The organism is Oceanobacter sp. 5_MG-2023, assembly GCF_030548165.1.
In the GTDB taxonomy this organism is placed as follows: domain Bacteria; phylum Pseudomonadota; class Gammaproteobacteria; order Pseudomonadales; family Oceanobacteraceae; genus Oceanobacter.
This window is the reverse complement of record NZ_JAUORS010000014.1, coordinates 1-57,671: the sequence shown is the minus strand read 5'-3', so window position 1 is coordinate 57,671 and position 57,671 is coordinate 1. Positions and strand designations below refer to the sequence as shown.

Annotated in this window: 51 protein-coding genes, 3 tRNA genes and 1 pseudogene (1 of these 55 running past the window's edge); 47 read left to right on the top strand and 8 right to left on the bottom strand. The window is 52.1% G+C overall.

Translation table 11 applies throughout. The features are described from left to right. The 15 genes from clpB to nadA all read left to right on the top strand — a co-directional run. Positions 1-1,851, top strand: the 3' portion of a protein-coding gene (clpB, locus tag Q4551_RS10880) for an ATP-dependent chaperone ClpB (protein ID WP_303433783.1). It extends 768 nt beyond the left edge of the window; the window shows 1,851 of its 2,619 coding nt (coding positions 769-2,619); the start codon falls outside the window, past its left edge; the stop codon is at positions 1,849-1,851. Positions 1,852-2,051: 200 nt separating this feature from the next. Continuing rightward, on the top strand, positions 2,052-2,486 hold the full coding sequence (locus tag Q4551_RS10875) for a protease complex subunit PrcB family protein (protein WP_303433781.1): 435 nt from the start codon (positions 2,052-2,054) through the stop codon (positions 2,484-2,486). 8 nt (positions 2,487-2,494) lie between these two features. Further along, positions 2,495-3,025 carry a crossover junction endodeoxyribonuclease RuvC gene (ruvC, locus tag Q4551_RS10870; RefSeq protein ID WP_303433779.1) on the top strand — a complete coding sequence of 177 codons (531 nt, stop codon included), beginning with the start codon at positions 2,495-2,497 and terminating at the stop codon, positions 3,023-3,025. 81 nt (positions 3,026-3,106) lie between these two features. Beyond that, entirely contained in the window at positions 3,107-3,718 is a 612-nt protein-coding gene (ruvA, locus tag Q4551_RS10865) for a Holliday junction branch migration protein RuvA (RefSeq protein ID WP_303433778.1), read from the top strand. Continuing rightward, complete coding sequence (ruvB, locus tag Q4551_RS10860) at positions 3,715-4,746, top strand: Holliday junction branch migration DNA helicase RuvB (protein WP_303433776.1); 1,032 nt, start codon at positions 3,715-3,717, stop codon at positions 4,744-4,746. The genes ruvA and ruvB overlap by 4 nt, the downstream gene beginning before the upstream one ends. Continuing rightward, positions 4,733-5,179 carry a YbgC/FadM family acyl-CoA thioesterase gene (locus Q4551_RS10855; protein ID WP_303433774.1) on the top strand — a complete coding sequence of 149 codons (447 nt, stop codon included), beginning with the start codon at positions 4,733-4,735 and terminating at the stop codon, positions 5,177-5,179. The genes ruvB and Q4551_RS10855 overlap by 14 nt, the downstream gene beginning before the upstream one ends. Before the next feature lie 2 nt (positions 5,180-5,181). Further along, positions 5,182-5,892, top strand: a complete 711-nt coding sequence (gene tolQ, locus Q4551_RS10850) for a protein TolQ (RefSeq protein WP_303433772.1) — start codon at positions 5,182-5,184, stop codon at positions 5,890-5,892. Beyond that, positions 5,892-6,341 carry a protein TolR gene (tolR, locus tag Q4551_RS10845; RefSeq protein WP_303433770.1) on the top strand — a complete coding sequence of 150 codons (450 nt, stop codon included), beginning with the start codon at positions 5,892-5,894 and terminating at the stop codon, positions 6,339-6,341. Before tolQ ends, tolR begins: the two co-directional genes overlap by 1 nt. Then, positions 6,338-7,183 (top strand): cell envelope integrity protein TolA, encoded by an 846-nt coding sequence (gene tolA, locus Q4551_RS10840; RefSeq protein WP_303433769.1) that lies wholly within the window; start codon positions 6,338-6,340, stop codon positions 7,181-7,183. The genes tolR and tolA overlap by 4 nt, the downstream gene beginning before the upstream one ends. 20 nt (positions 7,184-7,203) lie before the next feature. Continuing rightward, on the top strand, positions 7,204-8,463 hold the full coding sequence (gene tolB / locus Q4551_RS10835; RefSeq protein WP_303433767.1) for a Tol-Pal system beta propeller repeat protein TolB: 1,260 nt from the start codon (positions 7,204-7,206) through the stop codon (positions 8,461-8,463). A gap of 28 nt (positions 8,464-8,491) precedes the next feature. Beyond that, complete coding sequence (pal, locus tag Q4551_RS10830; protein ID WP_303433765.1) at positions 8,492-9,055, top strand: peptidoglycan-associated lipoprotein Pal; 564 nt, start codon at positions 8,492-8,494, stop codon at positions 9,053-9,055. An 8-nt stretch (positions 9,056-9,063) separates the two neighbouring features. After that, complete coding sequence (gene ybgF, locus Q4551_RS10825; RefSeq protein ID WP_303433763.1) at positions 9,064-9,831, top strand: tol-pal system protein YbgF; 768 nt, start codon at positions 9,064-9,066, stop codon at positions 9,829-9,831. 59 nt (positions 9,832-9,890) lie between these two features. After that, positions 9,891-9,966: transfer RNA gene (locus Q4551_RS10820), tRNA-Lys, on the top strand. 154 nt (positions 9,967-10,120) lie between these two features. Further along, positions 10,121-10,196 (top strand) — tRNA-Lys (locus Q4551_RS10815). Positions 10,197-10,331: 135 nt separating this feature from the next. Then, positions 10,332-11,366, top strand: coding sequence for a quinolinate synthase NadA (gene nadA / locus Q4551_RS10810; RefSeq protein WP_303433762.1), 1,035 nt, complete (start codon positions 10,332-10,334; stop codon positions 11,364-11,366). A 13-nt stretch (positions 11,367-11,379) separates the two neighbouring features. Here the strand turns inward: nadA and Q4551_RS10805 are convergent, their stop codons facing one another. Further along, positions 11,380-12,828, bottom strand: a complete 1,449-nt coding sequence (locus tag Q4551_RS10805) for a M48 family metalloprotease (protein WP_303433760.1) — start codon at positions 12,826-12,828, stop codon at positions 11,380-11,382. Between the two features lie 157 nt (positions 12,829-12,985). Here Q4551_RS10805 and Q4551_RS10800 point away from each other — a divergent pair, with 157 nt between their 5' ends. The 7 genes from Q4551_RS10800 to Q4551_RS10770 all read left to right on the top strand — a co-directional run bounded on the left by Q4551_RS10800 (position 12,986) and on the right by Q4551_RS10770 (position 18,619). Then, positions 12,986-13,234, top strand: coding sequence for a sulfurtransferase TusA family protein (locus Q4551_RS10800; RefSeq protein ID WP_303433758.1), 249 nt, complete (start codon positions 12,986-12,988; stop codon positions 13,232-13,234). Continuing rightward, positions 13,231-14,289 (top strand): AI-2E family transporter, encoded by a 1,059-nt coding sequence (locus Q4551_RS10795; RefSeq protein WP_303433756.1) that lies wholly within the window; start codon positions 13,231-13,233, stop codon positions 14,287-14,289. The genes Q4551_RS10800 and Q4551_RS10795 overlap by 4 nt, the downstream gene beginning before the upstream one ends. Positions 14,290-14,506: 217 nt before the next feature. Then, entirely contained in the window at positions 14,507-15,382 is an 876-nt protein-coding gene (dapA, locus tag Q4551_RS10790; RefSeq protein WP_303433754.1) for a 4-hydroxy-tetrahydrodipicolinate synthase, read from the top strand. A gap of 4 nt (positions 15,383-15,386) precedes the next feature. After that, positions 15,387-16,046, top strand: a complete 660-nt coding sequence (gene bamC / locus Q4551_RS10785; RefSeq protein ID WP_303433753.1) for an outer membrane protein assembly factor BamC — start codon at positions 15,387-15,389, stop codon at positions 16,044-16,046. After that, the gene (locus Q4551_RS10780; protein ID WP_303433751.1) at positions 16,043-16,801 is read left to right on the top strand and encodes an MBL fold metallo-hydrolase; all 759 of its coding nucleotides are present in this window, start codon (positions 16,043-16,045) and stop codon (positions 16,799-16,801) included. The genes bamC and Q4551_RS10780 overlap by 4 nt, the downstream gene beginning before the upstream one ends. 112 nt (positions 16,802-16,913) lie before the next feature. Beyond that, a complete protein-coding gene (gene purC / locus Q4551_RS10775; RefSeq protein ID WP_303433749.1) occupies positions 16,914-17,624 on the top strand; it encodes a phosphoribosylaminoimidazolesuccinocarboxamide synthase in 711 nt (236 codons plus the stop codon). A gap of 248 nt (positions 17,625-17,872) precedes the next feature. Next, positions 17,873-18,619 carry a TIGR04219 family outer membrane beta-barrel protein gene (locus tag Q4551_RS10770; protein ID WP_303433747.1) on the top strand — a complete coding sequence of 249 codons (747 nt, stop codon included), beginning with the start codon at positions 17,873-17,875 and terminating at the stop codon, positions 18,617-18,619. 138 nt (positions 18,620-18,757) lie between these two features. On the opposite strand, the gene cysN is transcribed toward Q4551_RS10770, so the two are convergent. Together cysN and cysD are read right to left on the bottom strand one after the other, a co-directional pair. Continuing rightward, on the bottom strand, positions 18,758-20,365 hold the full coding sequence (gene cysN / locus Q4551_RS10765; RefSeq protein WP_303433745.1) for a sulfate adenylyltransferase subunit CysN: 1,608 nt from the start codon (positions 20,363-20,365) through the stop codon (positions 18,758-18,760). Then, positions 20,366-21,304, bottom strand: coding sequence for a sulfate adenylyltransferase subunit CysD (gene cysD, locus Q4551_RS10760; protein WP_303433847.1), 939 nt, complete (start codon positions 21,302-21,304; stop codon positions 20,366-20,368). It abuts the gene before it with no gap. A 239-nt stretch (positions 21,305-21,543) separates the two neighbouring features. Between cysD and Q4551_RS10755 the strand changes: the two genes are divergently transcribed. Beyond that, positions 21,544-22,173, top strand: a complete 630-nt coding sequence (locus Q4551_RS10755) for an alpha/beta hydrolase (RefSeq protein ID WP_303433743.1) — start codon at positions 21,544-21,546, stop codon at positions 22,171-22,173. 138 nt (positions 22,174-22,311) lie between these two features. Continuing rightward, positions 22,312-23,427 carry a cell division protein ZapE gene (gene zapE / locus Q4551_RS10750; RefSeq protein WP_303433741.1) on the top strand — a complete coding sequence of 372 codons (1,116 nt, stop codon included), beginning with the start codon at positions 22,312-22,314 and terminating at the stop codon, positions 23,425-23,427. Positions 23,428-23,559: 132 nt separating this feature from the next. On the opposite strand, the gene Q4551_RS10745 is transcribed toward zapE, so the two are convergent. Then, positions 23,560-24,069: a TlpA disulfide reductase family protein gene (locus tag Q4551_RS10745; RefSeq protein WP_303433739.1), complete on the bottom strand. Its 510-nt coding sequence runs from the start codon at positions 24,067-24,069 to the stop codon at positions 23,560-23,562. 309 nt (positions 24,070-24,378) lie between these two features. Between Q4551_RS10745 and Q4551_RS10740 the strand changes: the two genes are divergently transcribed. Next, positions 24,379-26,640, top strand: coding sequence for an OsmC domain/YcaO domain-containing protein (locus tag Q4551_RS10740; RefSeq protein WP_303433737.1), 2,262 nt, complete (start codon positions 24,379-24,381; stop codon positions 26,638-26,640). Positions 26,641-26,820: 180 nt separating this feature from the next. Here the strand turns inward: Q4551_RS10740 and Q4551_RS10735 are convergent, their stop codons facing one another. Next, on the bottom strand, positions 26,821-27,633 hold the full coding sequence (locus Q4551_RS10735; RefSeq protein ID WP_303433735.1) for a response regulator transcription factor: 813 nt from the start codon (positions 27,631-27,633) through the stop codon (positions 26,821-26,823). Between the two features lie 331 nt (positions 27,634-27,964). On the opposite strand from Q4551_RS10735, the gene Q4551_RS10730 reads away from it, so the two are divergent. Genes Q4551_RS10730 through Q4551_RS10720 form a run of 3 tightly spaced genes read left to right on the top strand, consistent with a single transcriptional unit; the run spans position 27,965 to position 32,360 of the window. Continuing rightward, positions 27,965-30,355: a TonB-dependent receptor gene (locus tag Q4551_RS10730; RefSeq protein ID WP_303433733.1), complete on the top strand. Its 2,391-nt coding sequence runs from the start codon at positions 27,965-27,967 to the stop codon at positions 30,353-30,355. Positions 30,356-30,412: 57 nt separating this feature from the next. Further along, positions 30,413-31,684 carry a sensor histidine kinase gene (locus Q4551_RS10725; RefSeq protein ID WP_303433731.1) on the top strand — a complete coding sequence of 424 codons (1,272 nt, stop codon included), beginning with the start codon at positions 30,413-30,415 and terminating at the stop codon, positions 31,682-31,684. A 16-nt stretch (positions 31,685-31,700) separates the two neighbouring features. Further along, positions 31,701-32,360: a response regulator transcription factor gene (locus Q4551_RS10720; RefSeq protein WP_303433729.1), complete on the top strand. Its 660-nt coding sequence runs from the start codon at positions 31,701-31,703 to the stop codon at positions 32,358-32,360. Positions 32,361-32,448: 88 nt separating this feature from the next. On the opposite strand, the gene Q4551_RS10715 is transcribed toward Q4551_RS10720, so the two are convergent. Then, the gene (locus Q4551_RS10715) at positions 32,449-33,012 is read right to left on the bottom strand and encodes a DJ-1 family glyoxalase III (protein ID WP_303433728.1); all 564 of its coding nucleotides are present in this window, start codon (positions 33,010-33,012) and stop codon (positions 32,449-32,451) included. Between the two features lie 207 nt (positions 33,013-33,219). Here Q4551_RS10715 and Q4551_RS10710 point away from each other — a divergent pair, with 207 nt between their 5' ends. Then, complete coding sequence (locus Q4551_RS10710; protein ID WP_303433726.1) at positions 33,220-35,241, top strand: primary-amine oxidase; 2,022 nt, start codon at positions 33,220-33,222, stop codon at positions 35,239-35,241. Between the two features lie 111 nt (positions 35,242-35,352). Then, entirely contained in the window at positions 35,353-36,159 is an 807-nt protein-coding gene (locus Q4551_RS10705) for a cytochrome c oxidase assembly protein (RefSeq protein ID WP_303433724.1), read from the top strand. On the opposite strand, the gene Q4551_RS10700 is transcribed toward Q4551_RS10705, so the two are convergent. Beyond that, complete coding sequence (locus Q4551_RS10700) at positions 36,137-37,159, bottom strand: helix-turn-helix domain-containing protein (protein WP_303433722.1); 1,023 nt, start codon at positions 37,157-37,159, stop codon at positions 36,137-36,139. The two genes, Q4551_RS10705 and Q4551_RS10700, sit on opposite strands and share 23 nt — an antisense overlap. A gap of 463 nt (positions 37,160-37,622) precedes the next feature. Between Q4551_RS10700 and thrS the strand changes: the two genes are divergently transcribed. From thrS to Q4551_RS10635, 13 genes and pseudogenes are all read left to right on the top strand, one after another. After that, complete coding sequence (gene thrS, locus Q4551_RS10695) at positions 37,623-39,554, top strand: threonine--tRNA ligase (protein WP_303433720.1); 1,932 nt, start codon at positions 37,623-37,625, stop codon at positions 39,552-39,554. 2 nt (positions 39,555-39,556) lie between these two features. Further along, entirely contained in the window at positions 39,557-40,099 is a 543-nt protein-coding gene (gene infC / locus Q4551_RS10690) for a translation initiation factor IF-3 (RefSeq protein ID WP_303433845.1), read from the top strand. A gap of 168 nt (positions 40,100-40,267) precedes the next feature. Next, positions 40,268-40,462 carry a 50S ribosomal protein L35 gene (gene rpmI / locus Q4551_RS10685; protein ID WP_303433719.1) on the top strand — a complete coding sequence of 65 codons (195 nt, stop codon included), beginning with the start codon at positions 40,268-40,270 and terminating at the stop codon, positions 40,460-40,462. A 16-nt stretch (positions 40,463-40,478) separates the two neighbouring features. Further along, positions 40,479-40,832 (top strand): 50S ribosomal protein L20, encoded by a 354-nt coding sequence (gene rplT, locus Q4551_RS10680; RefSeq protein WP_303433717.1) that lies wholly within the window; start codon positions 40,479-40,481, stop codon positions 40,830-40,832. Between the two features lie 168 nt (positions 40,833-41,000). Beyond that, positions 41,001-42,005, top strand: a complete 1,005-nt coding sequence (pheS, locus tag Q4551_RS10675; protein WP_303433715.1) for a phenylalanine--tRNA ligase subunit alpha — start codon at positions 41,001-41,003, stop codon at positions 42,003-42,005. A gap of 27 nt (positions 42,006-42,032) precedes the next feature. Further along, complete coding sequence (gene pheT, locus Q4551_RS10670) at positions 42,033-44,420, top strand: phenylalanine--tRNA ligase subunit beta (protein WP_303433713.1); 2,388 nt, start codon at positions 42,033-42,035, stop codon at positions 44,418-44,420. Position 44,421: 1 nt separating this feature from the next. Next, positions 44,422-44,727, top strand: coding sequence for an integration host factor subunit alpha (gene ihfA / locus Q4551_RS10665; RefSeq protein WP_303433711.1), 306 nt, complete (start codon positions 44,422-44,424; stop codon positions 44,725-44,727). Beyond that, positions 44,705-45,064 (top strand): MerR family transcriptional regulator, encoded by a 360-nt coding sequence (locus tag Q4551_RS10660; protein ID WP_303433709.1) that lies wholly within the window; start codon positions 44,705-44,707, stop codon positions 45,062-45,064. The genes ihfA and Q4551_RS10660 overlap by 23 nt, the downstream gene beginning before the upstream one ends. A 68-nt stretch (positions 45,065-45,132) precedes the next feature. Beyond that, a tRNA-Pro gene (locus Q4551_RS10655) sits at positions 45,133-45,209 on the top strand. A 357-nt stretch (positions 45,210-45,566) separates the two neighbouring features. Beyond that, positions 45,567-46,181 carry a hypothetical protein gene (locus Q4551_RS10650; RefSeq protein WP_303433707.1) on the top strand — a complete coding sequence of 205 codons (615 nt, stop codon included), beginning with the start codon at positions 45,567-45,569 and terminating at the stop codon, positions 46,179-46,181. Positions 46,182-46,685: 504 nt separating this feature from the next. Continuing rightward, on the top strand, positions 46,686-48,461 hold the full coding sequence (locus Q4551_RS10645; protein ID WP_303433705.1) for a hypothetical protein: 1,776 nt from the start codon (positions 46,686-46,688) through the stop codon (positions 48,459-48,461). A gap of 55 nt (positions 48,462-48,516) precedes the next feature. Beyond that, entirely contained in the window at positions 48,517-54,351 is a 5,835-nt protein-coding gene (locus Q4551_RS10640; protein WP_303433703.1) for a DUF5017 domain-containing protein, read from the top strand. A 157-nt stretch (positions 54,352-54,508) separates the two neighbouring features. Further along, positions 54,509-54,823, top strand: a pseudogene (locus Q4551_RS10635) (transposase); the annotation flags it as partial. On the opposite strand, the gene Q4551_RS16250 reads toward Q4551_RS10635, so the two are convergent. Continuing rightward, positions 54,720-54,947, bottom strand: coding sequence for a phage integrase N-terminal SAM-like domain-containing protein (locus Q4551_RS16250; protein ID WP_368501387.1), 228 nt, complete (start codon positions 54,945-54,947; stop codon positions 54,720-54,722). The pseudogene Q4551_RS10635 and the gene Q4551_RS16250 overlap by 104 nt on opposite strands. A 286-nt stretch (positions 54,948-55,233) precedes the next feature. Between Q4551_RS16250 and Q4551_RS10630 the strand changes: the two genes are divergently transcribed. Genes Q4551_RS10630 through Q4551_RS10615 form a run of 4 tightly spaced genes read left to right on the top strand, consistent with a single transcriptional unit; the run spans position 55,234 to position 57,417 of the window. Further along, positions 55,234-55,680: a hypothetical protein gene (locus Q4551_RS10630; RefSeq protein ID WP_303433701.1), complete on the top strand. Its 447-nt coding sequence runs from the start codon at positions 55,234-55,236 to the stop codon at positions 55,678-55,680. After that, complete coding sequence (locus tag Q4551_RS10625) at positions 55,680-56,060, top strand: TIR domain-containing protein (RefSeq protein WP_303433699.1); 381 nt, start codon at positions 55,680-55,682, stop codon at positions 56,058-56,060. The genes Q4551_RS10630 and Q4551_RS10625 overlap by 1 nt, the downstream gene beginning before the upstream one ends. 27 nt (positions 56,061-56,087) lie before the next feature. Further along, positions 56,088-56,858: a hypothetical protein gene (locus Q4551_RS10620; RefSeq protein ID WP_303433697.1), complete on the top strand. Its 771-nt coding sequence runs from the start codon at positions 56,088-56,090 to the stop codon at positions 56,856-56,858. Next, positions 56,845-57,417 carry a hypothetical protein gene (locus Q4551_RS10615; RefSeq protein ID WP_303433695.1) on the top strand — a complete coding sequence of 191 codons (573 nt, stop codon included), beginning with the start codon at positions 56,845-56,847 and terminating at the stop codon, positions 57,415-57,417. The genes Q4551_RS10620 and Q4551_RS10615 overlap by 14 nt, the downstream gene beginning before the upstream one ends. The last annotated feature ends 254 nt before the right edge of the window (positions 57,418-57,671 follow it).

Sequence of the window (57,671 nt, the reverse complement as noted above, 5' to 3'; positions counted from 1 at the left end):
GAACGACTGAAAGCCGTATTAAAAGACGTCGCTAAAGAAGAAGGCCGCATCGTGCTCTTTATTGATGAGCTGCACACCATGGTAGGGGCGGGTAAGGGCGAAGGCTCGATGGATGCGGGCAATATGCTGAAACCGGCATTGGCGCGTGGCGAGTTGCACTGTGTGGGGGCTACCACCCTGGACGAATACCGGGAATTTATCGAGAAAGACGCAGCGCTGGAGCGTCGTTTCCAGAAAATCATGGTGGATGAGCCGTCGGTCGAAGATACGATCGCCATTTTGCGTGGTCTGAAAGAGCGTTACGAGGTTCACCACGGCGTACAGATTACCGACAGCGCCATTATTGCGGCGGCAAAACTGTCCACGCGCTATATCGCTGATCGCCAGTTGCCGGATAAAGCAATCGACCTGATTGATGAAGCCGCTTCGGTGATTCGTATGGAAATCGATTCCAAGCCACAGGAAATGGACAAGCTGGAACGCCGCCTGATTCAGCTGAAAATTGAGCGTGAAGCGCTGAAAAAAGAAAAAGACGAAGCAGCGAAAAAACGTCTGAGTGATCTGAACGACGACATCAATAAAGCCAGCGGTGCTTATGTCGAGCTGGAAGATGTCTGGAAGCAGGAAAAAGCCCTGCTGGAAGGTGCTTCCAAATCGAAGGAGTTGCTGGAGCAGGCCCGAATCGAAATGGACGCTGCTCGTCGCAGTGGTGATTTGCAACGAATGTCGGAACTGCAATATGGCCGTATTCCTGAGTTGGAAAAACAACTGGCCAGTGCCAATGAAGCCGAGTCCAATGGCTCGCAGGAATTTACCCTGTTACGTAACAAGGTGACGGAAGATGAAATCGCTGAAGTGGTTTCTCGCTGGACCGGCGTTCCGGTGAGCCGGATGCTGGAAGGTGAGCGAGAAAAACTGCTGCGTATGGAAGATGTATTACATGAGTCCGTGGTGGGACAGGATCAGGCCATCAAGGCCGTGGCCAACGCGGTACGACGTTCCCGCGCCGGGTTGTCGGACCCGAATCGACCTCATGGTTCTTTCCTGTTCCTTGGCCCGACCGGGGTGGGTAAAACCGAGCTGTGCAAGGCGTTGGCCAACTTCCTGTTTGACAGCAAGGACGCCATGGTACGGATTGATATGTCGGAATATATGGAGAAACACTCGGTGTCCCGTTTGATCGGTGCGCCTCCAGGTTATGTGGGTTACGAAGAAGGTGGTCACCTGACCGAAGCGGTACGACGCAAGCCTTATTCCGTGATTTTGCTGGATGAGGTCGAGAAAGCCCATCCGGATGTGTTTAACATCCTGCTGCAGGTGCTGGATGATGGCCAATTGACCGATGGTCATGGTCGTCGGGTGAACTTCAAGAACACTGTGCTGGTGATGACCTCGAATCTGGGCTCTGATGTGATCCAGAACCTGTTTGCCGATCAGCCGTATGAAAACATGCGTGATGCTGTTATGGAGATTGTGGGTAATCACTTCCGGCCAGAATTTATCAACCGTATCGATGAAGCGGTGGTATTCCATCCGCTGATGAAAGACCAGATCCGGGGGATCGCTGATATTCAGTTGCAGATGTTACGTGACCGCTTGGCGGAACGTGATCTGTCATTGGAATTCAGTGACGCTGCGATTGGCAAGCTGGTGGATGTGGGTTACGACCCGGTCTTTGGCGCTCGGCCATTAAAACGGGCAATTCAGCGCTGGGTCGAAAACCCACTGGCGCAGGATATTCTCTCGGGCAAATTCATGCCGGGGGATACCATCATGGCTGATGTGGCAGAACAGGAAGAGGGTGGTTCCACTCTGGTATTCAGTTCTCGGCATCCTGTTGTGGCCATGTAATCGTAAGCATTGTGATGTTATTTGATTATTGACTTCATCAAGCGGCCCGAGAGGGCCGTTTTTTTGTGGTGGATCCGACGAGTTGCTCTGGCTGCCTGTATGATGGCTGCAGAATCTGTTGCCAAGCGCGGTATTTGAATGGTTGTTGCCGCTGTGACAACGGAATAATACGTGCAGCCCGGAATCTGGAGGATATGGTGATGGCTCGGCATATGGAGAATTCATGGCTGGTGCAAGCCAGCCAGTTGCTAACAATCAGTACGGCACTGGTGTTGACCGCCTGTGCATCGGTTGCAGGGTCCGTGGTGGATCTGGGCGATCATGCTGAAAACCAGCTTCACTGCGGCATGGATGCCGGCGTTACACTGAAAGAGGATGGTAGTCAGGTCGTTATTGCACTGGGGCCGCGTCCAACCCCCGGTTATCAGGTGGTACTGGAGCAAAGTGAAATGAGAGACAGTATGGTGTCAGTGACCTTCCATGAGCAGCTGCCACAACAAGGCAGTATAGCCGCGCAAGTCATGACATCCCCCTGTATCATGCTGGCCTTGCCAGAAACATGGCAATCGTTGCGGGTCAGTAGCAGTGATTCTGGTGCCGTCTGGCAATTCTTTAATCCGGCTAACCCCCGTTAGGAGCTGGTTTGGCAATTATTCTGGGTATTGACCCCGGCTCACGAGTGACCGGCTTTGGTGTGATTAATGCCGTCGGTCAGCGCGTGGAGTACATCACCAGCGGCTGTATCCGCTGCGGTGATGGCGACATGCCACAGCGGCTACAGACTATTTTCACCTCGGTTAATGAAGTGATCGAAACCTGGTCGCCGCAACAATTTGCGATTGAGCAGGCCTTTATGGGAAAAAATGCCGCCTCGGCGCTGAAACTCGGTCAGGCACGTGGTGTCGCTATGGTTGTCGCGGCATTACAGCAACTGCCGGTGGCGGAGTATGCTCCGCGAGCGATTAAAATGGCGGTGACGGGTACCGGCGGAGCGGAAAAAGAACAGGTTCAGCATATGGTGCAAACCTTGCTGAAATTGCCCGGCCGGCCGCAGGCAGACGCGGCGGATGCGCTGGCGATTGCGCTTTGTCATGCCTTTACTGCTGCCAGCCTGGTTGCCCGGGCCGGTGCCAAAGGCAGCCGCCGGGGACGTCCGGTTAACTTTCCTTCTTGACTCCAACTGTGCTTTGTCCGGGCAGTTGAGCCATGCTTGGCTTTGCTGGTAGGCTAAGCCGCTTTTTGTGCAGGTATCGCTATGATTGGTCGTTTACAGGGCGTTGTGCTCGAAAAATCCGCCCCGGATTTGCTGGTTGATGTCAATGGCGTTGGCTACGAGGTGCAGGCCCCGCTGACGACCTTTGCCGTCCTGGGGAATACCGGCTCCCCTGTGGTGCTGTATACCCATCTGGCGATTCGTGAAGATGCTCACCAGTTGTATGGTTTCAGTGATAAAAGCCAGCGCTCCTTGTTTCGGACCCTGATCAAGGTCAGCGGCGTCGGACCCAAACTGGCATTGGCTATCTTGTCTGGTATGGATGTTAATGCCTTTGCCATGTGTGTGCATAATGAAGACATTACCGCCTTGACCCGCTTGCCTGGCGTTGGCAAAAAAACGGCTGAGCGGCTGGTCGTGGAGATGCGTGATCGCCTGAAAGAATGGCAGACACCGGCTCCGCTGTGGCAAGCCGCGGATCATGCCGAGCAGGCGTCTGCAGATATGATTCTGTTGGAGGCCGAGTCGGCACTGGTGTCTCTGGGCTACAAGCCCGCAGAGGCAGCCCGGATGCTGAACAAGTTTGTGGATCAGGCGACCACCGCGGAAGAACTGATTCGGTTGGCCCTCAAAAACAGTCTGGGTAACGCATGATAGAAACTGATCGTTTTATCAGTCCTGTGTCGGCTCCGGGTGAAGAGCATCAAGATCGTGCTATTCGTCCCAAAACCCTTGACGACTATATTGGCCAGCCCGTGGTGCGGGAGCAGATGGAAATCTTTATTGGTGCTGCTCGTGCCCGCCAGGAGGCTCTGGACCACACGCTGGTGTTTGGTCCACCCGGACTGGGGAAAACCACGCTGGCCAATATCATTGCTGTCGAAATGGGCGCATCGATCAAGTCCACGTCTGGCCCGGTACTGGAAAAAGCCGGTGATCTGGCCGCCATGCTGACCAACCTCGAAGCGGGTGATGTACTGTTTATTGACGAAATCCATCGCCTGAATCCCGCGGTAGAAGAAGTACTGTATCCGGCGATGGAAGATTATCAGCTCGATATCATGGTGGGAGAAGGGCCAGCAGCCCGCTCCATCAAGATAGAACTGCCACCTTTCACCCTGGTGGGTGCGACCACGCGGGCGGGGTTGTTGACTTCGCCATTACGAGACCGGTTTGGCATTGTACAGCGACTGGAGTTTTATAATGAGGACGACCTCAGCACCATTGTCAGTCGCTCAGGCTCACTACTGGAGCTGGAAGTCGATCACGCCGGGGCCAGGGAAATTGCTCGACGTGCGCGCGGAACGCCGCGGATTGCCAACCGCCTGTTACGGCGGGTACGGGATTATGCCCAGGTCAAGGGGGATGGCAGCGTTGATCTGGCCTGTGCCGATGCAGCACTGAACATGTTGAATGTGGATGCCCAGGGCTTTGATCATATGGACCGTCGCCTGTTATTAACCCTGATGGAAAAATACGATGGTGGCCCCGCCGGGGTCGACAGCCTGGCAGCATCCATTGGTGAAGAACGGGATACCATCGAAGATGTACTGGAGCCTTATCTGATGCAACAGGGTTATATTACCCGCACGCCACGAGGCCGCATGGCAACCCGGTTGGCCTACCTGCATTTTGGTTTGCCATTGCCGGCACGACTGGGGCCTCAAGATGAATCTGTTTGACTGGCCGGTCCGTATTTATATTGAAGACACCGATGCCGGTGGCATCGTTTATCATGCCAATTATTTACGCTACATGGAGCGCGCCCGAACCGAGTGGTTGCGGTCCATGGATATTGGCCAGGAAATACTGCGACAGCAGGGTATTCTGCTTGTCGTAACTGCCATTGACGTCAAATACCGCAAACCGGCCCGGCTGGATGATGAACTGAATGTTTCAGTGCAGGTCGATAAGGTCGGCAAAGCCCGCTTGCACATATCGCACCTGGTCAGTCGCATCAATAACAGCGGTGAGCATGAACGGCTGGTGACTGCGAATGTTGTTATCGCCACCATGAACTTTGAAGGCAAGCCGATGGCTTTGCCTGCCATTATTACCACCCGTATGCAGGATCAGTTGTCCGCCGCGGGGAACTCAACGGATGTCAGGGAGTAGCAGTGAACGAGTCCATGTCCATTTTCAGCCTGGTGCTCAATGCCAGTATTGTTGTACAGCTGGTGATGCTGATGCTGTTGCTGGCGTCGGTGAGTAGCTGGGTTGTGATCTTCCAGCGCAGCCGGGTGCTATCTGCCAGCCGTGCCCAATTGCTGGATTTTGAAGATCGCTTCTGGTCCGGTGCCGACCTCAATGATCTGTATCGAGAGTGTCAGGCCAAAGAAACAACCAGCATGATCGAAAACGTCTTTATGGCGGGGCTGAAAGAATTTGGCAAGATGCGGCAGCAGAGTACGCATGACCCGGATGCCATGATCCAGGGCTGCCAGCGGGCAATGCGGATTGCGATTACCCGGGAGTCGGAAGCGCTGGATGCTCACTTGCCTATGCTGGCCACCGTCGGCTCCACCAGTCCTTATATCGGCCTGTTTGGTACGGTGTGGGGCATTATGAATTCGTTCCATGGTTTGGCTTCGGTCAAGCAGGCCACCATTGCAACCGTGGCCCCGGGCATTTCCGAAGCGCTGGTAGCGACCGCCATGGGTCTGTTGGCAGCCATTCCTGCGGTTATTTTTTATAACCGGTTTGTTTCGCGAGTGGATCACTTGACGACAGGCATGAATACGTTTGCCGATGAATTTTCTTCATTGCTGTACCGACAGGCATTACGGTTGAAACAAGGGGCCAAGCCTGCGGCAAGCGGGGAAAAATAATGGAGTCAATGCAGCCACCGGCGGCCAAACGACGGCCTGTTGCAGAAATCAACGTTGTGCCCTACATCGATGTAATGTTGGTGCTCCTGGTGATTTTTATGGTGACAGCTCCCATGCTGGTACAAAGTATCCAGGTGAACTTGCCCCGGGTTGACTCGACGCCGGTTGAAATTGAACCTGATGACCATACCCTGGTTATCTCCGTGAATCAGCAGGGTGTGTATTTTATCGAGCGTGAAGAAGGCCAGCCCGCGGCGATGACTCTGATGCAAGTACAGGATTATATGGCCAAGGTAAAAGCCGAGGTTCCGGCTACCCGGGTCATGATTCGAGGGGATGAGCAGGTTGCCTACGGCAAGGTCGTGCGCCTGATGGGAGGTTTGCAAGTGGCGGGTATATCGGATGTAGGTCTGATTACTGAAGCCCCGGATGCGGAAGCAGGCGAGTGAAACAGTGGTTTAAGCCGTCGTCTTACTCGATACCAGTGATGCTGGCCATTTTGCTGCATGGCGGTGTTGCTGGCTTATTCTTGCTGCAATGGCCTGCGGCAGAGCGCATCATCAAGCCTCCGGTGCCCAAACATATTATTGCGAATGTGGTCGCAACAGAAAATCGTGCCGTGCAGCAGCGTCAACAACAGGCACAGCAACAACATGCCCAACAACAAAAACAACAGGCCGCTGATGCGCTGAAGAAAAAACAGGCGGCTGAGAAAGCCAGAAAGCAGCGTGAAGCCGATGCTTTGGCACTAAAGAAAAAGCAGCAGGCTGAGGCCCAACAGAAAAAACAGCAAGCACAACAGCAAGCCGAAGCTGAGGCACAAGCCGCGGCGGATGCCAAGGCAAAAGCTGAAGCCGAAGAAGCGGCAGCCGCTGCCGAGCGTGAGCAGCAGTTACGCGAAGAAGAACAGCAACTGCTGGAGCAACTGGCAACCGAGCAGGCCGCTCAGGAAATGCAACAACAGCAAGAAAATGAACGGCGCGCCAAAGTCGAAGCGGAGCTGGAGGCAGACTTTGTTTCCCAGGTACGAGAAAAAGTTGAGCGCAGCTGGCTGTACCCGCCAGCAGTCAAGCCCGACCAGCAGGTAACGGTGCGTATCAACCTGGTTCCGACCGGGGAAGTCATCAGTGTTGTGGTTATCAAAGGCAGTGGCAACACGGCGCTGGATCGCTCGGTTGAACAGGCGGTGCTCAAGGCATCACCCTTGCCGGTTCCCAAAGACGTTCGGGTATTCGAGCGCAGTTTCCGTACACTCACCATGGTTTTCAGACCGGAGAATGCAACGTGGTAAAACAATGGATTAGCATACTGATGCTGTTAATGATGACTGGCATGGCTCAGGCTGAACTGGTTATCGAAGTGACTCAAGGCAAGCAATCCGCGATTCCTATCGCGGTTGTGCCATTCGAATGGCAAGGAGAAGGTCAGCTGCCTGAAGATATCAGCGGTATTATTGCCAACGATTTAGGTAGCAGTGGTTATTTCAAGGTATTGCCGGTTGCGAATATGATCAGTCAGCCAACGGCCCTTGAAGCGGTTACTTATAGTGATTGGCGCAATTTGCGCCAGGATTTTGTCGTAATTGGCCGTATTTCGATCGATGATAGCGGATATGCTATGGAATTCCATGTTCTGGATGTTCATCAGAAAGTAGAGTTACTACGGCACCGGGTTAAAGGCAAAGCCAGTCAATTACGGGATATCGCCCATTACATCAGTGATTATGTTTTTGAAAAACTGACGGGTATTCCTGGAGTATTTTCAACCCGGCTTATTTATGTGACGACCAATCGTGAACGTACGCGCTTTAATTTGAATTATGCCGATGCCGATGGCGCCAGGGAACAGCTTGTATTTACTTCCAAGGATCCGATTATTTCCCCTGCCTGGGCACCGGATGGCAAGAAAGTAGCGTATGTATCATTTGAAAGTGGCCGCAGTGCTATTTATTTTCAGGAGCTGGCGACTGGCAAGCGTGAGCTGGTGTTACAAATGGAAGGATCGACCAGTGCACCGGCATTTTCACCAGACGGTACGCGGTTGGCCTTTGTTCGGTCTTATTTGGGGAATCCGGATATTTATGTAATGGATCTTGCCAGTCGCAAAACCGAGCGGCTGACAAATCATTACGCTATTGACACTGAGCCACAGTGGATGATGGATAATCGTCATTTGGTATTTACTTCCAGCCGGGCGGGTGGGCCACAGATATATCAGTTGGATGTCAGTAGCAAAGCTGTCAAACGAATAACATATGAGGGTAGCTATAATGCCCGAGCCAGAGTCACGGATGATGGGCGCAAATTGATTTATGTGCACCGGGAAGGCAAGAACTTTCATATTGCCTCTCAGGACCTGCATTCGGGACAAGTTCATATTCTTACAACAGATACCGACCTTGATGAGTCACCGAGTGTTGCACCTAATGGAAGTATGGTAATTTATGCAGCCAGTGAAGCAGATCGCAGCATATTAGCCGCAGTCTCTGTGGATGGTGACGTCAAATTTCGATTGCCATCCAAATATGGCGATGTAAGGGAGCCAGCGTGGTCCCCGATTTTTAAAAACTAAAAACATCAAGTGGAGTGGGAAGACAGTTATGCAAATAAATGCATTGTATAAAGCCTTGGGGTTAACACTGGGAGCACTGCTGGTTGCTGCATGTTCAAGCACTGGTGAAATCAACGAAGGCGAATCTGAGACTGTAACTGAAGTTGAAGAAGTGGTTACCGAAGTTGAAGAAACGGTTGAAGACGCAAGCACGACTGCGGTTGATACCTCTGCAGTCAGTGGCGAGACTCTGGAATCCCGGATGACAGAAGCTGAAGCAGCATTGCTTGAACAGACTGTCTTCTACTTTGACTTCGATCAGAGCTCAATCAAAAGCAGCAGCCTGGCTGCCCTGAAAGCACACGCCGCTTACCTGGCTGCAAACAGCTCGGCTAGTGTTGTTCTGGAAGGTCATGCCGATGAGCGTGGTACTGTAGAGTACAACCTGGCTTTGGGTGAGCGTCGCGGTATGGCTGTCCGTCGTTTCTTGCTGGCCAATGGTGCCAGTGCCAGTCAGCTGGAAGTTGTCAGCTTTGGTGAAGAACGTCCGGTTGCCATGGGTCACAGCGAATCCAGCTGGTCCAAAAACCGTCGCGTTGAAGTGAAATACTAGAGTCGTTAATGAAATCATTGTACTTCCTTTGTTCGCTGGCATTGTCTGCCAGCCTGCAAGCGGAAGAGTGGGTTTCGGTAGGAGCTGCCCCTGTGGTAACTCCTGCGTCATCGACTGCTTCCGTTAGTCAACCTGCTGTTACTTCTCCCTCTCCCAGTACGACCCAGTCCGGTGCCTCTCCAGAGTTGGTCAACGAATTGTTGATGCAGGTTGAGCAAATGCAGCAGGAAATTGCTGAACTGCGTGGTCAGATTGAGCGGCAGAGTAACGAATTGCGGCAACTCAAGCGGGACGGTGACAATCGCTATCTGGATCTGGATCGGCGTATTGTGTATCTGACGACAGAAGCCGATAAAAAACCGGTTGCTGTGGCTGCATCAGCAGAAGCCTCTGCGCAGGACGTGTATAACCAGGCAATGATGCTGGTGAGAGACAAAAAATTTGAACAGGCCAATCAGGCATTCGGACGCTTTGTTGAGCAATATCCCGAGGATGAACTGGTGGCCAATGCCTGGTACTGGAACGGTGAAGTGTATCTGGTACGGGGTGAGTATCCGTCAGCATTGGAAAGTTTCCGCACGGTGATTGATGATTTTCCTGATCACAGCAAGGCGGCCGATGCGACTTACAAATATGCAGTGACCCTGCACAAATCCGGTGATACTGCGGCAGCTCAACACTGGTTGGAGACTATCCAGGAACGTTATGCGACGTCTTCTCCTGTAACGGTGCGTCAGGCTGAGGGTTATTTGGAAAAAATAACACCGGCACAATAAATTTTTATTAAAAAAGACTTGTCACTCCCCCAAAATTAAGTATTATATGCGCCTCCTTCGGGTCGTTAGCTCAGCTGGTAGAGCAGTTGGCTTTTAACCAATTGGTCGCTGGTTCGAATCCAGCACGACCCACCATTAAAATCTGGTGTTGGTTTGTAGTTACTCAAGTAATTACAGATCGAAATGAACAAAAATCTTTCGGAGATTTGTTCGGACGCAGATTTAAGGATGGGGTAACTTACTGAAAAGGTTGACAATTTATTCCTTATCAGTAGAATACGAAGGTATCGGGTCGTTAGCTCAGCTGGTAGAGCAGTTGGCTTTTAACCAATTGGTCGCTGGTTCGAATCCAGCACGACCCACCAATTCCTAAAAAAGGGAGAAAGCATTGCTTTCTCCCTTTTTTATTTGCGATTCGCTTAAACGCAGTGGCCATTGCCTGCTTTTCTACTGTGTTACACTTGGCCCTGTTTGCATTTCGACTGGTATCCGAGAACCCTATGTCCCAGGCCGCTGAACAAGAACAACGACATATCGTCCAGGATTTCTGGGCAACTCCTGAAGCCCCACTGGACGCTGACCAGATTACTCACTACAAGGAACAGATTCGTACGCTGCTGCAGCGCGAAGATGCCGTCCTGGTAGCGCATTATTACACCGATCCTGCTATTCAGGCGCTGGCGGAAGAAACCGGCGGCTGTGTTGCCGATTCTCTTGAAATGGCTCGCTTTGGTGCCAATCATCCAGCCAGTACCCTGGTGGTGGCCGGGGTGCGTTTTATGGGTGAGACCGCCAAGGTACTCAGCCCGGAAAAACGGGTCTTGATGCCGACGCTGGAAGCGACCTGTTCACTGGATCTTGGTTGTCCGGTGGATGAATTTACTGAGTTTTGTGATCAGCACCCGGATCGTACCGTGGTGGTGTACGCCAATACCTCGGCGGCGGTGAAAGCCCGTGCCGATTGGGTGGTGACCTCCAGTATTGCGCTGGATGTGGTGAACTATTTACACGGCAAGGGTGAAAAACTGATCTGGGCACCTGATCGTCATCTTGGGGATTATGTGTGCCGGGAGACCGGTGCGGATATGATTCTCTGGGACAGCGAATGCATCGTCCATGATGAATTCAAGGCCAAGGGCTTGCAGGATTTGCGGCTGGTATATCCGGATGCCGCGATTCTGGTGCACCCGGAATCTCCTCAGTCCGTGGTTGAGCTGGCCGATGCGGTTGGCTCGACCAGTCAGTTGATCAAGGCGGCGGTAGAGTTGCCTAACCCTGTGCTGATTGTGGCTACTGACAAAGCCATTTTTTACAAAATGCAGCAAGCGGTACCCGACAAGTTACTGGTAGAGGCACCAACCTCCGGTAATGGCGCTACTTGCCGCAGTTGTGCCCACTGTCCCTGGATGGCGATGAACGGTCTGCGCAATATTGCCAGTGTGTTGGATAATGGCGATCAGGAAATATTTGTTGCCGAACCCCTGCGGGTCGGTGCGATTCGGAGTCTGCAACGAATGTTGGACTTCAAGGCTTGATTGGCTGTTTGTTTTACCCTAATTGTTTTTGACTGGCGGCCATGCCTTTTAGCCGCTCTTTCAGCGCCTCCTGGCGCTGGAAATCTTTCTTTTTGGCCGCTTCTGCGATAGCCAGATCCATTTGCCGGCTGGCTTTGGTGTAATCTCCGTTCAAATACCAGTATTCAGCACTGGCCTGATACGTCAGTACCGTATGGCTCGCCTGGGCCGCCAGCTGGCTCAGTTGAAACCATAGCGCCGGGGTGGTTGGACGTTGCTCGGTCAGTGGCCGCAAACTGTTGACCGCTTCTTCTGCACGTCCGAGTGCGGCAAGCACATTGGCCCGGGTGCTGATCAATAAATAACTGCCGGGATGATAGGTCAGTGCCAGAGTCAGCATCTCCAACGCTTTGGGGGCCTGGTTGGTGGCGGTTAGCGTCTTGGCCAACAGTGCCAGGGCAGCCGGGGACTGTTGGTAGCTTGCATCCAATTGGTTTAATTGCTGTAGGGCGGTTGCATTGTCCTGATGTTGCAAGGCGTATTCGGCCAGAGAGTAGCGGGCGGCATTCCGGGTCAGCGATGAATTATCGGTGGCTTCGGCTTCCGGAGTAAAAGTAGCCGCTACCTGTTTGTCGCTGAGCTGATAACGGATACGGGCGCGATTTTTCAGAATGGCAAAGTCAAAACTCAGGTGGCGCGGTTGGGAGGAATAACCTTCAGCTCGTGCGGCGGCATCGGATACCCGATTCAGTGTTAACGGGTGAGTCAGCAGAAATTCCGGTGGCTTTTTACCAAGGCGCCCGGCCGCCATCATCTGGTTAAACATGGATGGCATGGCTTGTGGATCGAAGCCGGATTCTGCCAGGGTGTTAATACCAATACGGTCTGCTTCCCGTTCCCAGTCGCGGCTATAGGCCAGTTGTGACTGGATGGATGCAGCCTGGCTGGCCATTAGTCCGGCAAAACCAGCATCGGCGTTATTGGTTGCAATCAGCAGGATGGAGGCCAGCAGGGTCGCAATGGCCATGGGTTGCTGCTGTTCTGCCCGTTCGACCTGGCGGGCAAAATGCCGCTGACTCAAGTGAGCCAGTTCGTGAGCCAGTACGGCAGCAATTTCATCTTCGTCCCGGGTGTACAGTAATAGCCCCAGATTGATGCCTATTACACCGCCCGGTACTGCAAAGGCATTGAGTTCTTTTTTGTCGATAATGACAAAGTCAAAATCCTGCTGTGGCGCACCGCTGTGAGGAATCATCCGGAACACCAGGTTTTCGATAAACTCGATGGACAGCGGGTCGTCGATGGTGCGGGCATGTGCATGCAGCTGACGTAACCAGGCGCGGCCGAGTTCGTATTCCTCTTGCAGGGAAACAATCGATGAGGCTGCGTCTCCCAGTGCGGGCAAATCGTTGCTGGCGGCATGAATACTGGTGTTGAAAGCAAACAGCAAGGTAGTCGCAAGCAAGGCTTTTCGGAGTTTCAATCGGTGTGTCCCGGATCTTGATGTCAATGAAAAGTACATGGTCTGGCTGACTCACTGTTACAAGGTGCTGTGGTGCGCAAGATTATTGCTTAATGGCCCATGTGTCTGAGATCATCCAGATCTCTTTTGGTTCGCAGTGTGGCAAATGGCGGAATGTGTGTCTAACCCGAATGATTATACTCAACTACTCGATGTAACGGCATTGAGCTGTCCGCTCCCCTTGCTTAAAACCAAGCTGGCATTAAAAAGCCTGGCAGTGGGGGATGTCTTGCTGGTACGTGCCTGTGATGCCGGCTCGTGGCGTGATATACCACGCTATCTGGAATTGTCGGAACACCAACTTATGTCGGCTTCCCGGGAAGGAAATGAATATCACTACTGGATTGTCAAGGGAGTCAAACGATGATCAAGGTTTTCGGGCGCTGGATCGACCGCTATCTCTCTAATGAAGAAGCGTTATTGCTGTTGCTGCTGATCGGCACTTTTTTGCTGGTTATCGGTTTTATGGGCAATGTCCTGGCGCCATTCCTGACCGCGGTGGTGGTGGCCTATCTGTTACAGGGCAGTATGCAGTTCCTCAAACGGCGCGGGGTTGGGCATATGACGGCGACGGTGGCGGTGTTTCTTATGTTTGTCGGGGTGATGTTGACCCTGTTGCTGTTTATTCTGCCTGCCACCTGGGCGCAATTGTCACAGTTTTTTTATGAGCTGCCACGAATGGCCAGTAAAGGTCAGGCGCTGCTGATGTTGTTGCCAGAACAATACCCTGACCTGATTACCACGGTTCAGGTGCAGGAGTGGGTACATCAGGCGCGGGAAGAACTGGCGTCGATGGGGCAATGGGCGCTGAGCTTTTCCCTTTCCGGCATTACCGTGCTGATGGCGATGCTGATTTATTGCGTTTTGGTACCTATCCTGGTGTTTTTTCTGTTGAAAGACGGGGACGATATTTTGTCCTGGTGTCTGAATTTTCTGCCACGTCAGCGTGCTTTGTTGAACGAAGTCTGGGTCGAAATGGATCTGCAAATCGCCAATTACATTCGCGGCAAGGTGGTCGAGATTGTTATTGTGGGCGGGGTTACCTACGTAGCCTTTTTGCTGTTGGGAGTAAATTACGCTGCTTTGCTGGCGATTGCGGTCGGATTGTCGGTGCTGGTGCCTTACATAGGTGCAGCGGTAGTCACAATCCCGATCGCTCTGGTGGGCTATATGCAGTGGGGCTGGAATAATGACTTTTTTTACCTGATGACGGTTTACGGCATTATTCAGGCACTGGATGGTAATGTGCTGGTGCCACTGTTGTTTTCAGAGGTGGTAAACCTGCACCCGGTAGCCATTATTGTTGCGGTACTGGTATTCGGGGGAGTGTGGGGGTTCTGGGGCGTGTTTTTTGCGATTCCACTGGCGACCTTGCTCAAGGCGGTGATCCAGTCCTGGCCTGGCCATACCGGTCATGATTGAGCGGTAATTGAGCGGTAGTTGAACAATGACTGGGTGGCAGTGGCAAAATGGCAGCCCGGGCGCGGATAATCAGCGTTTGCGCGGCGCTAATCACTCGCAAGCGGCTTGACTCTCTTGTCTCGATAACGCCGCACCAGTAGTATTACGCTCTTGTTTTTTGGATCCCTGCTTTTCCATCAAGATGGCAGGGGAAGTTCGTTTTGTGGAGTACAATTTCATGATCACCGGCAGTATTGTGGCACTGGTTACGCCAATGCATCCCGACGGCTCTCTCGATTGGGAAGCTCTTGATGGCCTGGTGGAATTCCACATCAAGCAGGGAACCGATGCGATTTTGCCTGTTGGAACAACAGGAGAATCAGCAACGCTGAGCACGACAGAGCATTGCGCTGTTATTGATCGGGTCGTCAAACTGGTTAACGGACGTCGTCCGGTTATTGCCGGCACCGGTGCCAACAGCACCACCGAAGCGATTGAGTTGACCCAGGAAGCCAAAAACCTCGGTGCCGATGCCTGCTTGCTGGTCACTCCTTATTACAACAAACCACCCCAGCGTGGCCTGATCAAACACTATGAAACCATCGCGGCGGCGGTGGATGTGCCGCAGTGGCTGTATAACGTTCCTGGTCGTACTGGCTGCGATATGTTGCCGGAAACCGTGGCGGCTCTGGCGGATGTTGAGCAGATTGTGGCGATCAAGGAAGCGACCGGCGATATCGACCGGGCACGCAAGTTGATCGAATTGGTTGGTGATCGTATGGCGGTTTACTCCGGTGATGATCCAACGGCCCATGAGCTGATTCTGGCCGGAGGCAAAGGCAATATCTCAGTCACTGCCAACGTGGCGCCCAAATTGATGCACGACTTGTGCATGCTGGCTCTGGATGGCAAGGCGGAAGAAGCCCGGGCGTTGCAACAAACGCTGATGCCACTGCATGACGCCATGTTTTATGAAGCGAACCCGGTTCCGGTGAAATGGGCTCTGGCTCGCATGGGCCGTATGGAATCCGGTATCCGCTTACCGCTGGTCGAAATGGACCGTCGTTATGCACCCAAGGTTGAGTTGGCGATGACAGCTTTGGGGTTGATCTGATCTCATGAAGTATTTGCTGGTAGTGCTTGTGGTTGCTGTCAGTGGTTGCAGTACCATCTTTGGTGATCGTTTTCGCGATCGCGCTGATGATTATCTGACCACGACAGAGAATGACGAGGCAACAACCCCGGATGGACAGCCACTGGCGCGCCGGAATGCTTTACCTATTCCTGAATTGGCCGTGATTCCTGACCGGCCAAACAGTTTTGAGTTACCCGTACCACAAGCGTTGATAATCGATGACAACGACAGCTCGTCAGAGCAGGCCACGTCGTTGAATGAATATCGCTCGCTGGATCTTAATCCGCGTATCGAAAAAGACGGCTCCGGTAGTCAGATATTACGTCTGGATGGTCAGTTTGCTTACGCCTGGGCTGCGGTAACAGAAGCCATTGCTGCCTCTGATCTGAATATGACCGATCTCAATCGCAGTGTGGGTACTTATTATCTGGAAATCAGCCGCCCGCAACGGGATGACGAGCGTGGCTGGTGGGCAAGACTCTGGGGTTCCGAGCCAGAAGTGATTGCGGGCACCTATTTGTTGAAAATGAACCGGGCACGACACGGTGTGTATCTGTCCTTGTTGGAAGATGTCGATAAGCTGGCGGGAGACGATTACGCTTTACCGGTTCTGAATACGATCAAACAACAGCTGGAGAAGTGAGGTACATTTCTCTCGGCAGCGGTAGCAAGGGCAATGCAACACTGCTGGAACACCAGGGCAGAAGCCTGCTGATCGACTGTGGTTTCAGCCGCAAGACGTTGTTGCAGCGGATCGAATCGGCCCAGGCCGATGCGGGTCAGTTGGAAGCCGTACTGGTGACACACGAGCACGGCGATCATGCCAAAGGCGTGATGGCGGTGTGCGAGTTGCTGGATATTCCCTTGTACTGCTCTCAGGGAACGGCGATTCATATGGGTTGGATCGATCACCCTCGCTGGCAGCCACTCACGGGTGGAGACCTCGCTTCGGTAGCCGGTATGTCCGTTGCGGCGGTGACGGTTCCTCATGATGCCCGGGAGCCACTGCAATTTGTGGTGGAAGCAGCGGGTCTGAAAGTAGGCGTGTTGTCAGATCTTGGTAGTTTGACGCCGCATGTTGTCGCTGCTTATCAGGGATGCCATGGTTTGCAGCTGGAAGCAAATCACGATCCGGATATGCTGCGCAAAGGGCCATACCCACCAAGATTGCAGGCGCGTGTCGCCGGGCCTTACGGACACCTGAGTAATGCCCAGTGTGCGGAATTGATTCAACGTATCGACTGGCCTGGAGTGCAACACCTGACGGCAGGGCATATCAGTGAAAAAAACAATCACCCCGACTTGGTCGGGCAGGCACTGGCAGTTATACCAGGGCTAAGCGACAGGCCGGTGCGCCTGTTAGCGCAAAACCGGGTTGCTGACTGGTGTGAGTTTTAACGTCAGCAGGTTCATTCTATAGCCGTTTAATACGTTTCATATTGTGAATTAGGATGCTATCTGCCGATGAGGCGGATACTTCATTATTTATTGTTTAATGGCGGAGATTCCCATGGAAAAACGCGAACTGCTTTACTCAGGTAAAGCCAAATCAGTATACAGCACAGATGATCAGGATCTGATGATACTGGAATTCCGCAACGATACGTCTGCTTTTGACGGCAAAAAAGTCGAGCAGCTGGATCGTAAAGGTATGGTGAACAACAAGTTTAATGCGTTCATTATGGCCAAACTGGAAGAAGCCGGTATTCCTACCCATTTTGAATCCTTGTTGTCGGATACCGACTCACTGGTCAAGCGGCTGGATATGATTCCGCTGGAATGCGTTGTACGCAACGTGTCTTCTGGCAGCCTGTGTCGTCGTTTGGGAGTCGATGAAGGTATCGAACTGGATCCTGTCACCTTCGAATTGTTTCTGAAAAACGATGCGCTGGGCGATCCCATGGTGAATGAATATCACGTTCGCTCTTTTGGCTGGGCCGAAGACGCTCACCTCGATCGTATGAAAGAGCTGACCTTTGCTGTCAACAAGGTCCTCAAAACCCTGTTTGATGACGGTGGCCTGATTCTGGTCGACTACAAACTGGAGTTTGGTTTGTATAAGGGTGAGGTTGTGCTGGGGGATGAGTTCTCGCCGGATGGCTGCCGTTTGTGGGACAAGGCGACGCGGGAAAAACTTGATAAAGACCGTTTCCGCCAGGGGTTGGGTGATGTGGTTGAAGGTTATGAGGAAGTTGGACGCCGTATCGGTATTACGTTTTGATACGTGACAGCATGACTGATTGATCAGAACAGGCCGTAGGGCCTGTTTTTGTATCCGGGTCTGTGACGAGCGGATTGACCAGTTTGGATTGTCGTGACAAAAGATAGCAAGCAATAAATAAATGGTATTGCCGTTTTGTCAGATGGTCGACACATAATATTGGCATTCTGCTGGTTTATGGGCAGACTGGCGTTATCAGGTTTGTTTGCACAATTATATTTTATTGAGATTGAAACGGGATGACACCAATGAAAAAGACCGTAATGGCCGTCGCACTGGTTGCACTGGCTCCCTTGTCAGCACAGGCTGATCTTCTGTTTACTGTTGGCGCCAAGGCCAGTGTCTGGAATGCCGATCCTACTGGACAGATCGATTCTGACGTATCGGTTGAAGAAGATGGATTAAATATGGAAGAAGAAAATGGTCAACAGCTGACCGTTTTTTTTGAACATCCAGTACCTTTTATTCCCAACGTTAAAATCAAGAGCACCAGTCTGGAAGTCAGTGGCAATGGTACGGTAGATATTACCTTTGCCGATGAAACATTTGATGGCGACGTGAATAGCACGATTGATCTGACCCATACCGATCTGACCCTTTACTGGGGTTTGCCATTGCCGATCCCGTTTGTTGATATCAATTTCGGTGTTAGTGGCCGTCAGTTTGATGGTTACGCTGAAGTCAAGAGCGCCAGCAATACTGAAACCGTGGATCTGGATCTGGTATTGCCGATGGTGTATGGCGAATTGAAAATTGATACGCCGTTTGGTTTGTACGCCAGTGCCGATATCAATTATGTGGGTTATGGCGATAACAAGCTGTCGGATATCAGTTATGGCGTTGGATACCTCTTGCCAATTCCTGTGGTCGATCTTGGTCTGGAAGCCGGTTACCGTCAAATGACACTGGAAACCGATCCGGATGACATCGATATTGAAACCGATCTGGATGTGTCTGGTGTGTATTACGGACTGTCCTTGTCTATTGGTTTGTAGAATATGCATAACGGTAGCAGAGTCATTGGCTAGCCAATCGTAGCGTCTGACACACAAAAAGCGGCTTTCAAGCCGCTTTTTGTGTGTGCCGTCCATTGGCCAACCAGCACCAATAGACAGGGTAGCCCGATCATGACATCAGATAATGCCTTGATCCTGCAGTGCCGCAATCAGAGTGTCGATGTTGTCGCCATCGGCAGCAATACTGATATCAGCACCGTCCGCACCACCGGCGACCAGAGCGACCAGACCAGCATCCTTTAACACCTGAGCGGTTTCGGCAGCGCCAATAGCCGCAAGACGACCCATTTCAAACAGGCGGCGATCAAGGCCATTAACCAGGGTTTCGGCATTGACTGCATTGATGGTGACAATCGCCGGTTTCTGATTAAAACGGCGGGCTTTTTCTTCTGCCGCAACGGCTTCGAAGCTACCTGAGCCGATGGCTTCACCCACAATCATACCGGCACCAATGGTCACATTGGTCAAACGGTCGATCACGATAAAGCAGCCAGTACCATGAACCTTGGCGTAAGCATCAAAAGGAACGGCTTTGTCGAGGCTGACCTCGACCAGCGCGATTTCGTTGAGTTTTACCTCATCGGCTTCACGCTTTTCCATGGTATTGATATCGACCAGATTATGGATCTTGCTGATGGTGCCAGCGCTGGCACCGGTAGCAAATTTCAGGTCATACGGACGGCCTGGCACCATGGATTGCTCGGTCATCCAGACCAGATCAGCATTAAAGCGATTACCAACGATCGGCTGGTCATTCACCTTGACGATGACATCGCCACGGCTGATATCGATTTCGTCTTCCAGTGTCAGGGTGATGGATTGGCCGACAAAGGCTTTTTCCTGATCACCGTCCCAGGTGACAATACGGTCAACCTTGCTGGTTTTCTGCGAAGGTAATGCCATCACCGTGTCGCCCGGTTTGACCACGCCCGCAGAGATGGTGCCGCAGAAACCACGGAAATCGAGGTTCGGACGGTTGACGTATTGTACTGGCAAGCGGAAATTGTCGATGTTTTTGTCAGCGGCAATTTCAACGGTTTCCAGAATTTCCATCAGCGTCTGGCCATCGTACCAGGGGGAACGGCTGGAGCGATCAACGACGTTGTCACCATCGAGGGCAGAAATAGGCACACACTGAATGTCACTGATATTCAGGTCTTTGGCGAAGGCCAGATAGTCGGTACGAATTTGTTCAAAGCGCTCCTGGTCAAAGTCCATCAAATCCATCTTGTTGACGGCAACAATGACGTGTTTGATACCCAGCAAGGAAGCAATAAAGCTGTGACGCCGGGTTTGGGTCTGAACCCCGTAACGGGCGTCGATCAGGATAATCGCCAGATCACAGGTCGATGCCCCGGTGGCCATATTTCGTGTGTACTGCTCGTGTCCGGGAGTATCAGCAATAATGAACTTGCGCTTGGCAGTACTGAAATAGCGGTAGGCAACATCGATGGTAATGCCTTGTTCACGCTCGGCAGCCAGACCATCAACCAGCAGAGCCAGGTCGGGACGGTCGCCGGTGGTACCCACTTTGGCACTGTCTTTGGTGACGGATGCCAGCTGATCTTCGTAGATCATCTTGGAATCGTACAGCAGGCGGCCGATCAGGGTGGATTTGCCATCATCAACGTTACCGCAGGTCAGGAAACGCATCATTTCCTTGTTTTCGTGTTGCTCCAGGTATTCCAGAATGTCGGAAGCAATCAAATCGGACTGGTGAGACATTTAGAAATACCCCTCTTGTTTTTTCTTTTCCATCGATCCGGATGAATCATGGTCAATGGCCCGGCCTTGACGTTCGGATGTCGTGGTCAGCAGCATTTCCTGAATGATTTCAGGCAGCGTGGTGGCTTCAGACTCTACCGCACCGGTCAGTGGGTAGCAGCCCAGCGTACGGAAACGCACGGATTTCATTTCTGGTACCTCGCCATCCTTCAATGGCATACGGTCGTCGTCGACCATAATCAGCATACCGTCGCGCTCAACCACCGGACGCTTGGCGGCATAATACAGCGGCACAATGTCGATGTTTTCCAGATAGATGTATTGCCAGATATCCAGCTCGGTCCAGTTGGACAGAGGAAAAACCCGGATGCTTTCGCCTTTGTTGACCTTGCCGTTGTAAATATTCCACAGCTCGGGACGCTGGTTTTTGGGGTCCCAGCGGTGCTTGCTGTCGCGGAAGGAGTAAACCCGTTCCTTGGCGCGGGATTTTTCTTCATCACGGCGGGCACCACCAAAGGCAGCATCAAAGCCATACTTGTCTAACGCTTGTTTTAGACCGGCGGTTTTCATCACGTCGGTATGCTTGGATGAGCCATGGGTAAAAGGACCAATTCCCTGGTCGACGCCGTCCTGATTAATATGAACCAGCAGATCCATACCAATATCTTTGGCTACCTTGTCCCGAAATTCGATCATTTCACGAAACTTCCAGGTGGTATCGACGTGTAATAGCGGGAAGGGCGGTTTGCCCGGATAAAAGGCTTTGCGGGCGAGGTGCAGCATGACCGCAGAGTCCTTGCCGATGGAATACATCATTACCGGGTTGTCGAACTCCGCCGCAACCTCACGGATAATATGAATGCTCTCCGCCTCCAGTTGCTTGAGGTGGGTGAGATGGTAGTCACTGATCATGGGACAATTATTCTCGGAAGTAGGGATGCTGATTCAGAGGCATCACGACCGCGTTGCAATCGTGTTGTCTAGGCTCTGATTGTTACGATTTGCAGGGACTATAACAAGGCTTGTGGTATATAAAAAGGCAGTATTAAGATCGTTTGGTTCTAATAATATGGTCTTGCTTATGCCCTAAATGCCGTATCAGGCTATGGTATCCTCATGGTCATTTATAGCCTTCCTGCCAGTCCCGGGAAGCGTCAACAAAACCAGCAGGAGCAGACATGGCGCAAGAGCAAGTAGTACAGATCAAAGGGTCAGCCGGAGTACTGGACGGCCGTACGATCCAGCAAGGTAACGTGGGAATGCTGATGTGCCACCCGCATCCGTTGTTTGATGGCACCATGGATAACAAGGTTGTGACCACCACGCTAAGAACGGCGCTGGGCTTGGGGATGTCGACCTTGCGCTTCAACTTCCGGGGTGTTGGTGAGAGTGACGGCGAACACGATCACGGTCGTGGTGAACAACAGGATGTGCTGGCGGCATTGGACTATGCCCGTGATACCTTGGGCTGGGAAACCATTCTGCTGGGTGGTTTCTCATTTGGTGCCGGAATGGCTTGTCTGGCTGCGGTAGACAGGCCGGAGCAAATTGCCGCCCTGTACCTGATGGCACCGGCAGTACATCATTTTGATGCCCCCAATACCTTGCCCCATGAATTTGAAACCTTTGTCTATATGGGAGATGCCGATGAAGTGGTGCCTTTTGATGAGGTAGAACACTGGACCAATCTGGTTGTTCCTGTACCCCATTGGCAGGTTTTTGCCGGTGGTGGCCACTTCTTCCATGGTCGTTTGGGAGAGCTGAAAAAGTCCCTGATTCGGGATATGGCCGCGTTTAAACCCGATTGAGCCGGCACGGAAGCGGTCAATTGGCAAATTTTCTGTCAAACCTACCCATCTTTCCCGGATTGCAGCCATTAGTCGGTTTGATGTTTTCGGCATGGTCGGATACATTTCGCCCCCCGATTCCTACGATGGAGTACGCCCGTGTCGACCCCTTGGGAGCTTTATCAAGCTGACCTTCAGCGAGATGACTTTTCTTATGATGCCGCCCAGGAAATGGCGGTCAAACATTTACAGCGCCTGTTTGACGATCTGGTGGCTGCCGAAGCACGACGGGCCAACAAAGGTTTTGTTGGCAAGCTGGGTAGCAAGTTCAGCCGCAAAAAGCCGGAACCGGTGCAAGGGCTGTACTTCTGGGGAGGCGTTGGTCGAGGGAAAACCTATCTGGTTGATACCTTCTACGAAGCGCTGCCGTTTGAACGCAAGATGCGGACCCACTTCCACCGCTTTATGCAGCGTGTGCATCAGGATCTGACCAAGCTGGCGGGCACCAAAAACCCGTTAACCGTCGTTGCTGATCGTATCGCTGAAGAAGCCGTGGTTATTTGTTTCGACGAATTTTTTGTCTCCGATATTGGTGACGCCATGATTCTGGGCAGCCTGATGCAAGAGCTGTTCGATCGTGGTGTGACGCTGGTATCGACTTCCAATATTGTGCCGGATGGATTGTATAAAAACGGATTGCAACGCGACCGTTTTATTCCAGCCATCAAACTGCTGAACAAATACACCGATGTGGTCAACGTGGACAGCGGGGTGGATTATCGTTTGCGCACACTGGAGCAGGCCGAGCTATATCATTACCCGCTGGACGACAGCGCTGAAGCCAGCCTTCAGAAAAGTTTTGACAGTCTGGCACCGGATATGAGCCAGGTTGAATTTAACGTTGGCGTTGAGGTGCTTGGGCGGGAAATTCCGGCCAAGGCTGTCTGTAATGATGTTGGCTGGTTTGAATTTGACGCTTTGTGTGACGGCCCTCGTTCACAGAATGATTATATTGAGCTGGGCAAACAGTTCCACGCCTTGTTGATTTCCAATGTGCCGGTGATGAGCGTTAAAAATGACGACCTGGCCCGCCGTTTTATCAACCTGATTGATGAGTTTTACGATCGTGGCGTCAAGGTGATTATGTCTGCGGGTGCAGCGATTCCTGATATTTACGAAGGTGGCAAATTGGAATTTGAATTCCAGCGTACCACCTCCCGGATGCTGGAAATGCAATCCCATGAATACCTGACTCGAGAGTGCAAGATCGACTGAGCCGGTGCAACGGATACGGCGCCGGTTCGGACACGGATGGCGCCGGTTCGGACACGGATGGCGCCGGTTCCGACGGAACAGGGCAAAACCAGACCTGCCTCGGGTTATGGGTTATGGGTTATGGGTTATGGGTTATGGATTTGACTGCAACAGGGCATCAACATGCTGGCGAATCACTGCGATATCACCGTCGGCAAACCCCTGATGTACCCAGCGCACCATACCTTGCTGATCAATCAGATAGGAGGTCGGCATACCCACCAGGCCAAAGGTGTCGTAGCTGCTGCCAGAGGTATCCGAGACATTGGGGAAAGACACACCCAGTTCGTCCAGGAAGCGGCGACCCAATGCCGGGTCATCATCCAGGTTCACCCCCAATACCACAAACGCTTGGTCGCTGAGCTGCTGCTGTAAATGCGCCAGTTGCGGCAAGGACTTACGGCAGGGGCCGCACCAGGAAGCCCAGAAATCCAGATACACCACCTTGCCCCGAAAGTCACTCAGACGCTGATGAGAGCCATCCCGGGATAACGAGGGCAGGTTAAAGTCAAACCCCGGTTCCCCGGCCTGTAACGCACTGGCGGACAGTGACCAGCACAGACTCATCAGGCTGGTGAGGCATAAGGCGGTAAAACGATTCATAAAAAGGCCCGTTCGGTTGGGTAGCAAACGGCTACGATACAGGGATTGGCCGGGGTTGGGCAAAACCCGGGCGGTGTCTTGGGTCAGCAGCCTGGCTCGATACGCAAGGCCAGGGCTTCAGGCACGGGTTCTTACCGCTGCAGGGAATGACCATCTGTTGACAGGGTTGTTCTCTTGCGGAGTCGACACGGCCCAAGACGCCAGCTTCAAAATCTGGATAATACCTTCCCTTACATTGCTCTCGGCTTTGCTTGCACTGTTGCGCTTAACGCCGCCGCGTCACTCTCCAATTTTTAATCCGGTATCCCCATGGAAATCAAGGTCAACTTTCTCGATAACCTTCGCCTCGAAGGCAAGTTCGATGATTTTAACGTTATCTCGGATCAGCCCATTCGTTATAAAGGCGATGGTTCCGCACCGGGGCCGTTTGATTATTTTCTGGCGTCGTCGGCCATGTGTGCCGCGTATTTTGCCAAGATGTACTGTATTGCCCGGGATATACCGACCGAAAACCTGCGGCTGGTGCAAAACAATATTGTTGATCCGGAGAACCGCTATAAACAACTGCTGAAAATCCAGCTGGAATTACCGGAAGGTATTGCCGAAAAAGACCGCCAGGGAATATTGCGCTCCATGGAACGTTGCACCGTCAAACGGGCGATTCAGACCGGGATCGAGTTTGATATTGAAGTGGTCGATAACCTGGATGACGATACCCAGGCGCTGTTGCTGGCAGGCTCGGCGGCAGCGGGAGAAGACACACCGGCAGCCACCTATATTGCCGGTAAAGATCTGCCGCTGGAACAAACCATCGCCAAAATGACCGGCCTGCTGGCGGATCTAGGGATGAAAATCGAGATCGCCTCCTGGCGTAATATCGTGCCGAATGTCTGGTCGTTACATATTCGGGATGCGGCCTCACCGATGTGTTTTACCAATGGTAAAGGCGCCACCAAAGAGAGTGCCTTGGCATCGGCGCTGGGGGAATTTCTGGAGCGGCTGAACTGTAATTTTTTCTACAATGACCAGTTCTTTGGTACTGATATTGCTGACGCTGATTTTGTATTTTACCCCAATGAGCGCTGGTTCCAGCCTGGCCCTGATGATGCGCTGCCGCCTGAAATCCTGGATGAGCATTGCCTGTCAATTTATAACGCCGACGGCGAGTTATGCGCCTCGCACCTGTTCGATACCAATTCGCGGCTGGTGAACCATGGCGGCAACATTGACCGTGGTATTGTTTCCTTGCCTTTTACACGCCAGTCCGATGGTGAGACGGTGTATTTCCCTTCCAACCTGATCGAAAACCTGTTTCTCAGTAATGGCATGAGCGCCGGTAATACCCTGGCGGAAGCGCAGGTGCAGTGTTTGTCGGAAATTTTCGAACGGGCAGTCAAACGTCAGATTCTGGAGCAAGAGCTGGCGTTGCCCGATGTGCCAGATGCGGTACTGGCACGTTACCCGGGTATTGTTGCAGGGATTAAAGGGCTGGAAGAGCAGGGCTTCCCTGTGCTGGTGAAGGATGCGTCTCTGGGTGGTTTGTATCCGGTGATGTGCGTCACGCTGATGAATCCACGGACCGGTGGTGTCTTTGCCTCATTCGGAGCGCATCCCAGTTTTGAAGTTGCCCTGGAGCGGTCGCTGACCGAGTTGTTGCAAGGGCGCAGCTTCGAAGGCCTGAACGACTTGCCGCAGCCAACCTTTGAAAGCAATGCTCTGACAGAGCCCAATAACTTTGTTGAACACTTTATTGATTCGACCGGGGTAGTGAGCTGGCGCTTCTTCAGTAGCAAAGCGGATGTGGAATTCAGCGAATGGGATTTCCGCGCCCCCTTGTCAGCCAACCCCAGCCCGGAAGAACGCCAGCAGGCCAGTCAGGCAGAAGCCGACAGCCTGTTTGCCATTCTCGCAGATATGGGGCTGGAGGTTTATTGTGCTGAATACAACGACCTGGGAGTACCGGCTTGCCGAATCCTGGTGCCGGGATATTCCGAAGTGTACCCGGTGGATGATCTGATCTGGGACAACACTAACAAGGCACTGTTTTTCCGCGAAGATATACTCAACCTGCACCGTCTCAGTGAGCAACAGCTGGAGGCGCTGCTGGACGGACTGGAAGACAGCGAGCTGGATGACTACACCGATATCACCACTCTGATTGGCATTGAGTTTGACGATAATACCGTTTGGGGCCAGCTCACCATTCTGGAGCTGAAGTTCATGATTTGTCTGGCGCTTCAGCGTCTGGATGACGCCAAGGAGCAGGTTGAAACCCTGCTGCAATTTAACGACAACACGGTGGAACGTGGCTTGTTCTTTCAAGTCGTCAATGCCGTGCTGGAAGTTACCCTGGACGATGATATGGAACTGGACGATTACCGGCTTAATTTTGGTCGTATGTTTGGAACTGAACGACTGGCCGCCGCCATCGGTATGGTGGATGGTTCCGTGCGCTTTTATGGCCTGACCCCGACCAGCCTGCAGCTGGACGGTCTTGACAAGCATTTACGCCTGATTGACAGCTATAAAAAATTGCATAAGGCCCGGGCAGCCAAGGCAGCCTTGTCTTGATACCGGGTGTTAGTGGGCCGGTTTGGTGGGCCGGATCGTTGAGAGTTGAGCTGTCTGCTCCAGAGATGGATCCGATGGCCTGACAGGTCTGGTCTGTAAAACGACGATGATCGGGGCAAGCAATAAAAAACCGGGCGCTGCCCGGTTTTTTATTGTCAGTAATCAGGCGCACTCGCGAAGTTAGCGGCGCAGATACTGGTTAAAATCGACATTACTGGCAGCCAATACCGCCTGAATACGATTGTGTACACTGAGTTTACGCAAAATCGCCGAGACGTGCGCTTTGACGGTGGTTTCAGCAATCGACAGATTGTAGGCAATCTGCTTGTTGGATTCGCCACTGGCCATACGTTCCAATACCAGCAATTGGCGACGAGTCAGGCTGTTAAGCATTTCTGGAGGAATCAGGTTTTCATCCTGGATACGGCGCTGACGGGAACGGCCATCATCCGTGGCACGGATGACATCGGATGGCAGATACACCTGTCCAGCTAACACCTGTTCAAGTGCCTGGGTCATTTTTTCCCGTGGCAGTGACTTGATAATAAAGCCCACAGCACCATAGGTCATGGCTTGCAGCACCACGCTTTTTTCTTCCTCGGCAGAGATGATAACCACCGGGATTGTCGGGGACTCGTTGCGTAACTGAATCAGGCCGTTCAAGCCGTTCATGCCAGGCATGTTCAGATCGAGCAGAATCAGGTCGAGGTCATCCTGGGTACCGGCCATCGCCGCGGCAGACTCAAGATTTTCTGCCTCGAGAATATCGGAATTGGGGTAGCGGTTACGAATGACATCGGCAATGGCTTCCCGGAACAGCGGGTGATCATCCGCAATCAGCAGCTTGTAAACAGGCGTGTCGTTTTCCGTCAGCGGGCTGGTCGGCAATTCTACCGTAGTGATTGTATCAGTCATATCTGGCTGTGCGCTCTGGCTGGGGGAGTCATCACTGGCGCTTGAGGATGCGCTGTGGCCGGTCTGGAGTGTCAACATGATAGCTACACCTGTTTATTTATTTTTGTAATCTCTGCATTACACCCCGTGTTGCTACTGTCAGGTATCCTACCTTGGCGTTTTGTATGGGGGTCTAAAGTAGTAAAGTTAGTCGAAATCGCCTTCTTTGGCACCGTATTTTTGCTTTCTTTAGCATGGTTCTTGGTAAAAATTGTATATTTTATGAATCCAGGGCATTAATCGGGAAGATTTCCCTATCCTGTTTACCTAGTGCCAAAGCAGACGCGATCAGCAACGGCAGAGGCAGAGTCAGCAGACCGGCGGTCGTCCAGAATAGCTGCATCTAATAATAACGATAAGGCAGATGTGGATGGCATTTCTAAATTCTCCCTCTAACAGTGGTTCGACATGGACTGTCTTTGGCAGTCTGGCGGGGTGTCTGGTACCCCTGGCCGCCTGGGCAGAGGCTAGTCCGGTTACGGACGAAATCGTTGTCATAGCGCCAACTCCTGTAATGGGTACCGGTGTGCGGGAAAACCAACTGGTCAGCCCGGTACAAAGTCTGGGCAGTGATGACCTGGAGCGTATTCAGGCACAAAATATTGCTGAACATCTGCGCTATCAGCTGGGTTCGGTAAGCATTAACGAAGCGGTCAGCAACCCCTATCAACCGGATGTTCAATATCGTGGTTTTACGGCATCGCCGTTGCTGGGATTACCGCAAGGCGTATCCGTGTATATGAACGGCGTGCGTTTTAACGAACCTTTTGGGGACACGGTAAACTGGGATCTGTTACCAACGGATGCCGTCAGTAATATGACGCTGTATTCTGGCTCCAATCCGCTGTTTGGCCAGAATACCCAGGGCGGCGCCATTGCGATGACCACCAAAAACGGCTTCAACACCGAATACAATGAGTTGGAGCTGGGGGCGGGTCAGTTTGGTTTTCGTCAAGCGCAGTTCCAGAGCGGTGGCAATGGCCAGTTGGGTAATCAAGACGTTGGCTATTACGTATTACTCAACCGTGAAGAAGAAGATGGCTGGCGTGATGCCTCTGGCAGCGATATTCGCCAGGCCATGTCGGTACTGAGCTGGCGCTCGCTGAACAGCTCGTTGAATCTGACAGTCTTGCTGGACGACAACGAAATGATCGGTAATGGTGCCGTGCCCCAGGCATTGATGGATATCGAAGGCCGCAGCGCTATTTATACCAACCCGGATATCACTCGCAACCGACTGAATTATTTTGCCCTGGATGGTGATCACTGGTTCTCGGATACCTTGCAGCTGGCCGGTAATATTTATCTGCGCCGTAACCTCACCACCACAGTAAATGGCGACGACTCGGATTACGAAGAATGCTTGCTTAATGGTGCTGAAACCCTGTGTGAAGAAGACGAAGACGGTGGCGATGAAGAGCCAGTCACCTTTGTGGGTTACGATGACGATGACACACTGGAAGCCATTGCTGCCGAGCTGGGGCTGGATATTGATGCCGACGACGTTGACGGTACTCTGAATACCTCCCGCACCGAACAAAACAGTCAGGGCTTCAGTCTGCAGTTGGCGTCTTCGGCACCAGTTGCCGGTCGGGACAATCTGTTTACCGCTGGTGTGACACTGGATCAGGCTGATATTCACTTTCGCTCACGTACCGGCTTTGCCATTCTCAATAACGATGAGCCAGGGGATGCCCGAGATGTCACAGCCATTGGCCTCTACGACAGTGAGTCTGAAGTCAGCCTGCAAACCGATACCCAGACCATGGGGGTGTTTTTTAGCAACACGCTGGCCGTGGATGACCAGCTCAGTGTGACCGTTGGTGCCCGATACAATCACGTCCATATCAAGATGCAGGATCAATTGGAATCCGGGCCGGGATCGCTGGATGGCGACCACACCTTTACCCGGGTCAATCCAATGCTGGGAGCAGCCTATGTCATGGATAATGGCTTGAACGTATACGCCAGCTACAGCGAATCATCACGAGCGCCAAGCCCGGCCGAGCTCAGCTGTGCGGATGAAAATGATCCATGCAAACTGCCCAATGGTTTTGTGTCAGATCCACCGCTGGAGCAAGTGGTTACGCGTTCTGTGGAAGCGGGTCTGAAAGGCACTGCCAGCCGCAATATCCGCTGGACCGCCGGTGTTTTCCGCTCTACCAGCCACGATGATATTCTGTTTCAGCAGGCGGGTGGTTTGCCGTCTGAAGGGTATTTTGCCAATGTCGGGAAAACCCGCCGACTGGGAACCGAGCTGGGGATGACAGGCCACTGGAGCGATGTTCAGGTAGCCGTTTCTTATACCTGGATGCGAGCCACCTTTGAAACGCCGTTTGTATCGTTCAGCCCCAATAATCCGCAAGGTTCTGATCGACAGGTTGAAGCGGGCGACCAGATTCCCGGGCTGCCACAGCACAATCTGAAAATGGCGGCCGACTGGAACCTGTTGCCACAAGTGTCAGTGGGTGGCGATATTCAGTATCGCAGCAGCCAGTACTTCCGTGGTGATGAGGCCAATGAAAATGAGCAACTGGCTGGTTATACCCTGGTGAATGTCCGGGCCAGCTACGCGCCAACCGATGCCATTGAAATCTATGGTCGTGTCGTTAATGTATTCGATCGCGAATACGAAACCTTTGGTGTTTATGGTGAATCGGATGAAGTGCTGGATGAAGCCTATCCCGGATTTGAAGAAGACAGCTTTGTTGGCCCAGGTGCACCGCGAACCGTCAAGGCAGGTATCAAAATCGGCTTCTGATCAGCTGATGCAATGGCCATTACGGCCATTGCCCCGAGGCACAACCGGGGCACGTGTATGAACGTCATGACCCGTATCCTGCTGATGGTCAACAGCGCCTTTGCACTGGCGCTGCTGGTCAGCCTGGCCACGTTGCTGGTGCAAGGGCGGGACGATGTGCTGCGCGAGCAGCAGGCGATGAAACCGGTAGTGGAAGCATTGATCCGTTCCGGTCAGCCGCAACAGATACTGGCGCTGGTTGGCAGCAGTTTGCGGCATGTACGGGTTGCCGGTACCTATACCGAACGCCCGGACGAACACTCGGTGCCAGCCTGGTTTGAGGCCTTGTTCGATCACCCCGGACGCGGTTATCAGCTGGCACTGACCGACAGTCATGGCCAAAAAGTGATCCTGATGTCGGATGATCGTGATGAAATCGAAGAAGTCTGGCATTCCTCCAGCTGGCTGTTCTGGTTGTTTTGTGGTTGTGCTCTGGTTTCCAACCTCGCTATTTATCTGGGGGTACGGGCCGGACTGCGGCCTTTGGCGGATGTGCTGGCCGCTTTTGACCAGGTGCAGCAAGGGCACCTGAACGCCCGTCTCGGGCATTACAGTTTACGCGAAGCCAATAACCTGGCCTGGCATTTCAACGCCATGACAGAATCACTGGAAAGCGCCCGTAACGAAAACCGCTACCTGACCCGCACCCTGATGGAAATTCAGGAGCAAGAGCGCTCGGCGTTAGCCCGGGAATTACACGATGACCTTGGTCAGCAGCTAACGGGTGTTCGGGTGCATTCCTGCGTATTACCTTTCCAGTTGGACAAGCCAGCCCAGTTACTGGAAACCAGTGAGTGTATCCAGGCAGGCTGCGATGCCATCAATCTGGGTTTTCGTCGTATCATCAACAACCTGTATCCCGTGGTGCTGGAGCGGCTGGGTTTGCAGTCCGCCGTCGATGAGTTGTTACGCACGACCGGGCAAACGACGGGGCTGGATTGTGTGTTGTCGGGCGATACCTGGCCAGGCTGGAACGAAGAGGATGCCGCGCAGATCTATCGGCTGGTACAGGAAGCGGTTAACAATGCCGTGCGGCATGCGGCAGCGGATGAGATCCGGGTATCGTTAACCCTGGACAGCCAGAAAACCGTGACGCTGCAGATCCAGGATAACGGTAATGGTGCAACGGAGGCAGTGGCCGGGTTTGGTATGCGCTCCATGGCTGAGCGTGCCCGATTGCTGGGTGGTACCCTGACGGTCGACTTTGCCGCTGAGGGAACGAAGGTCAGCGCGCATCTGCCTTATCCACAAGATGCCGAGGATAAAGACCCTTGCCCGCAGGATATTTAACAAAGGAAGTGGCTGGATGGCTCTGACAATTTTACTGGCAGATGATCACGCTGTGGTACGGCAAGGTTATGGCTCCCTGTTGGCGGCCATGATTGATGAGGTGCAGTTTATCGAGGCGGGTTCGGGGACGGATGCCGCCTTGCTGTTTTTTCAGCATGCCCCCGATATTCTGATTCTGGATGTGAATATGGCAGATATGTCGGGCATCGAAGTGTGTCGCCAGTTGATAGGCGCCAAGCCGGATGCCCGTATTCTTATCTTCAGTATGTATGAAGAAGCAACGGTGATTCGGGAAGCATTAAACGCGGGTGCACTGGGGTACTTATCCAAGTCGAGCCCACCGGCAGTGATGTTGCAGGCGGTTACTCAGGTGGCTGCTGGACAGTCCTTTATGGAACCGAGATTTGAATCATTGTTGGCAGTGGGCTGTCGCTCTACCGAGCGCAAGCGTATGGCCGACCCGACTAACTGTGGTGCTGCAGTGATTGACCCGCTGGCGTCGCTGGCAACCCGGGAACGTGAAATTGCCGAGCGACTCTTGGAAGGCAAAAACAATCAGGTTATTGCCACCGAGCTTGGCATCAGTGCCAAAACCGTTGCCAATCGCGCTACGGTGATCCGGCAGAAGTTTGGCGTTGGCAGCACCGCCGAGCTGATGCGCAAGATTCTGGGCTGACGGATCATTGCTGGATGACGACAGATTGCCCCGCGTTAGCAAGAAAAGTCATCAGCCAGCAGGGCACAAGGTAACAGGACGTGAGGTATCAGCCTTGATACAGCATGGCAGCAGCGACATCGTCGCGCACCAGCTTGCCACACAATAACTCCACCAGAGTCAGTGCCAGGGGCAGGGCGGTTGCTGGCCCGCGGCTGGTGATCAGATTGCCATCCACGACCACGTCATCATCATGATTGATGCAGGCTCCTGCCTGGGTCAGCAGCGGATCAAAGCTGGGATAACCGGTCATAACCCGGCCTGCAGTAATACCGGCAGCACCCAATACCACCGCCGGTGCGGCACAAATCGCGGCGATCCACTTTCCGGCCCGGTTTTGTTGCTGCAAACGGTGTAACAACCCCAGCGACGTAGCCAGATTGGCAGCTCCCGGCATACCGCCCGGTATGGCAATCAGATCAAATGGGTGATCAATCGCCAGCTTGCCCAGTACGCAATCGGCTTCAATCACGGTGGCGCGAGCGCAACGTACGCTGCGTTCCGGGCCAGTCGACGCCAGTGTGACGGTGATTCCAGCTCGGCGCAGTACGTTTACCAGGGTAATGACTTCCAGTTCTTCGCTACCATTGGCAATAGCAATCAGGGCGTTCATGGCAGAGTCCTCATATTGAAATAGCAAGAGATACGATCAAGACAAACAAGTAACGGGCGCAGTGTGAGAGTTACGGGGGCAAATGTCATGGTTTGTCGGTGTTATCCGCTGGTTTTTTCTGACACGGGTTATTTTGCCACTTTGCGATAACGTCCCCGGTGCTTCTGCTTAGCATGGCTGTATTCACTGAATCACGAGGAATACATCATGAGCGAGACCTGTTGCGCATCCAAGGCATCTACCACGATACCAACCCCGGTTCATCCACTGGACCCCTTGACCCAGGACGAACTGGCACAGGCCGCGGCGATTCTGAAACAAACGCAGCAGCTTGGCGATAGCTGCCGGTTTCCGTATTTACAACTGGAAGAGCCGCCCAAAGCCGAAGTGCTGGCATTTGAAGCAGGAAAGGCCTTTTCCCGTCGTGTCTTTGCCACCGTGCTGGATAAAAGCAACGGTGCGATGTTTGAAGCCATGGTGGATCTGGTTGCAGAAACCGTCACCGACTGGCAGCAACTGGACCATGAAGTGACCGGGCAAGCCCCGATCATGATCGAAGAATTCTTTACCTGTGTGGATATCGTCCAGAACGATGCTGACTGGCGCGCTGCGGTCAAACGTCGTGGTCTGACCGATGCCGATATTGAAAACATCCAGATTGATCCCTGGTCGTTCGGGTATTTTGGGGATGACCCCAAATACAAAGGTAAGCGCCTGATGCGTGGCGTGGCGTTTTATCGTGACCAGTTTACCGATAACGGCTATGCCCATCCGATTGAAGGTCTGGTAGCCATTATTGATTTGAACGAAGGCAAGGTTATCGAGCTGCTTGACGATGGCCGTGATACCCCGATTCCAAAAACCAAGCGTAACTACGACACACCATCGTTGGGGGAGCCACGTAGCGATGTCAAACCGCTGCATATTGTGCAACCGGAAGGCGTGAGCTTTGAAGTGGATGGCTGGAAAGTTAACTGGCAAAACTGGGAATTCCGGGTCGGCTTTACGCCACGGGAAGGCCTGGTATTGCATCAATTGGGTTATAACGACAAGGGCGAAACCCGTCCCATCATCTACCGCGCCAGTGTCACGGACATGGCGGTACCTTATTCCGACACGGCGTTGAACCATTACTGGAAATGCGCCTTCGACGGCGGCGAGTATGGCCTGGGGCGGCTGGCCAACCAGCTGGAGCTGGGCTGTGATTGCCTGGGTGCGATCCATTATTTTGATATTCCGGCGGTCGATGACAAGGGCGAACCCTTCACCATGAAGAACGCCGTATGTATGCATGAAGAAGATTACGGCACCTTGTGGAAGCATTACGAATTCCGTACCGATGTATTTGAAGTCCGCCGTTCACGTCGTCTGGTGATCAGCTTTTTCTGTACCGTTGGCAACTATGATTATGGTTTTTACTGGTATCTGTACCAGGATGGCACCATTGAAATGGAAACCAAACTGACCGGTATTATCCAGACGGCCGGTATGGTTCCTGGCACCAAACCGGCATGTGGTGGTGGCCTGGTGACACCGGAAATTTATGGCCCTTCACACCAGCATTTCTTTAATGCCCGTTTGCATATGATGCTGGATGGGGAACAAAACTCGGTTCTGGAAACCAATTTCAGCGCCAAGCCTGCGGGGGAAGACAACCCTTGGGGGAATGCTTTCAATACCGATGTCACTACCTTGACCACCGAACAGCAAGCTGCCCGGGAAGCCAATGGCCAGAGCGGTCGCTTCTGGAAGGTGATCAATCCCAACAAAACCAATGCCGTGGGCAATCATCCTGGTTACAAACTGATGGCGGAGCATAACCCCGTCATGCTGGCCCAGGCCGACAGTTATATTGGTCAGCGTGCCGGTTTTGCCGCCAAACACGTATGGGTAACCCCTTACGAGCCATCGGAGCGTTACGGCACCGGCAACTACCCGAACCAGAACAAGGGGGATGGCTTGCCGGTGTATACCCAACAAGACCGGAATGTCGAAAATACCGATATTGTGTTGTGGCACACCTACGGCCATACCCATATCTGCAAGCCGGAAGATTTCCCGGTGATGCCGGTGGAATACGTTGGCTTCAAGCTCAAGCCCAACAATTTCTTTGACGCCAACCCGGCCATGGACCTGCCAGCCGGCAAGGATCATCGCAGTGTCGGCGTCGCCGATGACGACAGTGATGGTGGAGATGGTGGAGATGGTGGTGATTGCTGTGCCAGCTAGGACATGAGCATCGAAACGATCAATACATGATTGAGACGATGTCCTGACCGAAGGCCAGCCAACCGGGAAAGCGGCGGGTTGGCCTTTGCGCCAAATATGATGGAGAGCGCCATGTTTGCACTGAATAATCAGTTCTGGCTGGAGTGTGGGTTTATTTTGCTGGTTGTGGTCTGGATCGCCCGGCAATCCGGTGGCTGGAAGCAGCCCTTGTTCTGGTTCGCCGTGGCACTGTTTGTGGTGGCCATGAACCCTTGGCTGGACACCCTGGCACGTCATTCCATTTGGTTGCACAGCTGGCAAAGTGTGGTTGTCCACCATCTGGTTCCCATGCTTTGGCTGGCGGTTTTTGCCGAGGCTGGTCTCTCAGCCAAGCGTGCTGAGGAAGCGGACAGCAAAGGTGATTGCCAGCAGCATAAAGAAACATCACTGCCATTCTGGCTCGGATTGACTCTGGCGGGGCTGCTATCCTGGATCGGCATGTTGCCAGCCTGGCATCAACCCTTGATGGACAGTCCGGTGCTGTATGCCCTGGGAAAATGGGCCATGGCGCTGGGGGGGGTATGGCTGTGTCTGAATCCTCAGCGCCTGCAACAGCATGCCTTGCCGGTTGCCCTGGTGATGTTGCTACCCTTGGTGGGACTGGGTCTGGCGATGGTGCTTAACCCGTTGATGTATCGTATGACGACGGCAATCACGGCCTATCCCGAGGCTGCTCCGTTGCTGGCATGGCTACCCCTGGCACTGCCTGGCATTGTCGACCAATGGCTGGGAGGGGCCGTGTTACTGAGCGGCGCATTCAGTTATTGGTTAATGAGTCGGGTCGTGCATGGTCCTTTGTCAGATCCTTCGGGGTCTGGCTCAGAGCCAGTGAGCAGTGGAATCATGCCGCCGAAGACTACGGGCGTCCTGTGCGGGTAGCGCTGGGCGTTTCACCAAAGAGACGTCGATATTCCTGCCCAAAATAGCCGCCATGGTAAAACCCGTAATTGGCGGCAACCGAACCAATCGGTAACTCACTGGATAATAATTCCCGCCGTGCCGCATTCAGTTTGACGGCGCGCAGATACTGCGCCGGAGAACAACCTGCCACCCGTTCAAAACTGTAATTCAGCGTCCGCCGAGGTACGTTCAGCGTCTTGCAGATATCCAGAATACTGTCGTCGGCACCTTGTTCCGAGAGTACATGCTGATGGCAGCTGCGCACCAGATAATGATGCTGGTTGCCCAAGGGGCGCATCGGCCGGTTATGGTCAGTCGACGGTATAAACAGATCCAGCGTCATACTGATCAGCTGGTGCTGGATGGCGCGCTCGAGTGCTGCCCGGCGCGTGGCCTTGCGTTCCTCCTGATGCGAGAGTTCGGCCTCGTCCGGAAAGACAACCGTGTGCTCGTCGTCTTCGGATTGCAGCGCCAGCAGCTGGTTCAGCAAAGAGATTGCCTGGCTTTGCAGTCTGGCCAGATGGCGCGTATTCACGGGTACTTCGTAACTGCGTTGGGCCGACAGCAGCTGGTTCATATCCTCTTCTGTCAATAATGCGGTCAGTTCCTGTTGATCCAGTGAAATCACGATGTAGTCGGTATTGGCCGGGCCAACAAAAAAGAACTCATTCTGATAGGGCAGCAGGGTGACGCCGTCACTGGCGATATTACGCGCCTGATCCGAGGTTTTGGCATTATGGAACGAGATCGGAATCAGGACACTGATCTTGCCTGTTGGAGTGTGGGTGTGCTGGGCCACCGACAGATTCATGGTTTCCCGGAACAGCCGGACCGATGGCAGTTCGACATCCTGCAAGCGGCCATGGAAATGCCCTGGCACTACCTGGTCGTATTGCTGCGGCCAGGAAGAAAGTGAATGGGCGAAGGAATTGACTTCGTTACAAACCGTGTTTTCGATACGAGGCTGAACACTTGTCATGCCGCAACTGCCAATAAAAGAGTATCTGCTTCAAACAGCAAGAGCCACGCCACAAATACCGGCTGGTCTTGATCACCTTGATGGCTGCCAGAGGTGACAGGAGAGCAAGAATAAGGTCGGAGTGGCTAGCATAATCCGGCCTTCTCATCATTTGATTGGGATGCGGCGAATTGTCACTGCTTGTCTGCCTGCAAAAGCGATGACAGTGGTTCGATTTTTAGTGTTGATACCCTTCGATGGCAGATGAAAGACAGTTCAGAGACTATTCAAAGACAGATATATGACTTTTCACTGGTTATTGTCGCTGCACTGTAATGTTACGGATACAGGATAATGCCCCGTCTGAGGGCGTGAGGGCCGCTGTCCGGTTTACAGCCCGCCAGTGTGGCGTTAGAGTACCCCGCCTGAATTTTGTGATCGCACGTGGCCTGTCGTAGGGGCCACCACTGACCAAGGAAATACTATGCCTGTTATTACCCTTCCCGATGGTTCTCAACGTACGTTCGAGCAACCGGTAACTCTGATGCAAGTGGCCGAAGATATTGGCCCGGGTCTGGCGAAGGCCACCGTTTGCGGTCGTATCAACGGCACGCTGGTGGATGCTTGTGAACTGATTACCGATGATGCGGATGTCACGCTGATTACCGGCCGGGATATGGAAGGTCTGGAAGTGATTCGTCACTCCTTTGCTCACCTGGTTGGCCATGCGGTCAAGCAACTGTACCCAACCGCCAAAATGGCGATTGGTCCAGTGATCGAGAACGGCTTCTATTACGACATCGATTATGAGCGTCCATTTACACCGGAAGACGTGGCAGCGATCGAAAAGCGTATCAAGGAGCTGGTCAAAAAAGACTATCCCGTGATCAAGGAAATGACACCTATCGAGCAGGCTCGGCAGGTGTTTGTTGAACGTGGCGAAGAGTACAAGGTTGAACTGGTTGATGGCCTGATTGAAAAAGGTGAAACCAGCGTCGGCCTCTACCACCACGAAGAATACATTGATATGTGTGTTGGCCCTCACGTGCCGAATACCCGAGTCATGCGCATCTTCAAGTTGCAGCGTGTGTCCGGTGCCTACTGGCGTGGCGATTCCAACAACAAACAGTTGCAGCGTATTTACGGTACCGCCTGGAACGACAAGAAGGCGATGAAAGAATATCTCGTGCGCCTGGAAGAAGCGGAAAAACGGGATCACCGTAAACTGGCCAAACAACTGGACTTGTTCCACCTGCAGGAAGAAGCACCGGGTATGGTGTTCTGGCATCCGAATGGCTGGACCATTTATCAGGTGCTGGAACAGTACATGCGCAAAGTGCAGAACGATGCCGGTTATCTGGAAATTAAAACCCCGCAAGTTGTTGACCGCACGCTGTGGGAAAAATCCGGGCACTGGGAACACTACGCCGACGCGATGTTTACCACTGAATCGGAAAAACGCACTTACGCGGTCAAGCCGATGAACTGCCCGTGTCATATCCAGGTCTTTAACCAGGGGCTGAAAAGCTATCGTGACCTGCCGCTGCGTCTGGCCGAATTTGGTTCCTGTCACCGCAACGAACCATCCGGTGCCTTGCACGGCATTATGCGTGTACGTGGTTTTACCCAGGATGACGCCCATATCTTTGTTACCGAAAGCCAGATTCGTCAGGAAGCGGCCGACTTTATCCGTCTGACGCTGGATGTTTACAAAGATTTCGGCTTTGACGTGGTTGAGATGAAGCTGTCGACCCGACCTGAAGGCCGTATCGGTGATGATACATTGTGGGATCAGGCAGAATCGGCATTGGAAGATGCCTTGAATGATGCCGGCCTGGACTGGGAACTGCAGCCTGGCGAAGGAGCCTTCTACGGACCGAAAATCGAATTCTCATTGCGGGATTGTATTGGTCGGGTTTGGCAGTGTGGTACCGTCCAGCTCGACTTTATGCTGCCAGAACGACTGGGCGCGCAATATGTCGATGAAGACAACGAACGCAAAACACCAGTGATGTTGCACCGGGCGATTCTTGGCTCGTTTGAGCGCTTTGTTGGTATTCTGATCGAGCATTATGCCGGTGCCATGCCACCCTGGTTGGCTCCGCAGCAGGTTGCCGTTCTGAATATTACCGATAATCAGGGTGAATATTGCCAGAATTTGGCAAAAACACTCAAATCAAGAGGCTATCGGGCGAATGCGGACTTGAGAAACGAGAAGATCGGCTTTAAAATTCGTGAGCACACTTTGCACAAGGTACCCTATCTGCTTGTGGTAGGGGATAAAGAAGTTGAAGCAAACACCGTAGCTGTGCGCACTCGTAAGGGAGATGATCTAGGCGTAATGACTATTGACGCATTCCAAGCCCTCCTCGATAGTGCTATAGAACAGCGCGGACGGTTTGGAATGGAGAACTGAATATCAGACGCGACAATAGAAGAGGCAGCCGCAACGACGATCGGGCTGCTATTAACGATCAGATACGTGCAACCGAAGTCCGACTGATCGGCGCCGATGGCAATCAGGTCGGGGTAGTTAGCATCCAGGAAGCTCTGCAAATAGCGGAAGAATCCGAGCTGGATCTTGTTCAGATCTCAGACGGTGACCCGATTGTTTGTAAAGTCATGGACTTTGGCAAGAAGCTTTACGAAGAGAAAAAGCAGAAAGCCGAAGCCAAGAAAAAACAGCACCAGGTTCAGATCAAGGAAATGAAATTCCGCCCTGGTACTGAAGAAGGGGATTACCAGATCAAGCTGCGTAACCTCACTCGATTCCTGGAAGGCGGCGACAAGGCGAAAGTCTCCCTGCGTTTCCGTGGCCGAGAAATGGCCCACCAGAATATCGGTATGGAGCTGATGAGACGCATCGAAGCTGATCTTGCTGAGATGGGTGTTGTTGAGCAACATCCCAAAATGGAAGGTCGCCAGATGGTTATGGTGATCGCACCAGGTAAGAAGAAGTAGTCCGGTTCTGCAAACGACATCCAGAAACCCCTGCGTTAGCCGGGGTTTCTGTTTTTCTACCGACTACTGAACAGATCCCGTCCGTGCCCAAGGGCCAGAGCGGGTGTAACGGCAGGTGTAGTACAGGGTCTTAGTTTCTGTGCGCGCCATTACTATTGGAGTACCAAAATGCCTAAAATCAAAACTAAGCGCGCGGCAGCCAAGCGTTTTAAAAAGACTGCAAACGGCTTCAAACACCGTAATGCATTCCGCAGCCACATCCTGACCAAAAAGAGCACCAAGCGTAAGCGTCATCTGCGCGGCATGAATCAAGTCAATGCCTCAGATAAAAAGCTTGTTATCCGCATGTTGCCTAACCTTTAAGTCCAGGAGATAGAATATGGCTCGCGTAAAACGTGGTGTAGTCGCTCGTCGTCGTCACAAAAAAATTCTGAAACTGGCCAAAGGTTATTACGGTGCACGTTCACGTGTATTCCGTGTTGCCAAACAAGCCGTGATCAAAGCTGGTCAGTATGCTTACCGTGACCGTCGTCAAAGGAAGCGTCAGTTCCGTCAACTGTGGATTGCTCGTATCAATGCGGGTGCTCGTCAGAACGGACTGTCTTACAGCAAATTCATCAACGGCCTGAAAAAAGCCTCTGTTGAAATTGACCGTAAAGTACTGGCCGACCTGGCAGTAAACGAGAAAGCAGCATTTGCAGCTCTGGTTGAGAAAGCCAAAGTTAGCCTGTAATTTCTCTGGGTTGCCTTGCCTGATGGATATAATCCAGACAGCAAGGTAATGCCAAATTCAGCTTCTGGCGATAACTTCTGTTATGGTTGGAAGCAACGAAAATAGGGGAATAGCCAAGGCGATTCCCCTATTTTTTTGTCCAAATTCAAGACAACGATGGAATCAGCGATGGAAAACCTTGAGGCCCTGACTCAGCAAGCCCTGGCCGCTGTATCCGATGCGCAGGATGTGGCCGCGCTGGATCAGGTTCGAGTTCAGTTTCTGGGTAAAAAAGGGGAAATTACTTCCCTGATGAAAAACCTGGGCAAAGTGTCTGCGGAAGATCGCCCCAAAATCGGTGCGGTGATCAATGAAGCCAAAAGCCAGGTTCAGGACGCGATCAACAGCCGCAAGCAAGCGCTGGAATCCGCAGCTCTGGAAGCCCGGCTGGCGGCAGAAAAAATCGACGTTACCCTGCCAGGTCGAGCGCAGCAGGAAGGCAGTCTGCATCCTGTGACCCGCACCCTGGAGCGTATCGAAACCTTCTTCCGTAATGCCGGATACCAGGTTGAAGAAGGGCCAGAAATTGAAGACGATTTCCATAATTTTGAAGCCTTGAACATTCCATCGCATCATCCGGCCCGTGCGATGCACGATACCTTCTACTTCGATGCGAACACCCTGTTGCGGACTCATACTTCACCGGTACAGATTCGCACCATGGAAGCCCGTCAGCCACCGGTACGGATTATTTGCCCTGGCCGGGTATACCGTTGTGACTACGATCAGACCCACTCACCGATGTTCCACCAGGTGGAAGGGTTGCTGGTCGACAAGGGCGTCAGCTTTGCTGACCTGAAGGGTACGATCCAGCAGTTTTTGAGCGTGTTTTTCGAAAAAGAACTGGTAGTTCGCCTGCGGCCTTCCTATTTTCCGTTTACTGAGCCATCTGCCGAAATCGACATCGAATGGGTTATCGAAACACCGGAAGGCACCAAGCGTCGCTGGCTCGAAGTGGGTGGCTGCGGCATGGTTCACCCGAACGTGTTCAAACACGTAGGGATTGACCCGGATGAGTACACCGGTTTTGCCTTTGGCATGGGGGTAGAGCGTCTGGCGATGTTGCGTTATGGCGTCAACGACCTGCGCTTGTTCTTCGAGAACGATCTGCGCTTCCTGCAGCAATTCCGTTAATTCAGGCTCATCGAAAAAGGTAAACACATGAAATTCAGCGAACAGTGGTTGCGCGAATGGGTGCAGCCTGAAGCAGACACCCAGCAACTGGTTGATCAGATCACGATGGCGGGTCTGGAAGTGGATGGCACTGAAGCCGTCGCCGGTGATTTCTCTGGCGTTGTGGTTGGCCAGGTTGTCACACGAGAACAACACCCGGATGCCGACAAGCTCAGCTTGTGCCAGGTGACCGACGGCAACGAGACTTTCCAGATTGTCTGTGGTGCTCCCAATGTACGCGAAGGGTTAAAAATCCCGTTCGCCAAGATTGGTGCCGTTTTGCCCGGCAACTTCAAAATCAAGAAAGCCAAATTACGCGGCGTCGAATCGTTCGGCATGTTGTGTGCCGAAGCCGAACTGGGCCTGTCAGAAAGTTCTGATGGCCTGATGGAGCTGCCAGCATCGGCTCCTGTCGGTGAAGATTTCCGCGTCTACATGAATCTGGACGACGTCGTTATTGATGTGGACCTGACTCCCAACCGGGGTGATTGTCTGAGCATTGCCGGCCTGGCACGTGAAACCGGCCTGCTGTTCAAGGCCGCAGTGCAGGGACCAGCGATCGAGCCGGTTGCCGCCGTGATTGACGATGTACCTGTTATCGACGTGGTTGCGCCAGAAGCATGCCCTCGTTATGTGAGTCGCATCATCAAAGGGGTCGATGTCAAAGCCGAAACTCCATTGTGGATGGTCGAGAAATTACGTCGTAGCGGTGTCCGCTCAATCGATCCAGTGGTCGACATTACCAACTTTATTCTGTTGGAACTGGGCCAGCCCATGCACGCCTTTGACTACTCCCGTATCGACGGTGGTATCCGTGTCCGCATGGCCGAACAAGGCGAAAAACTGACCCTGCTCGACGGCCAGGAAATAGAACCCGGTTCCGATACCCTGATGATTGCCGACCATAACAAACCGCTGGCCATGGCCGGTGTGATGGGCGGTGAGCATTCCGGCGTCAGTAACACAACGGTTGACCTGTTACTGGAAGCGGCATTTTTTAATCCGATCATTATCGCCGGTAAAGCCCGTGCCCATGGATTACACACAGACTCTTCCCATCGCTTTGAGCGTGGGGTGGACTACGACCTGGCTGTACAAGCCATGGAACGTGCAACCCGGTTGATTCTGGATATCTGTGGCGGCCAGCCTGGCCCGGTCGTTGACATTGCAGCAGCAGAGCACCTGCCCAAAGCCGCTGAAATTCATCTGCGTAAAGCCCGCATCGAGCTGATTCTGGGCCTGACGTTTGAGGATGCAGAAGTAGAAGATATCCTTGCGCGCCTGGGCATGAGCGTGACACGCACTGATGACGGCTGGAAAGCCGTCGCCCCCAGCTACCGTTTTGATATGGCCATTGAACCTGACCTGATCGAAGAGCTGGCCCGGATCTACGGTTACAACCGCTTGCCTGTGCGCACACCGGAAGCCGCGATGCCTCTGGCTATCGTGCCAGAAAACCGCTACACCATCAGCGACGTTCGCCGCATGATGGTGGCACGGGGTTATCACGAAGCCATCACCTACAGCTTTGTTGATCCGGCGATGCAACAGGCGCTGGACCCTGATCTTGCCGGTCTGGCATTGTTGAACCCGATTTCTTCGGAAATGTCTGTCATGCGCACCAATCTGTGGGCCGGACTGGTACCGGCCGCAGGTTACAACCTCAAGCGCCAACAGCCACGAGTGCGTCTGTTTGAAACCGGCTTGCGGTTTGTGCCATCGGAAGATGGCCTGAAGCAGCTGCCAACACTGGCCATGCTGGCGACGGGCAATCGGTTGCAACAAAACTGGTCTGCCACAGAAACTCCCGTCGACTTCTTTGATGTCAAAGGGGACGTCGAAGCCCTGCTGGCAAGAACCGGCAGTCTGGATGAATTCCGCTTTGTGGCCGACAAGCACTCAGCCTTGCATCCGGGACAAACTGCCCGAATCGACAAGCTGATTGATGGTGAGTGGACGGAACTGGGCTGGATGGGGGCATTACACCCGGAAACCCAGAAACAGGTGGATATCAAGCAAACCCTGTTTGTGGTTCAGCTGGATATGAGCCTGTTGCTGCAAACCACCATTCCGGCTTTTGAAGAGTTATCCAAATACCCGGAAATGCGTCGGGACCTCGCCTTGGTGGTCGACAAGCATCTTGCCGTTGACGACGTACTGGAGCAGATTCGCAGCCAGGCCGGAGAGTACCTCGCCAAGCTTAATCTGTTTGATGTATACGAAGGTAAAGGCATTGATCCAGATAGAAAAAGCCTGGCTCTGGGCTTGACCTGGCAACATCCATCGCGCACTCTTACTGACCAAGAAGTGAACGATTCAGTGGATGCTGTTTTGTCACACTTGGAGCAAACACTTGGAGCAACGTTGCGGGGTTAGCATGACAGCCTTGACCAAAGCGGAACTGGCAGAAAAACTGTTCGAGGAACTTGGTCTCAACAAACGTGAGGCCAAGGACATGGTCGATCTCTTTTTTGATGAGATCCGCGATAGTCTGCGCCGAAACGAACAGGTCAAATTATCCGGTTTCGGTAATTTTGACCTGCGCGACAAAAGCCAAAGGCCAGGGCGTAACCCAAAAACCGGCGAGGAGATTCCGATCTCCGCTCGCCGCGTTGTTACCTTCAAACCCGGCCAGAAACTGAAGGTTCGAGTAGAAGCTTATGCTGGAACCCAGCCACAATAACGAATTGCCAGCCATTCCGGCAAAACGATACTTTGCCATCGGTGAAGTCAGCGATCTCTGCGACGTCAAACCACATGTGCTGCGCTACTGGGAGCAGGAATTCCCACAGCTTAGCCCGGTCAAGCGTCGCGGCAATCGTCGTTATTACCAGCGTCAGGATGTGATCCTGGTACGTGAAATTCGTGAACTGCTGTATGGCGAAGGCTACACCATTCAGGGGGCACGTCAGCGCCTGGAATACGGAGCAAGCGAGAATACCGCCGCCATGGATCAGGCATTGATAAAGTCCATGATTATCGAGTTGAAGGAAATCGAGACTCTGCTCTCGGAATGGTAAAAAAACTTCCATCTATCAACTACTTGAGTATAATACGTGCTTCTGGAACAGCCTCTGTTTCAGAGTGTCGGGGCGTAGCGCAGCCTGGTAGCGCACTTGCATGGGGTGCAAGGGGTCGAGTGTTCGAATCACTCCGTCCCGACCAATTTTTCCTTTAAAAATCAGTGGATTATCTTTTCGCTATTTCCCCAAACTAGCTGCTTCCTAATATACAGTTGTAGATCCATACAGATTTTCCTTGGTATGGATGCTGCACAATCACAATATAGACTCCGATTTACCGTGTTTATTGGTGGATTAAAGGCGCGCGGGATCTGCCCTGTCAATGATATGGTTTTCAAAGAGGTACTGTGATCACCCACTGCAGTTCAAGGAACCTGGTAGAGTCTGTCGACACGGGGCTTTGTCAACGAGTCCGATCATTTCTTTTTCCTGTCAGCGTTCAAGTGTTATGGTTATTATCTGAATTCAGGATGTAAAAGGTACCAGGGAAGCTCACCTCATGCTTGCTGTAAAAATGAAACGTACTGTTAAGTCGATTGGTGCCATTATCGCAATCCTGATTACCTTCGGGGTTGCCGGATCTATATGGATTCCTTTTTGGGTTTTTTTGTTTCTTTCAAATCTGTTGGTCTGGGGTCTCTCCGATCTCGAGCCAAAGGTCTCCCTGGAGGATTATGAAGAAATTATTTCAACCAAGGTGAAATACTCATCCAGTTATTTATTCCTTCCAAGCGTGATTGATACTGAAGCAGAAGCCACGGCATTTTTTCATATTCCAGGTATCCTGCAGGGTAATGATGTACTCGGTTTGCGACAGCGTTTACCCAAAGAGAAAATTTCCCGGTTATTGAATGATCTGGAGCAAAGCGGTCGAATGGAAGTCAGTGATTTTGGCGATATTTCTGTATCAAATTGTTATCCGGATTATAGGATTGAAAAATCTTCAGAAGAAAATAGTCTGGGGAAGCTCAGCGAATTACCCGAAGGTTTCAGAATTTTTCTCTTTGATTCCGACCTCGAGGACATCCAGGAGAATTGGAATCATAATCTGATAGCATATACCGCTGTCTCATTGAGTAAGCGAGAAGTACTCTACTGTGTTGAACAATGGTAATAAAATAGAAAAATATTAATGCTTTTTTTGTCATGAGTTTAATTATAATAATATACTGATAAAAATGACCATATTGATCTAATGATATTATTAATATGCGCTGGCGTTAAATCATTCTTCGGTTGACGGGCCATTGTCTGAATGTACTACCATATATAAATACACCCCATTATATAAATACTTGTGTATGATATTTATACTATACGCACAGTTTTAACACTCCCTTTAAATACCCAACTCCACCCCAGAACCCAACTCAAAACCCAACTCAAAACCTTGGCATTTATGCTGATCTTCTTCAGTCTTCGATACCCTTTATCTCATTATATTATTAACAAGAAGAATAAAAATTTTAACCTGAGTGAAATATAAATCACACGAACCTTTCATCTTGCACCTTCACAGTGCACGTCCCGGTCAAGTTATGAAGGTTTGTGTGGCGCTTTGTCATGCAAGGTCAAACTATTCGTCTGTTGGCGACCGGTGAGCAGTAGGCGCAGTGGGATGGTTATGGTGTTGAGCAAGGTGTGGGGCAGAGGACAGCAGCAACAATTGCAGCAGCTGATATGCATGGTGATCGCCGGTGGGCCGTTGCTGGCGTCTGCCGAGACCATGCACAACCACGAAGCGGTGATTCCACCGCAGTGCTATACCCAAACAGAAGGCAAGTTCAACCCTTGTTATGTTTGCCACCAAAGCCATCCGCAAGGCACGCGCATTAACTATATGGATGATGGTGATATCCAGGGTGATTACAGCTTTTCTGAACTGGGAGAGACCAATCACTGGAGCAATCTGTTCAAACCCCGGCTGGCAGAAATCGCCAATGTGTCGGATGAATATATTCTTGATTATGTCCGCCAGGATAACTACAGCGCGCTGATGGCGACTCCAAATGCAGGGTATACGCCGGACTTAACGCATCTGGCTGATCCTCGGCTGGCATTTGATGGACAGGGGTTTGCCCGCGATGGCTCTGGCTGGGTAGCCTTTAATTACAAGCCGTTGCCGAGTACGTTTTGGCCGACCAATGGCAGTTTTGATGATGTGATGATCCGCTTGCCGCCAGTGTTCCGGCAGGATACCGGTGGTAATGACAGTCGATCGCTGTATTTACTGAATTTGTCCTTGCTGGAAATGACAATCAAGGATCTCGATAACATCTCGATCCCGGTAACGGATGAATCCCTGCTGGGGCTGGATCTGGATGGCGACAATACCCTGGGCTTGGCGGTACGCATGCAGCGGCGCGAGCAATATCTGGGTGCTGCAGCCACGATCGATCTGGTACGTCAGCAATATCCGGTTGGCACCGAATTTATTCACACGGTTCGTTATCTGGATATCAGTCGCCATGGTGATATTGAGCCGTCGCGGCGCCTGAAAGAACTCCGTTACAGCCGCAAGTATCGCCAGCTGTCTGAAGTGGCGCTACGTTATGCGTTTAATCAGGAGCATCGGGAAAAAGCAGAAGAAAAACTGCCGCATTACTCCTGGGCGCAACCTGCGCCACAAGCAGGGATGAACAACAAATTGGGCTGGCAGATTCAGGGTTGGATTGAAAATGAATCTGGCGATCTGCGTCTGCAGAACTACGAAGAAAACGCATTTTGTATGGGCTGCCATACCACAACAGGCACCCATATTGACAGCACACTGGCATTTCCACGCAAAGTGACCGGTGCTGCTGGCTGGGGTTATATCAACCTCAAAGGTATGAATGACGTTGCGAACTACGGTGATTCTCTCGGTGAGATAGCGAGCTATTTTGAGCGGGTCGGTGGTGGCGATGAGTTTCGTCAAAACGGTGAGATGATCGAGCGCTGGTTTAACGGCGATGGTTCGGTGAATAAAGCCGCCGTTGCAACGGCCGATGTGTATACCTTGTTAATCCCTTCTACTGAACGTGCGCTGGCGCTTAACAAAGCCTATCAGCGCACCGTGTTGGAACAATCCTTTTATCTGGGCAGAGATGCCGTGTTGGGCGATCCCGTCAATGTGTTTGCGACGGTCGATCAGGACCATGTTCCGGTATTGCCAGCCAGTCGTCAGTATCACTACGACCTCCGGCTGCAATGGCCCGATCTCAGTCCGGCCATGGTGGCCGCAGATATTTCATCCCCCGACTCCCACCGTAATGAAAGCGCTGCAGATGCCAGCCAGGCCAGGCATGACGCTGGTGCTGCTCATGGTGGTGCATGGTCTTTTGCTGCCCTGGGGGTGTTGCTGACTTTGGTGGCGATGCTGCGGCGTCGTATCCGCCAGGTTGCCTGCGGCTGAGCCGCAGGTCAGGACGTTCAAACCCAACACACGTTAAAGAAACGAGGAAATCCCGATGACTCAAGCAACCGATGACGGTTTGCTGCTGTCCGGAACGCCTGCACTGACCAAACGGCTATTGCCGATGTCTGTGCTGGTTGCTTCTCTGGCACTGGCAAGTTGTGGCTCTGATGACGACAACAACAATAACGATAATGATAATGACGTCAGTGTGAATACGGCCCCCGAGCTGGTTCTGACGGCAGGTGATACGCTGGTCGAAGACAGTGTCTCGGCAGGTGCCGTGTTGGCAACCATCACCGCCACGGATGCCGATGGCGATACACTCAGCTACAGCCTCAGCGACAACACCTACGCCACCATTTCTGGTGATACTGTCCAGCTGAACAGCCAAGGGGTTAACGCTGTTAATGATGACAGCCTCAACCTTTCATCATTGTCTGTGACCGTGACTGTCTCGGATGGTGAGCTGTCGGCGACCGACTCCGCCACCGTGGCGATTACACGTATTGACGATACCGTGGCCGATAACACCGCCCCTGAATTGAGCGCCACGACCAATAGCCTGACCGAAGACAGCGTCAGCAGCACCACGGTTGTAGCGACATTTGATGCCACCGATGCCGAAGGTGACGAGCTGTTCTATCGTCTGGACGATAACAGCGATGGTTACTTCATGATTTCCGGTTCGACGGTTGTGTTGACCAGCGCCGGTGTGACGGCCATCAATGACGACAGCCTGAGCCTGACGGCATTGAGTGTCACGCTGGTGGTCAGCGACAACCAGTTGTCTGCCCAGCAAACGCTGACGATCAATGTGACGCGTGTTAACGATGCGCCAGTCCTGAGCGTTGACGCGGTTAGCAGCCTGACTGAAGACGATGTCACTACTGATACCCAAGTGGCAACCGTGGAAGCGTCAGACCCTGAGCAGGATACGTTGAGTGTTCATATCGAGGGTGTGAACATCAGCTATTTCACCCTGACAGGCAATCAGATCACCTTGTCTGAAGCAGGTGTTGAGGCGATTAACGATGATGATCTCAACCTGACGGAGCTGAGCGCCACGGTCACTGTCTCCGATGGTGTTAACAGCCTGGAAAAAACCTTCACGCTGGCGATTAACCGCGTTGATGATGCTGGCGAAACGGAAGAGCCGCGCGAAATCAAACTGTTTGAAGATGACTTCGAATCCGCTTCCACCGCCAAATGGACTGTGATCAACAGTATTGCTGGCAGCAACTCATGGCTCACCGAGAGCTATGCCGGAGACCTGTTTGCCGTCGCCAACTGCTACGGCAGCGCCGGTGAGTGTGATGCCTGGATGATGACACCGGCACTGGATGTGACCAACTTTGAAGATCTGCAAATGACCTTCAACAGTGCCTGGAACTATGGTACCGGTACTGATCAGATGTCGTTGATGGTTTCTACCGACTACGATGGGGATGTCAGCACCGCCACCTGGACGGATATTTCTGATCGGGCGACCTGGTCCCCGGGCAGCTTTGAGTTTGTCGAATCCGGTACGGTTGATCTGTCGGACTTTGTTGGCCAGCCAGTGTATGTGGCGTTCCACTATGCCCATCCGGTCAGCGATGCCAGCAAATGGGAAATTGATGATGTGTTGATCAAGGGTAATGGCACCGGAGACTTCCCGCTCGCGGCAGAAATCAGTGTCGCTGGCGATGAGTTCTACACCGAACGCAGTATCAAGTTTACGGGTGCTGCCGTGAACGGTGCCGGTGAACCGTACACCTATGCCTGGAACTTTGGTGATGGTGCCAGTGCAACCGATGCGGTCGCCAATCACACCTTTACCGAAGCGGGTCGCTACGAAGTGACATTGACCGTAAGCGATAACGACGGTGATACCGAGACCAGCAGCCTGTTTATCGATGTAGCGACCGGTTCTGTGTATACCGTACCGGAGAAAAGCGGTGACTTCCGTATTGCGACTTTTAATGCCGGCTTTGATCTGCAATCCGCTGTCGGCGAGCAGAACACGGCTTTCAGCGGCGGCGAGTACCGCAAAGCCCAGAAAGTGGCCGAAATCATCCAGCGAGCCAACCCGGATGTTCTGTTGCTGAACGAAATCGACGGTAACGACGATGGGGCCACAGTAAACACATTCAATGAGGAATACCTGCAAGTCGCGCAAGCAGATGACGTGGATGCGGCGGTATACCCTTATGTGTATTACGGCGACAACGGCAACACCAACTACTGCAACACCGGTGCGCCGATTGAAGAAGGCATCGAAATCGACTTCAACAAGGACGGCGACAGCCTGGATCCGGAAGATCGTTACGGTTTTGGTAACTACAATGGCCAGTACTGCATGGCGATTTTCTCCAAGTACCCCATTGATGAAGCCAATATCCGCACCTTCCAGGAATTCAAATGGGCCGATATGCCAGACTATCTGGTGCCTTCCGCCGTGGACAGCGACGGTAATATAACCGATGGCAACTGGTACACCGACGAAGAAATGACGGTATTCCGTCTGTCTTCCAAAACTCATATCGACCTGCCGGTCACCATTGATGGCACCACCGTTCACGTGCTGGCCTCGCATCCGACGCCTCCTACGTTTGATGGCAACGAAGACCGCAACGGCATGCGTAACTTCGATGAAATCCGGATGTGGGCTGATTACATCGACCCAGCCAGCAGCTACCTGTACGACGATGATGGCGTTAGCGTCACGCTGGCAGAAAACACCCGATTTGTGATTCTGGGTGATGAGAACGCCTCCGCCAAAGAAGGCGACGCTTACACCAAGGACGGTGTCCGGGCGATTGAACAACTGACCTTGTCAGAGTTGGTTAACCCCAACCTGCACGAAGACAGCACCACCTTCCAGGCACCGACGTCCGTTGCCGGTACCGAAAATACCCCGGATAGCATTTACTCATCCACGCATACAGCCAGCTGGGCGATGCGGGCGGACTATGTACTGCCATCGGCCTTTGGTCTGGAAGTCGCGCAGGGAGGTGTCTTCTGGCCATCCAGCGCCGATAACCTGAACTACCTGATAGAAGCTATCGACAGCACCGATATTGCCAGCTCCGACCACCGCATGGTATGGATGGATCTGACCCTTACCGACGGCACAACAGCCATTGGTGGTGGTGATACAGGTACTGGCAGCAATGGTGTAGAGCTGGTCGCTGACCATTTTGACAGCCTGGATGGCTTCATCGTGTTGGATCAGGGTGCCGACAGCAATAACTGGTACGCCAGCAGCTACGGCGATCTGCAATACGCCAAAATCTCTTGTTACAACGGTGCAGAAAACTGTAACGACTGGCTGATCAAAAGCGTTGACCTGACCACTGCCAATACGCCAGTACTGACGTTTGACAGCCTGCGCAACAGCTATGGCCCGTCGGATGCTTCTGAAATCGCTTTGATGATCTCAACCGACTTTGATGGCACCGATACCACCACGGCAACCTGGGATGACCTGAGTGGCCAGGTAAACTGGGCAACACAACCGTCGTCGGGTTATACCGATGCCATCAGCTCCGGTGATATCGACCTGTCAGCGTATGAAGGACAGACGGTATATATCGCCATTGTATACAGCAGTGATCCGGCCAATTCCGCGACCTGGGAAATTGCCAATTTCAAAGTGACTGGGCAGCTTGCCCCTTATGCCGAAGATGATTTCGCCAGCCTTGATGACGCGACCGTAATTAATGGTGGTGCCGACGGTAACGACTGGTACGCCAGCAGCTACGGTGATTTGCAATACGCCAAAATCTCTTGTTACAACGGTGCAGAAAACTGCAACGACTGGCTGATCAAAAGCGCTGATCTGACCAGTGCCAATGTGCCTGTACTGACGTTTGACAGCCTGCGCAACAGCTATGGCCCGTCGGATGCTTCTGAAATTGCTTTGATGGTCTCAACCGACTTTGATGGTTCCGATACCGCCACAGCGACCTGGGATGACCTGAGTCATCTGGTGAACTGGGCAACACAACCATCGTCGGGTTATACCGATGCCATCAGCTCCGGTGAGATCGATCTGTCTGCGTATATTGGTCAGACGATTTATGTCGCGTTTGTTTACACCAGTGACCCGGCCAATTCCGCGACCTGGGAAATTGCCAATTTCCTGATTCAAGAAAAAACCAGCACGGTAGTTGATACCGACAGCAGCAACACAACGGGCACCACCGAGATCGCAGAGACTGCCCCGTCCTATACGGCCCTGAACGCAGTGAACCAGCGGAGCGAAGGCAGCTTGTCGTTTGAGGCTGTTGCAGCGCCGGTAGAAGGTTCTGCCGACTCGTACATTGCCATTGGCTCTACCGGCTTGAGTGTGAATGGCGCAGCGGTTGCCAACTCGGGCTACAAAACCCTGGTGAAGTCTGGCCAGCTGGTGGATGGCAACGTCTACGCCCAGGTACGGGACAGTGCTGGCTCCGACCTGTTTGTCTCCAACTACAACGAGTTTATGTCGATTCTGCCGATTGGCGACCGCATCTTTGCCGTCAGCCAGTTTGAGAATATTCCCGGTGGCATGAACCTGCTGGAACTGAGCCAGGACAGCATCACGGGCGAACTGACGCCGATGACCACCGAAGTGCTGGACTTCTCTGCCATTCATGGCGGCTACAACCACTGTGCTGCTGTTGTGACACCATGGAACACCCACCTGGCGTCAGAAGAGTATGAACCCAATGCCCGTGCCCGCTCGGCCGCAACCGGCTCGATCGACAGCTACTACGACTCCATTGCCGATTACCACACCGACCTGAGCCTGTTACAGGTCAACCCGTACTGGTACGGCTACCCGGTGGAAGTGGTGGTAAACGCTGAAGGAACCGATGTGCGGACCGACATCGTCAAACACTACTCCGTGGCCCGTGTGTCACTGGAAGTGCCTTATGTCATGCCGGATCGCAAAACCATGTATCTGACCGACGACCAGTCAACCGGTGGCGGTTTGTTTATGTACATTGCCGACGAAGCAGAAGACCTGAGTGCGGGTACCCTGTACGCCATGAAATGGAACCAGACCGATTCCGGTAGCGACGATAACGCCTTTATGGGCGCGGCGGACATCGAGTGGATCAGTCTCGGCCATGCCACCAACGCTGATATCTCAGAGCTGGTAAATGGTGACAACCCACTGTCGTTTGCCGATATCTTTGATGCCGTGGAACCGACCGGTGGTGCGTGTGCCCTGGGTTACAAAAGCATCAACTTCCTGGGTAGCCAGGAATGCCTGAGCCTGAAACCCGGAATGGAACAAGCGGCCTCACGACTGGAAACCCGTCGTTATGCTGCTTATCTTGATGCCACGGTTGAGTTTGCCAAAGAAGAAGGTTTTACCTACAACCCGCATAACCATAAAGCCTATATCGCCATTGCCAACGTCAGCAAAGGCATGCTGAATGGTTCCAGCGAGACCGGTGGACCCAACCACATGCAAGTGACTGCCAACCAGTGTGGTGGTATCTACGAACTGTCGATGGGCAGCAATGCCGAGATTGGTTCTGACTTTGTGATTGGCGCTGCCAAGGGAGAAGTCGCAGGCACAGCGGACGGTTATGCCTGTTCTGTTGACGGCTTGTCCGGCCCGGACAACGTCGCCTACGTCGGTTATAACACCCTGATTATCACCGAAGACACAGGCTTGCACGCCAACAACTTCGTCTGGTCTTACAATCTGGAAAGCAAGCAAGTGACCCGTATTTTCTCTGCTCCCAATGGCGCTGAAAACACCGGCCCTTACATGTTCAACCAGATTAACGGTTTTGCCTACATCACCAATGTTGTGCAGCATCCAGGTGATATCTCGGTTGACCCTAGCGCTGGTAATGAAGCTGAAATTGGCTACTTCGGGCCGATCCCCGTGGCCGTGGACGAATAATCCAGCGGCGACGTTATGCCATGGTGAGCGTATCGCTGTGGCGATCATGACCGGTTAATGCCAGTGGTGGTTGCACCTTGGCATGACATTAAAAGCCGTGACCCTTGGGTCGCGGTTTTTTTATTTCACCATGACTCCGGCACCGTGTAGTCGTTCAATGATTCCGGACACCAACGTAGGTGGTAATATCGCCACCATCAAACTGGATGAACGGGTTCCACACGATCACCCTTTACGATCCATCAAAACCCTGTTCGATCAGGCACTCATCCACATCGATTGGAAACTCAGCCTGATCTATTCCGAGCGTGGGCGGGAATCCATTCCTCCGGAGCGTTTATTGAGAGCCTTGCTGCTGCAAATCCTCTTCAGTATTCGCAGCGAACGGCAGCTGGTCGAGCAAATTCAGTACAACATGCTCTATCGCTGGTTTGTCGGCCTGAGTATTGATGAAACCCCATCTCTTTGGGATGTCTCCGCTTTTGGTAACGAATAAAGAACCGAATCCAGTAAACACAGGTTTTCTCGGTTCGCAGGCTGTAGCCGCGGGTGCGCATAAAGCGGCGAATGTCATTGAGAAAGGGGCTGGAAGTCATTGATCACTCCTTGATCTGGAAGCCTTGCGCGCTTTCCCGGACGTTGTTATCGTCAAGGCATTGATACACGGAAAGTTGTTGTGCAGGTTTACAGGTTAATACGCAAGGCACAAAGGAGTTAATGCGCATGCTCGCTTTCACACAATGGACTGATCTGGAAATGGATTTTACTTCCTATCATTCAAGTAGTTACGGTGATTTCCCAGGAACCGGCTTGCCCAGAAACCGCGCATGCGCACTAATAAACTGTTAGCTTCCTCTGGCAGTCTGGAGATATATAAGAAAGATGACAGGATATAAAAGGACATGTGAAGACGAGCTGGATTGGGCAAGTGTCGATCAGCTTCACGAAGCGACTCTTCAAATAAGTAAGAGTTGTTTCGAATTCAAGAAAATCTGCGTGGGGCTTATTGGTGCAGCTTTGGCTATCTTGGTCAAGTTGACTGACAATCACCTTGATCATTCGTTCTTCGTTATACCGCTTCTAATTTGTTTTGGTTTTTGGGTGGCAGATTTTTCTGCATACTATTTCCAAAGAAAAACAAGAAGTGCCATGAATCAAAAATTGCATGCGATTGCACAGAGAAATTCCATTAGTAATTACCCTAATAACGATCTGGGTGTAACTTGGCCTGGTGCGGCGTTTAATCATTCTATGGCACTCTATTTTGCATTGGCTGCTTTCGGAAGTATCGGCTGGGTAGCATATGCCATGGATTGGATTGGATCATAATGTCTATATTTGTCAGCTATACCACCAGAGATAGCTATGTTGATCGTAATACATTGGAGATGGTATCAAATGTGTTGTCGAATTATGGGCCGCACTATATTGACCTTCTACACAACGATGCTTCTGAAAAACAACGTCATGTTGAGAAGATGTTATCTCATGCTCAACTTATGATTCTAATAAATTCACGCTCTATTCAAAAATCCGAATGGGTTCAGTGGGAATTGAACGAAGCTAAAAAAATAGGAATTCCTATAATTACAGTCCAAGCATCTATGAACCCCAAAGAAACCATCAATAATTTAAAGTATACAGTAGCTTCGGAGTTCAAGAAGCTAACAAGGCGCTCAAGCAAGGACGCGCTAACGCGCGCCGCTTAGCTTGGCATTACATTTCAAAAGGTACTGATGGACACTGAGACGTTAGTAAAACGAACATTGGAAGAGCACTTTAATCTCCAAGTCAAGAAAATACCTGAGTCGGATAAAAGAACCCCCGATTTTCTTGTGCGCGATGGAATAAACGAATATTTGGTAGAGGTTAAAGAGAAAGAAGCAAACCCAGTACTTGGTGAAGCAAGAGAAGAAGCATTTTCCAAAGGCGAAATTTTCGAAGTTTCTGAATCGCTTTCAACGAAAAGTGTACTTCAAAACGTAGTGCGAGATGGACGCAGACAAATTAAAGCACACGTCACTGACGAATCAACGTTAAGAATAGTGTGGGTCCACTGTACAGGGTTAGCTTATGACGCAACACTGGAGCAGATAATTGCAGGGCTTTACGGTAGTGAAACTGTTGTAGATTTTAGCTCCGACGAGGCTTTTGCCGGAACCTGCTATTACTTCGGCTTTAGTCAGTTCTTTAAGTATCGAGATTCAATAGATGCCGTAATGGTCACTGGCCGTAAAGGTGAGGCTACTCTCTGCATAAATAACCACTCCCCTCGATATGACCAATTAAAAGAATCTGTGTTAGTCCAATCTATGCCAGTTGGTGTTAGAGATCCGATACATGAAGAAGAGGAAGGCTGTGCCTTTTTGGTTGATGGCGAAGTGGATCGTAGCAAGCCGAATGAAGTATTGAGTTACCTCCAGAAAAAGTACAAAACAGAGAAACTTAACGTAATGCACATACGCCATATGGAGGTACATATGGCCGTCCCACATGAAAAAATGTAACAAGCGCAGGCACTGGGACAAAATTTACGCTGCGCTTCAATTTTGCCCGTTGCAGCTGAGGAAAACTTTAAAATACTGTCCGGGATTAGTTGACCACTACAGTACGCTAGAAGAAAAAATTTGTTCGAATTGGGATAAAACCATCGAGTTAATGAAACGAGGTGAGTTTTCCACTGTTATTATTCGAGCTGCAACGACTGTAGAGCTTGCTGCAAATTTGTTAGTGAAGTATGAATTTCAGCACAATCGAAAACTCCCTGAGCACTTCGTCGATAACCTGATGATGTGGGCAAATGGGTTAATGGGTAAAGTAGATCGGTTATTGTTACCTATATACAAAAACACCGATTCTGAAAATGCATTAAAAGAAGTAAAGAAACGCTCCAAAGATATTAACGATGAAAGAAATAATGTTGTTCATCGAGGGCAATTCAAAGCGAAGAAAACAGCCGAAAAAGTATTAAAAGAGGCTGAGTTCATCGTAAATAAATTTGCTAAGCTTTCTGGCAGTCAGTTAACAGTCTCTTCGGTTATTACTGATGAGAAAAAGGATATCTAACAAGAAAATAAACAAGGACACGTAACAGCTGGCTACGTTTCGCTTCGAGGGTGTTCATAGTTCTGTGTCACCCATTACTTACAGATCCAGAGGGTGTTCATAGTTCTGTGTCACCCATTACTTACAGATCCACGTAGCCGTCGATCCGTCCTTCGAAGTGGATGCTCAGCTGCGACAGAGGGTGTTCATAGTTCTGTGTCACACATTACTTACAGATCCACGTAGCCGTCGATCCGTCCTTCGAAGTGGATGCT

Excerpts from the sequence above, each read along its gene's own strand:
- Q4551_RS10615 (WP_303433695.1), top strand. The coding sequence starts at position 56,845 with ATGAAAAAATGTAACAAGCGCAGGCACTGGGACAAAATTTACGCTGCG.
- Q4551_RS10640 (WP_303433703.1), top strand. The coding sequence starts at position 48,517 with ATGACTCAAGCAACCGATGACGGTTTGCTGCTGTCCGGAACGCCTGCA.
- pheT (WP_303433713.1), top strand. The coding sequence starts at position 42,033 with ATGAAATTCAGCGAACAGTGGTTGCGCGAATGGGTGCAGCCTGAAGCA.
- Q4551_RS10700 (WP_303433722.1), bottom strand. The coding sequence starts at position 37,159 with ATGACAAGTGTTCAGCCTCGTATCGAAAACACGGTTTGTAACGAAGTC.
- purC (WP_303433749.1), top strand. The coding sequence starts at position 16,914 with ATGGAAAAACGCGAACTGCTTTACTCAGGTAAAGCCAAATCAGTATAC.
- Q4551_RS10745 (WP_303433739.1), bottom strand. The coding sequence starts at position 24,069 with ATGAATCGTTTTACCGCCTTATGCCTCACCAGCCTGATGAGTCTGTGC.
- Q4551_RS10770 (WP_303433747.1), top strand. The coding sequence starts at position 17,873 with ATGAAAAAGACCGTAATGGCCGTCGCACTGGTTGCACTGGCTCCCTTG.
- rpmI (WP_303433719.1), top strand. The coding sequence starts at position 40,268 with ATGCCTAAAATCAAAACTAAGCGCGCGGCAGCCAAGCGTTTTAAAAAG.
- Q4551_RS10740 (WP_303433737.1), top strand. The coding sequence starts at position 24,379 with ATGGAAATCAAGGTCAACTTTCTCGATAACCTTCGCCTCGAAGGCAAG.
- ihfA (WP_303433711.1), top strand. The coding sequence starts at position 44,422 with ATGACAGCCTTGACCAAAGCGGAACTGGCAGAAAAACTGTTCGAGGAA.
- Q4551_RS10710 (WP_303433726.1), top strand. The coding sequence starts at position 33,220 with ATGAGCGAGACCTGTTGCGCATCCAAGGCATCTACCACGATACCAACC.
- Q4551_RS16250 (WP_368501387.1), bottom strand. The coding sequence starts at position 54,947 with ATGACTTCCAGCCCCTTTCTCAATGACATTCGCCGCTTTATGCGCACC.
- Q4551_RS10855 (WP_303433774.1), top strand. The coding sequence starts at position 4,733 with ATGAATCTGTTTGACTGGCCGGTCCGTATTTATATTGAAGACACCGAT.
- pheS (WP_303433715.1), top strand. The coding sequence starts at position 41,001 with ATGGAAAACCTTGAGGCCCTGACTCAGCAAGCCCTGGCCGCTGTATCC.
- Q4551_RS10795 (WP_303433756.1), top strand. The coding sequence starts at position 13,231 with ATGATCAAGGTTTTCGGGCGCTGGATCGACCGCTATCTCTCTAATGAA.
- cysN (WP_303433745.1), bottom strand. The coding sequence starts at position 20,365 with ATGTCTCACCAGTCCGATTTGATTGCTTCCGACATTCTGGAATACCTG.
- ybgF (WP_303433763.1), top strand. The coding sequence starts at position 9,064 with ATGAAATCATTGTACTTCCTTTGTTCGCTGGCATTGTCTGCCAGCCTG.
- Q4551_RS10650 (WP_303433707.1), top strand. The coding sequence starts at position 45,567 with ATGCTTGCTGTAAAAATGAAACGTACTGTTAAGTCGATTGGTGCCATT.
- thrS (WP_303433720.1), top strand. The coding sequence starts at position 37,623 with ATGCCTGTTATTACCCTTCCCGATGGTTCTCAACGTACGTTCGAGCAA.
- Q4551_RS10620 (WP_303433697.1), top strand. The coding sequence starts at position 56,088 with ATGGACACTGAGACGTTAGTAAAACGAACATTGGAAGAGCACTTTAAT.
- Q4551_RS10735 (WP_303433735.1), bottom strand. The coding sequence starts at position 27,633 with ATGTTGACACTCCAGACCGGCCACAGCGCATCCTCAAGCGCCAGTGAT.
- tolR (WP_303433770.1), top strand. The coding sequence starts at position 5,892 with ATGGAGTCAATGCAGCCACCGGCGGCCAAACGACGGCCTGTTGCAGAA.
- tolB (WP_303433767.1), top strand. The coding sequence starts at position 7,204 with ATGCTGTTAATGATGACTGGCATGGCTCAGGCTGAACTGGTTATCGAA.
- ruvA (WP_303433778.1), top strand. The coding sequence starts at position 3,107 with ATGATTGGTCGTTTACAGGGCGTTGTGCTCGAAAAATCCGCCCCGGAT.
- ruvB (WP_303433776.1), top strand. The coding sequence starts at position 3,715 with ATGATAGAAACTGATCGTTTTATCAGTCCTGTGTCGGCTCCGGGTGAA.
- Q4551_RS10630 (WP_303433701.1), top strand. The coding sequence starts at position 55,234 with ATGACAGGATATAAAAGGACATGTGAAGACGAGCTGGATTGGGCAAGT.
- Q4551_RS10645 (WP_303433705.1), top strand. The coding sequence starts at position 46,686 with ATGGTTATGGTGTTGAGCAAGGTGTGGGGCAGAGGACAGCAGCAACAA.
- Q4551_RS10875 (WP_303433781.1), top strand. The coding sequence starts at position 2,052 with ATGGCTCGGCATATGGAGAATTCATGGCTGGTGCAAGCCAGCCAGTTG.
- dapA (WP_303433754.1), top strand. The coding sequence starts at position 14,507 with ATGATCACCGGCAGTATTGTGGCACTGGTTACGCCAATGCATCCCGAC.
- Q4551_RS10725 (WP_303433731.1), top strand. The coding sequence starts at position 30,413 with ATGAACGTCATGACCCGTATCCTGCTGATGGTCAACAGCGCCTTTGCA.
- pal (WP_303433765.1), top strand. The coding sequence starts at position 8,492 with ATGCAAATAAATGCATTGTATAAAGCCTTGGGGTTAACACTGGGAGCA.
- Q4551_RS10730 (WP_303433733.1), top strand. The coding sequence starts at position 27,965 with ATGGCATTTCTAAATTCTCCCTCTAACAGTGGTTCGACATGGACTGTC.
- Q4551_RS10660 (WP_303433709.1), top strand. The coding sequence starts at position 44,705 with ATGCTGGAACCCAGCCACAATAACGAATTGCCAGCCATTCCGGCAAAA.
- Q4551_RS10720 (WP_303433729.1), top strand. The coding sequence starts at position 31,701 with ATGGCTCTGACAATTTTACTGGCAGATGATCACGCTGTGGTACGGCAA.
- Q4551_RS10705 (WP_303433724.1), top strand. The coding sequence starts at position 35,353 with ATGTTTGCACTGAATAATCAGTTCTGGCTGGAGTGTGGGTTTATTTTG.
- bamC (WP_303433753.1), top strand. The coding sequence starts at position 15,387 with ATGAAGTATTTGCTGGTAGTGCTTGTGGTTGCTGTCAGTGGTTGCAGT.
- nadA (WP_303433762.1), top strand. The coding sequence starts at position 10,332 with ATGTCCCAGGCCGCTGAACAAGAACAACGACATATCGTCCAGGATTTC.
- Q4551_RS10755 (WP_303433743.1), top strand. The coding sequence starts at position 21,544 with ATGGCGCAAGAGCAAGTAGTACAGATCAAAGGGTCAGCCGGAGTACTG.
- rplT (WP_303433717.1), top strand. The coding sequence starts at position 40,479 with ATGGCTCGCGTAAAACGTGGTGTAGTCGCTCGTCGTCGTCACAAAAAA.
- Q4551_RS10625 (WP_303433699.1), top strand. The coding sequence starts at position 55,680 with ATGTCTATATTTGTCAGCTATACCACCAGAGATAGCTATGTTGATCGT.
- Q4551_RS10715 (WP_303433728.1), bottom strand. The coding sequence starts at position 33,012 with ATGAACGCCCTGATTGCTATTGCCAATGGTAGCGAAGAACTGGAAGTC.